At 45.5% G+C, this 48,651-nt stretch carries 36 protein-coding genes and 2 pseudogenes; 20 read left to right on the plus strand and 18 right to left on the minus strand.

Annotated elements, in window-relative coordinates:
- Positions 1 to 206: 206 nt before the first annotated feature.
- Positions 207 to 1,214 carry a tellurite resistance TerB family protein gene (locus QT994_RS19715; protein WP_333177339.1) on the minus strand — a complete coding sequence of 336 codons (1,008 nt, stop codon included), beginning with the start codon at positions 1,212 to 1,214 and terminating at the stop codon, positions 207 to 209.
- Positions 1,215 to 1,372: 158 nt separating this feature from the next.
- Here QT994_RS19715 and QT994_RS19720 point away from each other — a divergent pair, with 158 nt between their 5' ends.
- Complete coding sequence (locus QT994_RS19720) at positions 1,373 to 1,684, plus strand: hypothetical protein (RefSeq protein ID WP_333177342.1); 312 nt, start codon at positions 1,373 to 1,375, stop codon at positions 1,682 to 1,684.
- 96 nt (positions 1,685 to 1,780) lie between these two features.
- Here QT994_RS19720 and QT994_RS19725 read toward each other — a convergent pair whose 3' ends face one another.
- Positions 1,781 to 2,551 carry a hypothetical protein gene (locus tag QT994_RS19725; protein WP_333177344.1) on the minus strand — a complete coding sequence of 257 codons (771 nt, stop codon included), beginning with the start codon at positions 2,549 to 2,551 and terminating at the stop codon, positions 1,781 to 1,783.
- Positions 2,518 to 4,467, minus strand: coding sequence for a DEAD/DEAH box helicase family protein (locus tag QT994_RS19730; RefSeq protein ID WP_445243926.1), 1,950 nt, complete (start codon positions 4,465 to 4,467; stop codon positions 2,518 to 2,520). The genes QT994_RS19725 and QT994_RS19730 overlap by 34 nt, the downstream gene beginning before the upstream one ends.
- On the opposite strand from QT994_RS19730, the gene QT994_RS19735 reads away from it, so the two are divergent.
- The 4 genes from QT994_RS19735 to QT994_RS19750 all read left to right on the plus strand — a co-directional run bounded on the left by QT994_RS19735 (position 4,389) and on the right by QT994_RS19750 (position 5,732).
- A complete protein-coding gene (locus tag QT994_RS19735) occupies positions 4,389 to 4,658 on the plus strand; it encodes a hypothetical protein (protein ID WP_333177350.1) in 270 nt (89 codons plus the stop codon). The genes QT994_RS19730 and QT994_RS19735 overlap by 79 nt on opposite strands.
- Positions 4,659 to 4,910: 252 nt before the next feature.
- Positions 4,911 to 5,111: a hypothetical protein gene (locus QT994_RS19740; protein ID WP_190663069.1), complete on the plus strand. Its 201-nt coding sequence runs from the start codon at positions 4,911 to 4,913 to the stop codon at positions 5,109 to 5,111.
- Between the two features lie 22 nt (positions 5,112 to 5,133).
- Complete coding sequence (locus QT994_RS19745; RefSeq protein WP_333177353.1) at positions 5,134 to 5,340, plus strand: hypothetical protein; 207 nt, start codon at positions 5,134 to 5,136, stop codon at positions 5,338 to 5,340.
- Positions 5,337 to 5,732, plus strand: a complete 396-nt coding sequence (locus QT994_RS19750) for a hypothetical protein (RefSeq protein ID WP_333177355.1) — start codon at positions 5,337 to 5,339, stop codon at positions 5,730 to 5,732. The genes QT994_RS19745 and QT994_RS19750 overlap by 4 nt, the downstream gene beginning before the upstream one ends.
- An 83-nt stretch (positions 5,733 to 5,815) precedes the next feature.
- Here QT994_RS19750 and QT994_RS19755 read toward each other — a convergent pair whose 3' ends face one another.
- The 3 genes from QT994_RS19755 to cobU form a co-directional block, all read right to left on the minus strand.
- On the minus strand, positions 5,816 to 7,885 hold the full coding sequence (locus tag QT994_RS19755; protein ID WP_333177357.1) for an AarF/ABC1/UbiB kinase family protein: 2,070 nt from the start codon (positions 7,883 to 7,885) through the stop codon (positions 5,816 to 5,818).
- A 77-nt stretch (positions 7,886 to 7,962) separates the two neighbouring features.
- Positions 7,963 to 8,385 carry a hypothetical protein gene (locus QT994_RS19760; RefSeq protein ID WP_333177359.1) on the minus strand — a complete coding sequence of 141 codons (423 nt, stop codon included), beginning with the start codon at positions 8,383 to 8,385 and terminating at the stop codon, positions 7,963 to 7,965.
- 276 nt (positions 8,386 to 8,661) lie between these two features.
- Positions 8,662 to 9,237 (minus strand): bifunctional adenosylcobinamide kinase/adenosylcobinamide-phosphate guanylyltransferase, encoded by a 576-nt coding sequence (gene cobU, locus QT994_RS19765; RefSeq protein WP_333177362.1) that lies wholly within the window; start codon positions 9,235 to 9,237, stop codon positions 8,662 to 8,664.
- Positions 9,238 to 9,416: 179 nt separating this feature from the next.
- Here cobU and QT994_RS19770 point away from each other — a divergent pair, with 179 nt between their 5' ends.
- On the plus strand, positions 9,417 to 10,385 hold the full coding sequence (locus tag QT994_RS19770; RefSeq protein ID WP_333177364.1) for a glycosyltransferase family A protein: 969 nt from the start codon (positions 9,417 to 9,419) through the stop codon (positions 10,383 to 10,385).
- Between the two features lies 1 nt (position 10,386).
- Here the strand turns inward: QT994_RS19770 and QT994_RS19775 are convergent, their stop codons facing one another.
- Positions 10,387 to 10,599, minus strand: a complete 213-nt coding sequence (locus QT994_RS19775; RefSeq protein WP_333049572.1) for a hypothetical protein — start codon at positions 10,597 to 10,599, stop codon at positions 10,387 to 10,389.
- Here QT994_RS19775 and QT994_RS19780 point away from each other — a divergent pair.
- A complete protein-coding gene (locus QT994_RS19780; protein ID WP_333177402.1) occupies positions 10,526 to 11,443 on the plus strand; it encodes a glycosyltransferase family 2 protein in 918 nt (305 codons plus the stop codon). The two genes, QT994_RS19775 and QT994_RS19780, sit on opposite strands and share 74 nt — an antisense overlap.
- An 88-nt stretch (positions 11,444 to 11,531) precedes the next feature.
- On the opposite strand, the gene QT994_RS19785 is transcribed toward QT994_RS19780, so the two are convergent.
- On the minus strand, positions 11,532 to 12,329 hold the full coding sequence (locus QT994_RS19785; RefSeq protein ID WP_333177367.1) for a cation diffusion facilitator family transporter: 798 nt from the start codon (positions 12,327 to 12,329) through the stop codon (positions 11,532 to 11,534).
- A gap of 55 nt (positions 12,330 to 12,384) precedes the next feature.
- Between QT994_RS19785 and hpsU the strand changes: the two genes are divergently transcribed.
- Positions 12,385 to 13,062, plus strand: a complete 678-nt coding sequence (gene hpsU / locus QT994_RS19790) for a hormogonium polysaccharide biosynthesis acetyltransferase HpsU (protein WP_333177370.1) — start codon at positions 12,385 to 12,387, stop codon at positions 13,060 to 13,062.
- 19 nt (positions 13,063 to 13,081) lie between these two features.
- On the opposite strand, the gene QT994_RS19795 is transcribed toward hpsU, so the two are convergent.
- The 3 genes from QT994_RS19795 to QT994_RS19805 are packed head-to-tail and all read right to left on the minus strand — an operon-like array spanning position 13,082 to position 19,406.
- Positions 13,082 to 14,410: a response regulator gene (locus QT994_RS19795; protein WP_333177373.1), complete on the minus strand. Its 1,329-nt coding sequence runs from the start codon at positions 14,408 to 14,410 to the stop codon at positions 13,082 to 13,084.
- 5 nt (positions 14,411 to 14,415) lie between these two features.
- Positions 14,416 to 19,254, minus strand: coding sequence for a PAS domain S-box protein (locus tag QT994_RS19800; protein ID WP_333177375.1), 4,839 nt, complete (start codon positions 19,252 to 19,254; stop codon positions 14,416 to 14,418).
- Complete coding sequence (locus QT994_RS19805) at positions 19,251 to 19,406, minus strand: hypothetical protein (RefSeq protein ID WP_333049556.1); 156 nt, start codon at positions 19,404 to 19,406, stop codon at positions 19,251 to 19,253. Before QT994_RS19805 ends, QT994_RS19800 begins: the two co-directional genes overlap by 4 nt.
- Positions 19,407 to 20,282: 876 nt before the next feature.
- On the opposite strand from QT994_RS19805, the gene QT994_RS19810 reads away from it, so the two are divergent.
- A complete protein-coding gene (locus QT994_RS19810) occupies positions 20,283 to 21,758 on the plus strand; it encodes a mechanosensitive ion channel domain-containing protein (protein ID WP_333177377.1) in 1,476 nt (491 codons plus the stop codon).
- Positions 21,759 to 21,768: 10 nt separating this feature from the next.
- The gene (locus QT994_RS19815) at positions 21,769 to 22,929 is read left to right on the plus strand and encodes a flagellar assembly protein H (RefSeq protein ID WP_333177379.1); all 1,161 of its coding nucleotides are present in this window, start codon (positions 21,769 to 21,771) and stop codon (positions 22,927 to 22,929) included.
- Positions 22,930 to 23,015: 86 nt separating this feature from the next.
- Here the strand turns inward: QT994_RS19815 and QT994_RS19820 are convergent, their stop codons facing one another.
- On the minus strand, positions 23,016 to 23,624 hold the full coding sequence (locus tag QT994_RS19820; RefSeq protein WP_333049562.1) for a TetR/AcrR family transcriptional regulator: 609 nt from the start codon (positions 23,622 to 23,624) through the stop codon (positions 23,016 to 23,018).
- A gap of 114 nt (positions 23,625 to 23,738) precedes the next feature.
- Here QT994_RS19820 and QT994_RS19825 point away from each other — a divergent pair, with 114 nt between their 5' ends.
- The 3 genes from QT994_RS19825 (at position 23,739) to QT994_RS19835 (ending at position 27,387) form a co-directional block, all read left to right on the plus strand.
- A complete protein-coding gene (locus QT994_RS19825; RefSeq protein ID WP_333177381.1) occupies positions 23,739 to 25,169 on the plus strand; it encodes an HlyD family efflux transporter periplasmic adaptor subunit in 1,431 nt (476 codons plus the stop codon).
- 64 nt (positions 25,170 to 25,233) lie between these two features.
- Entirely contained in the window at positions 25,234 to 26,418 is a 1,185-nt protein-coding gene (gene devC / locus QT994_RS19830) for an ABC transporter permease DevC (RefSeq protein ID WP_333177384.1), read from the plus strand.
- A 252-nt stretch (positions 26,419 to 26,670) separates the two neighbouring features.
- Positions 26,671 to 27,387, plus strand: a complete 717-nt coding sequence (locus QT994_RS19835; RefSeq protein ID WP_333177387.1) for a DevA family ABC transporter ATP-binding protein — start codon at positions 26,671 to 26,673, stop codon at positions 27,385 to 27,387.
- 116 nt (positions 27,388 to 27,503) lie between these two features.
- On the opposite strand, the gene QT994_RS19840 is transcribed toward QT994_RS19835, so the two are convergent.
- From QT994_RS19840 to QT994_RS19850, 3 genes and pseudogenes are all read right to left on the minus strand, one after another.
- Positions 27,504 to 28,559, minus strand: a complete 1,056-nt coding sequence (locus QT994_RS19840) for a glycoside hydrolase family 104 protein (RefSeq protein WP_333177389.1) — start codon at positions 28,557 to 28,559, stop codon at positions 27,504 to 27,506.
- Between the two features lie 102 nt (positions 28,560 to 28,661).
- Positions 28,662 to 29,927: pseudogene (locus QT994_RS19845) on the minus strand (glycosyltransferase).
- A gap of 565 nt (positions 29,928 to 30,492) precedes the next feature.
- On the minus strand, positions 30,493 to 31,410 hold the full coding sequence (locus tag QT994_RS19850; RefSeq protein WP_333049483.1) for a YihY/virulence factor BrkB family protein: 918 nt from the start codon (positions 31,408 to 31,410) through the stop codon (positions 30,493 to 30,495).
- Positions 31,411 to 31,521: 111 nt separating this feature from the next.
- Here QT994_RS19850 and QT994_RS19855 point away from each other — a divergent pair, with 111 nt between their 5' ends.
- On the plus strand, positions 31,522 to 32,607 hold the full coding sequence (locus QT994_RS19855; protein WP_333049484.1) for a hypothetical protein: 1,086 nt from the start codon (positions 31,522 to 31,524) through the stop codon (positions 32,605 to 32,607).
- Between the two features lie 319 nt (positions 32,608 to 32,926).
- The gene (locus tag QT994_RS19860; protein ID WP_333049485.1) at positions 32,927 to 33,820 is read left to right on the plus strand and encodes a CNNM domain-containing protein; all 894 of its coding nucleotides are present in this window, start codon (positions 32,927 to 32,929) and stop codon (positions 33,818 to 33,820) included.
- 147 nt (positions 33,821 to 33,967) lie between these two features.
- Here QT994_RS19860 and QT994_RS19865 read toward each other — a convergent pair whose 3' ends face one another.
- Complete coding sequence (locus QT994_RS19865) at positions 33,968 to 40,945, minus strand: FkbM family methyltransferase (RefSeq protein WP_333177393.1); 6,978 nt, start codon at positions 40,943 to 40,945, stop codon at positions 33,968 to 33,970.
- Positions 40,946 to 41,478: 533 nt separating this feature from the next.
- Here QT994_RS19865 and ftsH3 point away from each other — a divergent pair.
- The 4 genes from ftsH3 to QT994_RS19885 all read left to right on the plus strand — a co-directional run bounded on the left by ftsH3 (position 41,479) and on the right by QT994_RS19885 (position 45,328).
- Positions 41,479 to 43,317, plus strand: coding sequence for an ATP-dependent zinc metalloprotease FtsH3 (gene ftsH3 / locus QT994_RS19870; protein ID WP_333049491.1), 1,839 nt, complete (start codon positions 41,479 to 41,481; stop codon positions 43,315 to 43,317).
- A 147-nt stretch (positions 43,318 to 43,464) separates the two neighbouring features.
- Positions 43,465 to 43,827, plus strand: a complete 363-nt coding sequence (locus QT994_RS19875; RefSeq protein WP_333074531.1) for a nuclear transport factor 2 family protein — start codon at positions 43,465 to 43,467, stop codon at positions 43,825 to 43,827.
- A 239-nt stretch (positions 43,828 to 44,066) separates the two neighbouring features.
- Positions 44,067 to 44,705 (plus strand): bifunctional 4-hydroxy-2-oxoglutarate aldolase/2-dehydro-3-deoxy-phosphogluconate aldolase, encoded by a 639-nt coding sequence (locus QT994_RS19880; RefSeq protein ID WP_333177396.1) that lies wholly within the window; start codon positions 44,067 to 44,069, stop codon positions 44,703 to 44,705.
- Between the two features lie 101 nt (positions 44,706 to 44,806).
- Positions 44,807 to 45,328 carry a L,D-transpeptidase gene (locus tag QT994_RS19885; RefSeq protein WP_333049497.1) on the plus strand — a complete coding sequence of 174 codons (522 nt, stop codon included), beginning with the start codon at positions 44,807 to 44,809 and terminating at the stop codon, positions 45,326 to 45,328.
- 116 nt (positions 45,329 to 45,444) lie between these two features.
- Here the strand turns inward: QT994_RS19885 and QT994_RS19890 are convergent.
- Positions 45,445 to 46,134, minus strand: a pseudogene (locus tag QT994_RS19890) (YwqG family protein); the annotation flags it as partial.
- A gap of 211 nt (positions 46,135 to 46,345) precedes the next feature.
- A complete protein-coding gene (locus tag QT994_RS19895) occupies positions 46,346 to 47,935 on the minus strand; it encodes an Hsp70 family protein (RefSeq protein ID WP_333177397.1) in 1,590 nt (529 codons plus the stop codon).
- Positions 47,936 to 48,301: 366 nt separating this feature from the next.
- Here QT994_RS19895 and QT994_RS19900 point away from each other — a divergent pair, with 366 nt between their 5' ends.
- On the plus strand, positions 48,302 to 48,604 hold the full coding sequence (locus QT994_RS19900) for a hypothetical protein (RefSeq protein WP_333177399.1): 303 nt from the start codon (positions 48,302 to 48,304) through the stop codon (positions 48,602 to 48,604).
- Positions 48,605 to 48,651 lie beyond the last annotated feature (47 nt).

Consider the following 48,651-nt stretch of genomic DNA (forward strand, 5'->3'; position numbering starts at 1 on the left):
GGCTGGCGCGCTTACCATCGAACCAGAATTTACAGCCCACCCGCACCCCATGTGACAGTTGGGGTGCGGAATGTGGGATCGACCGGACACGATGTAATATCCTGAGAATGGTTAGCAAAAAAACCCCGTTTCTATGAAAATATAGGGTTAACCAGCGAGACATTTAGAAAGAAACCCGGTTTTTAGCCCCCCTAAATAATTCCTCGTTATTCGATCGGCCCGAATTCGATTGTCTCAATAAACTCAAAAATCTTGTTCATAATTCCCTCCACTTCAGACTCCAGGGAACCCAATTCATCCCCCTCCTGATAAATTCGCTGACAGCTTACGGTGTAGCAAAAATCGTCAGCAATAAAAGCCATAAGTCCCCGGTAAGCATCCAACCGAGTTAGAGGGCCATCGTTTTCTTGCACGCTGATAGTTGCACCCGCCGGCAAATCTAAAACCACGAAATAAGCTTCTTCATCTTCTAAATATTCTGCGTGGAGTAACTTAGAATTGGCAACATTACCAAGAATTGCCTGAGAAACAAAATTGTCGAGAAAAGACTTGAGATAAGCTTCCTCGCCAACCGACTCGATTGTTTCTTCAACTTCACCAGCAACAGGGAAATAATCAATTTTCAGCAAAACGCCAAAGTCGTCAGAAAATGCGACACAGCTTTCTTGCTCATCAATTTTACCGCCTCGTTCCTCGTCAACTGGAATGGGAACGCTAAAATTGCCTTCAGGAGATACGTACCATGCCCCATTGAAATCAGACTCTTCGCCCTCTACTTCCGAGTAAGCAGCAATTACATCCTCAATAATTTCTGCTGCTTCCTCATCTTCCACACCTAATGCTTGCTGGAATTCTTGGAGAAAAGCCTCGTGCTTCTCAGATATTTCGCCATCTGCGACAAACATTGCTGCGGTTATTGCAAAAGTATCCAAAACTAACTCATCTGGCATGGATTCCCAAGCAGTATTAAATAATGCTCCTAAACCGTCTTGGGCAACAATACCGGCGAGTTTTTGAAACATTGCTGACATATCATCTTCCGAGTATTCAGCAAATATTTCTGATTCCCAAAGTATGCTTTCTAACATATCAGCATCTGTGTCAGGGGAATTTGCCTCGGCTGCGACAAGTGCTACCGCTGCTACGGATTCTTCTAAAGTCAAGCTTGCTTCGGATTGGTCTTCTGAATTGAATATTTTATCAAACTTGCCCACAGGTTTTGCCCCGCTAGTGTTTAGTTTTGCTATTCATAGCAAATTTATGACATAAAAAGATAGTAGTCAGGGATACTATGCGCGCTGGACACGTTGCCGTGCAGTTTCCTTACACATATCGCACCCGACACGAAAGTTGCGGGGCGATCGCAGATTGAGTGGCGATCGAGGAGGTGAGTTGGGAAACAGGGAGAATAGTCGGCGCCGATGGTATGCGGGCAGCAGCCTTTGGTGTGATGGGCGTCGAGGGCTGCGTGGGGTGCGTCCGGGGCAACAGTAGGGATAAATCGGGAATTTGTGGCAGTCAGATGTTGAGGGGAAAACCGGGTATCGGATCGGGTGTTGGGGAAGGTACGATCGAACTTTTGGGAATTGGTACGATCGAACTTTTGGGAATTGGTGCGATCGGAATCCCCACCCACATTGGAAAGGGGCTCATCCGCTCTCCGGTTAGTCTATTTCCAATATAAATTTACCATTTTTTTTTGTGCATTTACTATTTTTATACATCCCTATAGCGTAAAAGTTGACTGCTTCCATAGGTAGTCTTATTTTAACCCAAATAGTTACCTTGACTCTTCATTAAGCGATTCTCCGATTAAACTATAAAGTTCTCTGAGTTGCTCAGAGTCCAAAGCTTTAATTAGCGCCTCTCCAGCTCTCTTGGGATTATCGCGAGGAATCTTTACATATGAAGGGGTATTTAGGCTACTATATGGAACTTTTTCTAACCAATCTTTCACCAGTTTCCGCCCCAAATGGGTGATGTGGTAATCACCACGTTTATTACCGGATAATGGTTCAATCCATCCCAAGTCTAGCCAACCTTTCCTCCAAATGTGTGCGTTACTTAAACAAGTCCGCAATACTCGTTGAATTTTAACTGCATTTATAGGCTGCTGATCAGGACAAGCTTGAACCAGCTTAGAAAATTTTTCCAAATATTTTGATGAACTTTCTTGCTCTTGAAATTGATCTTCTTCAGGCTCAAAGGTCTTTGCATTAGGTGATGCTAGTTCCTGAATGATTTTGTCAATATCTGACGGCTCGTAACCCAAACCAAATGGTGGTTGAGCCTTGCAGAGTTCTTCATAAGTCTTGAATGGCTGTCCACGCTCGTCAACAAGCTGATGATAGCCAGAGAATTGCTTCATCAAATCGCGCCATGCTTTCAATTGTTGAGCATTGAATGCAGCATCATGTAAGGCTGATTGCAATTCCAGCCTTACAGCGATCGCCCAAGGGCGCGATCCAGGAGGTGCATTCAGTTCGCCTGCATTGCCCAGAGTTTCTATGTGAGCTTTCAATCGTTCATTGGATATTTGCTTTGTAGCCATGCCCACACCCGCCTCAATTCTTCAAGTGCCATTGCTGTGCGTGACTTGCCAAATTCTTTGACAATTTCCCCATTAATGGCTTTGAACTCCATACCATTCTTGGCTGTATAGTAACGGACATATTTTTCAATTTTGTCTCGTATAATGGACAGCTCTTCACTTGGGGTTAACGATTCTTGGTTTGATGAGTCTGCATAAACTTCAGGGCTAATTCGCCGTGTATTATACGACTCCATAAAACGTTTCAGATTTATAGTGCTGCCACTAATTCCAAACTCCTGTGCGGTTGATTGAAGTATAGCGGTTTCAGCATAATCAACAGTTTCCCCGTTACTTGAATCAGATGCTCTTGAGCGTGTCAAACTTGAATTTAATGCGATAATACTATTATATCCCTGTTCTTTGTTTTTAGCATCATTCTCCCCATTACCACCATTGCCATTGTCACGCCTATTTAATTCTCTTTCCTTCACAATAGGCTCTTGTTCTGCTATGATGTTTTGTACGCAGTTCACAGCCAACTGGTCATCGGGAAGATAAATCAATCCTGTTTTTTTCAAAACTCCAGCTTCTCGATCGACTCTCGCAGCCCTTGCCCATGATTGTTCCAGCCAAGGCTTACTTCTGATATTAGTTAAACAGGCAACATGGGTAATTGCCGGAACGTCAAGCCCTTCATAGGCCATTGCCACTGTTACTAAAGCATCAACTGCTTTTGCATCGCCGTACTTGTAGTGTTTCTTAAATTTTTTAATTGCTGTTTGCGCTTCTTTCGATTCATCACTTGTGGCTTTTAAGGCTTTTATTCCTAACTTTTGCAGCCACTCCAAATATTGATTAGCTGTTGCTATTGATGGCGCGAGTACCAATAGCTTAGCTCTATGGTTATCTTTTTTATGTGACTTCCAATTATCAACACACTTTGTGAGTAACTGCTCGGCGTATCCGGTACTAAGCGCTGTGCGAAGTGCTATCCCCCTATAGTCTCCAGCCTCTGCTAGGCTTTCCACTGAATTTTTCTGCCCTTGTTGGTCTATCCATTCAGCCTGTCCATCACCCCATTCAAAATGGAGAGGAACAATAGCCCCCTCTCTGAGTGCTTGTCCTCGCGTATATTCAATAACTACAGTACCTTTACTACTTAATAGATCTGGAGTAAGACCGCTAGGAGTTGCTTTATAGGGCATAAAAGCAATTTCCTTTCGATCTCCACGCTCACCGGTTCCTGTTACTAAGATGACTAATACGGCATTATCTACCAATGGCTGCAACGCTCCATGCCATGCTCCATCTTTCTCAACATGATGAAACTCATCCAGCACTAGAATATAGCGCTTGCGTCGAAGTTCTTGAGCATGAAGATCGGGATTTGCTATAATAGCCTGGTATGTAGCTACATAGCCATTCATCCCCTTGCATGGATTAGGCTCATTGTTATTTGCCATAATTCTATGCTGATGCCCTAGCATATTTTTGAAATACCCATCTTCAAAATTCTCTTCTGCTTGCTTTTGGAGATTGAGTCGGGGAACAACCCAACAGATTGCATCAGCTATGGTTCCATGAAAGCTGTTGCCCGAATTACGATTGGGAATTAAGTTTGCAGCAGCAATTACTGGGATAAGACTCTTACCGCCTCCAGGCGTAACAAGCATGAGAATTTTTTTTATTTGTTCGCCTGCCTTTATGCGTTTACAGATTTGTAAAAATTCATCTTGATGTCTTCTTAAATTAAGAGGTTCTTTAGGAGATTGTGAAGAAAAAAGGTCTAATTGGATTGCATCTGTCATGTTTCTGTTCTCCTCAGCAGTTTTTTGATGATGACATTTGGGACATAATGCCTGCATTTCGTGGACATTGGTTCTCTGAGTTTCTGCCCATCGCTCAATATGATCTGCGTGCCAGTCTGAAGGCAAATCACATCTACAATGCTGGCACTTGCCGTTGGCGGCATACCAGAGGGCAGCGCGTAGCCGTTTCGATCGAAGGAAGCGACTCTGATTCTTCTGCATCGGAAAGAGCTATAAGGCTTACGCAGCAAGTAAAAAGATCTACTGTAGAAATCTTATCTATTTTTGAAGTTTTAGTCAACATAAAGATTTTATGAGCTAGCTGTCTCCACTTTTGTGAACAGGATTACGACAAAGCAGGCAGCGACATCTTCCTGGAACAATCCCGTAGGGATAGCTGGTTCGGCGGTTCCGGCAACAACATTTCTTAATGCGGTGGGGTTGCCGTTTTTTGGCTATGTTGGTAGGATAACGTATATCGCGCAACCGCGCAATACGTAGTCATGTCACCACGTAGTAAACCGCCCCCTCGCCAGATGCGAGAATACAGGTATGCGCGTGTAAGAGATATGGCTAAAAAAATTCCACCTGAAATGGCTGAACTAAGCGTTTACGTAGATAAAAGGCTAAAGCTACGATTCAAACTAGCTTGCACAGCTCAAGAAAAGCCCATGAGCGAAGTCATCGGTTTACTGATGAAGCAATGGCTAGAGACAGCAGAAACCCCGCCAGAGCCTAAAACTCAAGCGGGGCAAAACGTTCAAGACTGAGGAGACATTAAGCGAGGGACAAATGTTGAGAGACGCAGACAACCCAGAAAAATCTTGGGAAGACTTGGAAGCCGAACTCGCTGAACACCCGGACAGACCTTTTTATGCTCGGAGTGACGCAGAAGCTGCTAAGCGATGCGAACAGCAGAACCGCGAAGCAACAAGACTCCCCGACGCAACCGGAAGAACCTATTACACCTGTGATGAGAAAAAAAGGAAAAACCAATGACCGAATATCAATTAACACCCGCCAAATACCACCACGTACAAGTAGTTGTTTCCCTGAACCGCGTTCACTTAGACAACTATAAAAACCCTGATGAGGCAATAGCAAAGCTGCTCGAACTTGGTTACACTCCTGAATTGCGATATCAATGGAATCCAGAGCGAAACGAATTTGATTTATACGCCCTAATTCACGACTTACCGCTAGAAGAATCGCAAATGACCGATGAAAAGTGTCAGGAGTTTTTCAAGCATTTCAAACACAGCCAAATATATTCAATCGGGTGCGGTAACGCTGACCCCGATTGGCTATTTGCTTGGGGTTTTGATGACCCCCGCCGTCACGCAAAGCCCGAAGAAATTGAACCTTTACCAGCAGCTACAGCATTAGCTTAATTAAAAGAACGCAGACGAAATTTCATCTGCGTTCATCTGTGTTTATCTGCTAATATCTGCGCTCAAAAAAACGCCCCATCAAACTACTTCGCAGCAGGCAAAGACAACTGAGGCGAAGTTTTAGCATAGCTTCCATTCACGGGAATCGCATCCGGTTCCTGCGAAAGCAAAAACTCACGAATTACCCTAGCAACTGCTCTTTGAGCTAAACCGCCGACTACTTTCTGACCCATGTTCTGCACTTCCGGTTTCACCAACAACTGCGGAAGAAGTTGCAATACTTTCATCCCGTCAAAACCCGGAGTTGATTGCAAAATATCCCAAATCCGCTTAATGTGCTCTAAGTTTTTTTGTTCAGTTGGTGAAACCACAGGTTGATTTGCCTTGACTCCAAACCATTCGCCGACGACTGCTTTGGCGTTAGCAAAAGCGTTCGTGGAAAGTGTGTCGAGACTTTTGACTAATTCGAGGACAATACGATCGCGAATGAAATCTCCTCTTTCGGAAAATAAATATTCTAATGCTTGGTTCAAGATTTTGCTGACATCGTAATCATCACTCTCGCGGGCATTGTTGAGCAAGTTTTCTAAGCGGTTCCAGCGGAATTCCCCTTGTTTGAACAGCAAATCTTGCAAGGATGCTCTCAATTCCGGTGCGGGGTCGCTCAACAGCCGTTTTGCTACGTAAGGATAAGCTTTGCTCAGCACTTTGAATTCAGGATCGACATTAATAGCAATCCCTTCTAAGGTAACGAGCGATCGAATAATCAAAGCATAGTAAGCTGGAACTCGGAAAGGATATTCGTACATCACCGCCGAAAGCTCGTCAGTAATGCTTTTGAAATTCAGTTCGGCAACGCTAGCACCCAAAGCATTGTTAAATACGCTGGCCAAAGCTGGAATAATTGGCGTTAAATCCGTGTCTGGTGTTAAAAACTCCAACTTCACGTAATCTTTTGCCAAACCTTCAAAGTCGCGGTTCACCAAATGCACCACAGCTTCCAACAAGCCGTACCGCTGATAAGGTTTAACTTCGCTCATCATCCCGAAATCGAGATAAGCTAATTGACCGTCAGGAGTTGCCAAAAGATTGCCGGGATGCGGGTCAGCGTGAAAGAAACCGTGTTCTAGCAGTTGTCTGAGAGAACACTGCACCCCCACTTCAATTAAGTAAGGAGCGTCGATTCCTTGAGCTTTAACTGCTTCTAAATTAGTCAGTTTCACGCCGGTGATCCACTCCATTGTTAAGACGCGGCGGCGGGTATATTCCCAGTAGATGCTGGGAACATAAATGTCTTTGATGTGGCCGTAGAGTTGGGCAAACCGTTCGGCATTTTGACCTTCGTGGGTGTAGTCCATTTCTTCGTAAATGCGCTCACCCAACTCGTCCATAATGCTTGCGAGGTCGCTGCGAATTATTTTGAAGTTGTTTTGTGCCCAAACTGCAACGCGCCGCAGGATGTAGATATCTAAGCCGATGTTCTCGGCTAAACCCGGTCGCTGCACTTTGATTGCGACTGTTTCCCCTGTTTTGAGTTTGCCTTTGTAGACTTGTCCGAGAGATGCTGCTGCGATCGGATCGGGGGTGATTTCTGCGTAGATGTCTTTGGGGTGGGCGCCTAATTCTTCTTGGATGAATTGATATGCTACTTCGTTCGGAAATGCTGGCAATTGGTCTTGCAGCGTTGTTAGTTCTTCTAAATATACTGGCGGTACTAAGTCAGGCCGTGTTGAGAGTGCTTGTCCGATTTTGATGAAAGCTGGGCCGAGTTGGGCCAGAATTTCTCGCAGTCGGACGGCGCGACGCTTTTGGTTGGTGGCGGTACGACCTGTTTTGCCGTCGAACCACACACTGAAGGCAAAGCTAAAAAATGTCCAAACAACGCTCGACAGCCTTCCCCAGACTTGTAGAGGTCGATTTCGGTACAGCGCTGCGATCGCCACTGGATCGTACCGAACAGCATCTCCGGCTAACTCGAAAGCTATGTCTCTGGCTGATTTGAGCCGATCGTCCGTTACGACCTCCGTTTCTAGTGATACTGGTACTGCTTGCAGGGGAATTGTATTTGCATCTTGGAGATTGCCGAGTACAGCCTGAGTCCCTGAATTTACATAAGTTTGCGGGGAGGCTGGCGATACTGTCTTGACATTCATAAATCAGACCTAGTGTGAAGCATTGTAAATATATTGTAACAATTTAAGGAAGAAGACCCTTCTTCCTTCTTATATACTTACTCGCCGCTGGATCTTTTGAGTCGATCGCGAAGGCCTGATAGTTGCGATTGGCTGCTGACGGGCGATCGGGGTTGGGGCATTTCGGTATCGGGCCAGTTCGGTAAGTCGTTACAGGGACAGAACTCCGGGGGCATCCCCGTTTGTTGGAACACTACGGGCATAGCGCAGCGCGCACAGGGACTGATTTCCCAAGCTGGTGTCAGCAGTTGGGTAATTGTTTCGTTTGTGCCTTCGAGGTAACAGTCTCCGCTGTCGCGGGAGATGATTTTTTGCCAGCAGTCTTCAAATTCCTGGCTGTAGCGATCGCCCGCATTTACCGATTTGGGCAGCAGCGCTTCGGAACCGTTGCGAATTAATACTTTTTTGCCTAACTGAAACCAGTAAGCAATATATTTTCTTACTTCACTATCTGATGCCATAACTTTTAGTCTACCCTTCAACTAATTGATTATTTTAGATTTTAATGGGAAATTCTCACTCTTTCTTAAGAGACACTTGATCTTTTACATATTGTCCCAATTTGGCTATTCCTCATGTCCAATTATTCTGCGCTTCGCCCTAGGGAGTATGTTTTTTGACTAATTTATGTAACTCTTGAGTTGTCAATCTTAGTTAAAATTATACCTGAGTTTCAGTTAAAATTGTCCATCGGGAAACCGAGATGTTTTCTCTCTTGTCGATCGCGACTCCGGCTGTTAATTTTTCGCTACGGGTGGCAGCGGGGTACCCAGAGCTCTTAGATCCAAGGCGTAACCTCCGGTGGCGAGATAAACATTATCGGCGATCGCCCCGATGTGGCGCACGAGAGTGCCGAGGCGATCGCGAAACAGCCGCCCCGCCGGATAAGCAGGCACAACGCCCCATCCTGTTTCTTCCCCTACCAAAATCACATCAGCCGCCGCCGACTTCAAACTAGCTAGCAAATCTTGCTGCGTAGTCGCCCAAACAGCAGCTTCTTCTTCCAAAAGATTCGCCGTCCAAGTTCCCAGGGAATCAATCAACAAGCAATCCGACGGCTTGCTGGCCCGCACAACGGCCGATAATTCGATCGGCACTTCTAGAGTTGCCCAATCAACTGGACGGCGATTTCGGTGCTGATCGAGGCGACGAAGCCACTCCAAATCCGTTTCATCAACGCGACCGGTAGCCACATAGATTACTTGTTTTCCAGAACCAGTCGCCAGAGTTTCGGCCCATTCACTTTTGCCGCTTCGGGCCGGCCCAGTTACTAAGATTAATTGTCTCGATGTGGTGGGTTCTGAGTTACTCATTAGTGATTAGTCAGCAGTCATTAGTCACATACAAAGGATTAAACACAATTATCAATTACCAATTACCAATTATGATTTAAACTGCCAACTACCAAATGCTTTTTAAGCGATAATAGCATTGTTGAGACAATTGCACAGTAAGTTGATCGCGAGCCCCAGTATTTCCCAAGCTGTTATTTATGCCAGACCCTCAGATATCAGCGATTATTTGCACCCACAATCGCGCCGCCTATTTAGGGGGGGCGATCGACAGCTTGCTGGTACAGGATTTTCCCGACAACTTTGAAGTATTAGTAGTGGATAACGCTTCTAGCGATTATGCAAGCCCCGACAGTTCGACTTCGCGCACCCGCGAGGTGGTAGAAGCAAGACAGGGCGATCGGCGCCTCAAGTACCTCTGGGAACCCGAAATTGGTCTGTCAGTAGCCCGGAACACTGGCGCTAAGCAAGCTCGCAGCGAAATATTAGCTTATCTCGATGACGACGCTATTGCTGAGCCGAATTGGCTCCGGGTGCTGCACGCGGCTTATCAAAGCAATCAAAAACTCGCCGTAGCTGGTGGCAAAGTCAATTTGCTCTGGCCTTCTGGAGTCCGCCCGCCCGAATGGCTGTCACCGGGATTAGCCCAGAACTTGGGATCATACGATTTAGGCGATACTTACCTGTACGTGACTGCTGCCGGTTTGACTCCCAGGGGGGTAAACTACTCAATCCGGCGCGCTTTTCTCGAACAAATTGGCGGCTTCGATGTCAAACTCGGTAGAGTCGGCAAAAAGTTGCTGTCAAATGAAGAGTTGCGGGCCACAGAATTAGCTTTAGAGTTAGGTTGGCAAGTAGTTTATCTACCGGATGCCCTGGTGCGGCACAATGTCGCTGGAGAAAGGCTCAACAAAGCTTGGTTTCTAGAGCGCGGGTGGTGGCAAGGCATCAGCGAGTGTTATCGCGAACAATTGTCCGATCGAGCCGGTATTGCTCAGCTTGGGCGGGGGGGTGAAAGAATCTTGAGGGGTGTCTGGAAGTCTTTTAAATATATTAGAGATCCAGGGCTGCGCTTTGAAAACTTCGTTTTTGCCTGGGGTCAAATCGGTTATTTGAGCGCAGCCATCCGCGGCCTGATTTTTGCACCGAAATCGACCAGTAGGCATTAGGCTATAGGCAATATCCCTCGCTGCTCAAGTCGTCGGCGCGGCTGTGCCGATGGCACTTCATCCACCAAAACTCGACCGCATTCAGGTTCAAGCACTCGATTATGACATCTAGTTCATCCAAGATTCCGGTTTCAGTTCTCATTCCGGCAAAAGACGAAGAACTTAATCTACCAGCGTGTCTGGCCAGCATTGCCAGGGCGGATGAAGTTTTCATGGTTGATTCCCAAAGCAGCGATCGCACGGTAGAAATTGCCATCAGCACCGGCGCAAAAGTAGTGCAATTCTACTTCGACAACCGCTGGCCGAAAAAGAAAAATTGGTCTTTGGACAATCTGCCCTTTCGCAACGAATGGGTATTAATTGTCGATTGCGACGAGCGCATTCCGCCGGAACTTTGGGACGAAATCGCGCAGGCGATCGAAGACCCCAATTTTGACGGCTACTACCTCAACCGCAAAGTCTTCTTTTTAGGCCAGTGGCTGCGTTACGGCGGCCGATATCCCGACTGGAATTTGCGTTTGTTCAAGCATCAAAAAGGACGTTACGAAAACCTCGGCACTGAATCCGTCCCCAATACTGGCGACAACGAAGTTCACGAACACGTCATTTTAGCGGGTCAAGTCGGCTACTTAAAAAATGACATGATCCACGAGGATTACCGCGATTTATTTCACTGGATAGAACGGCACAATCGCTATTCTAATTGGGAAGCTCGCGTTTATTACAATATTATTGAAGGGCGCGACGACAGCGGGACTATTGGCGCTCACCTCTTTGGAGATGCCGTACAGCGGAAGCGATTTTTCAAAAAAGCTTGGGTGTGGCTGCCTTTTAAACCAATGCTCAGATTTATTTTATTTTACTTCATTCAGCTCGGCTTTTTGGATGGAAAAGCTGGCTATATTTATGCAAGGTTATTGAGTCAATATGAGTATCAAATTAATGCAAAACTTTATGAGTTGCGCTGTTGTGGCGGTCAGTTGAATGTGGCCGAATCTCAACCGCCTCTGTCGCCGCCAGTAGTTATCAGTCAGGAGACAGAAGTGAAATTGCCTTAATATTTTGGAGGCATGGGGGAATTGGGAATTAGGAAGTGGTAGTTGGGAATTAGGAAAGTTACCCCCTACCGAGTGGTTTGAGGGATTTTCATTTAATAAGTTCTTCGAGGGATGGAAAAAGCAATTGTTCTGCGCTCACTTTTTCGCAATCACAAGGTTGTTGACTTGCGGATATTGCTGATACTTTTCCCAGCAGCAATTGAATGCTTTCGATTAGCAATGGTAGAGTTAATAAAATAATTGATGCAGAGACTAGCAAGCTAATTAAGCCGTCAGCCCAATTCCAGTGCAGCCACGCAACGGCGATCGCAGCTAAAATTACTCCAACCGACGAAAAAATGTCCGCGACTGCGTGCAGAAAGGCACTTTTGAGATTCAAGTCGCCGTGACAGCAGGAATGCAAGCAACAAGCATTAATCGAGTTGATGCTTAAACCGACTATGGCGGTAATTAACATCGGGAGTCCTTCTACTTCGGGAGTTGGGGACTGCAAGCGGGCGATCGACTCTGCGGCAATCCAAAGGGCGATCGCCACTAAACTGATACTATTAATTAAAGCAGCAATGATTTCTCCTCGTTCAGGGATTGACGATTGTGCGATCGTACAATCTACGGATTTACTTTTGCGTTTGACTGATGAGTACCAAGTCGCTGTCAAAGTTATTGCTAAAGCTGCTACATCTGAAAAAACGTGACCCGCATCTGCTAATAGGGACAAACTATGAGAATTAAGTGCGGCGATTAACTCTGCTACAAAAAAGCTGCTAAGCAGTACCAATGCTGTTTGTAAAAGTCGCACTTTGCCAATTCTGGGATTGATATTCTCGCATTGTGCGAGATCCTTGGCGTTTTGAGAGTCAAAATTGTCCCTAACTAGAAATGTCATGCAGCAGTCCTTAAGCTTAAACTCGATTTTAAATTAAACATTAAATTAACTATCAATGACCGATTATATACCAAATCAGAACCAATATCCGGAAAATTTGATCGCAAATTCCCCCAATTCTCAAATAAACGATCGTCCAATTAGCGACAATCACGCAAATAATTTGACAGGCGAATCTTTAGTTGATTTGCGGAAGTACGATCAATCAAAGTTCGATCGAGGAAAGCCGGGTTGGCTAATTTTGGTTTGGTGGTTCGTGCAGGCGATCGCATTTCCTCTCACTCCACACCCTTTTAATCGCATCAGAAGGGGGTTGCTGCGGTTATTTGGAGCGAAAATAGGTCAGGGTGTGCTCATTCGCCCCACGGCTCGTTTTACCTATCCTTGGAAAATTGCAATCGGAGACTACAGTTGGATCGGAGATGATGTTGTATTGTACAGTCTCGATCGAATTGCGATCGGCAAACATTGCGTCATTTCTCAAAAAAGCTACCTCTGCACCGGCACTCATGACCCTCAAGACCCAGCCTTTGGCTTAATCACAGCACCTGTGATCATTAATAACGGCGTTTGGATTGCCGCCGACTGCTTCATTGGCCCTGGTGTAGAAATCGGTGCTAACGCTTTAATCGGAGCTCGCAGCAGCGTCTTTAGAAATATGCCTGCAGGCTTTATTTGCACAGGAACACCTTGTCGTCCCCGCTGTCAGCGAGAAATTAACCAAAGTTCGTAACAGATATTACACCAGGAAACTATGCAGCTTTACAAGCTTGCTGGCGAATAGGAATTTCAATGACGAATTCTATTCCCGTTCCTAATACAGGTTGACAGTATAATCTGCCGCCATGCTTTTCAACGATAATTTGGTAACTGATAGATAACCCCAAACCAGTTCCTTTACCGATCGGTTTGGTGGTAAAAAAAGGGTCAAATAGTTTCGGTTGTAAAGTTTCGCAAACTCCCCGACCGTTGTCACTAATATGAATAGTAACCCAATTCTCGTCAATTAGTTTTGTAGAAATCCGAATGCGGTTCGGGTGTTGTTTGATTTCTGCAAAGGAACGCTGCTGATTAGATTCATCCAAAGCATCTATGGCATTAGAAATAATATTCATGAACACTTGATTGAGTTGTCCGGCATGGCATTCTACTTGTGGAAGCTGACCGTACTCTTTTACTACTTCAATCTCAGGATGCTCGGGTTTTGCTTTTAAACGATGATGCAGGATGGTGAGTGTACTATCAATTCCTTCATGGATATTTACTGCTTTCACGTCTGCCTCATCCAGGCGAGAAAAAATTCGCATAGACTTGACAATCTCTTGGATGCGCTGCGTTCCTAAGTTGATTGAGTTAAGAACTTTGATAAAATCTTCTTCCAGAAATTCCAGTTCTATTTCATCCATTGCTGCTTGAATCCGAGGGGTGGGGTTTACATAATCTTCTTGATAGAGGTGTATAATCTTTAGTAAGTTATGAGCGTACTCTTGGGCATAACCCAGATTTCCCGATATAAAATTTATAGGGTTATTAATTTCATGAGCAATCCCAGCCGCCATTTGCCCTAAGCCGGACATTTTCTCGCTTTGGATTAACTTAAGTTGCATTTGTTGCAAATCATCATAGGCTTGGCTGACTTCTACAATTTTTTGCTCTAATAATATATTTTTTTCCTCTAATTTATCAGCTAGAACATGAAGCTTTAAGTGCAGCTTAACGCGAGCTAATACTTCCTCCTGTTGGAAGGGTTTGGTAATATAATCTACAGCCCCCAGCTTAAACCCCTCAACTTTATTAGCCGTATCCGAGAGAGCAGTCATAAATATAACGGGAATCTGTTTAGTTTCTGGATTAGCCTGTAATCGACGACAGGTTTCAAATCCATCAATCTCTGGCATCATCACATCTAGCAAGATTAGATCCGGTAGAGCATATTTGACTCGCTCTAGTGCCATTTTGCCAGATTTCGCAACCCGAACTTCAAATCCTTCTTGGCTTAAGGCATCAGATAATACACCTAAGTTAGCTGAATTGTCATCAACTATAAGAATCGTACCATGTGCTTGAATCTCGGAATTCATAAACCTTACTTGTAGGACTCAATAAACGTTAAAATCTCTTCGTCTTGAAAGTCCTTTGCCATCTGATGCAATATTATAGCAAAGGGAATGTATTTGGGATCTATTTCTTGAAGTAATGCCGCCTGCTTAACTATTTCTAGGAAATTTCCTTTCATAGCTAGCTCGTATAGCATTTCCATTTCTTTAGCTGGCGGGGCAATTAGCTCAGTGGTGTCTGAGCCGATCGCCAGTGGATCTTCATTAGCTTCATAAACCCATTCTAAATCAAGATACTGTTGTAATTTTTGCAGAAGTTCCGTGGCTTGAACAGGTTTGGGAATAAAAGTGTTGCCTCCTGCTTCTAAACTTCTGTATTGATCGGTTTCAAATACGCTGGCCGAAGAGACAATAATGATGATGTCTTTGAAATTTTCCGATTCTCGAACCCGCTTAATTAGCTCGAAGCCATCTAGTTGGGGCATTAATAAGTCGGTAACGATTAAATCTGGCTGTACCTCCAGAATTTTTTCCCAGCCTTCCTGCCCATCGTTCGCTTCAGACACCTCAAAGCCTAGGGGACTGAGCAAATTGCTAACTACCGAACGGTTAGCCCATTTGTCATCAATAACCACAATTTTAGGTTGGCGATCTTTGATGCCAATAATCTGTCCGCGATGGTCAACTTGAGAAGTTTTCACCCATTCCTCCGCTTGATACAGATCGACATCAAACCAGAAAATACTGCCAACATTCATCTCACTTTGAACCTGAATGGTACTGCCCATTAGTTCTACAATCCTTTTGCTAATTGCCAGTCCTAATCCGGTACCTTCCGTCTGCCGTCGGCGCTCGCCTACCTGCTCGAAGGGCTGAAAGATAGCTTGGAGTTGATCTTGGGCAATGCCGGTACCTGTATCGCGTATTTCAAACCGAATTTTTCCTTCTGTTGCAAAACTGACTATAAAAGTGACACTCCCCTCATCGGTAAATTTAATAGCGTTGCTTAAAAGATTAATTAACACTTGTCGCAAGCGTTTTTCATCCGCACGAATACCGATCGGGAGTTCGGGGCTGGATGGAAAATGAAAGTGAATTCCCTTAAGTTCAGCTCGGATGCGACACATCTCTGCTACACCTTGCAGAAACGCTGGGAAATGAAAATCGGTGGGCTGGAGTTCCACTTTCTGTGCTTCAATCTTCGACAAATCGAGAATATCATTGATTAAGGTGAGTAAATGAGAACCGCACTGATAAATGACATCAATGCGCGATCGCTCTTCTTCATTCAAGACTTTAGAGCGCTGAAGAATCTGCGCGTATCCCATAATGCCATTAAGGGGAGTCCGCAACTCGTGGCTCATGTTGGCAAGAAATTCACTTTTAGCCCGACTAGCTGCTTCTGCTGCTTCCCTGGCTTTTGCCTGTACGATTTCTGTTTCTTTGCGATCGTGGATATCCATGGAAGTGCCAACCCACTCCCGGATGCTGCCATCTTCATTTAGAATTGGTATCCCTCTAGCTTGAAAATAACGATAGTTTCCATCCGCCCGTCGGATTCGATATTCTACGTCATACAGGCTTTTAGTTTGGACTGCTTCCATCCAGACTTGAGCCGTTCGTTCGCTATCGTCCGGATGAACTGCTTCTAACCAGCCCAAACCAACCACTTCAGCTTCGGTTTGTCCAGTATAAGCTCTCCAAGTTGGTAAATCGGGGGATCGCCCTTCAGAATCCGCTATCCAGACAATTTGGGAGATGGCAGCGATTAGCGATCGATAGCGTTCTTCACTTTGTTTTAGAGCATCTTCGGCTTGTTTGCGATCGTGGATATCGCTACAAGTGCCAATCCACTCCCGGATGCTGCCATCTTCATTTAGAATTGGCACACCTCTAGCTTGAAAATAACGATAGTTTCCATCGGCTCCCCGGATTCGATATTCTATGGCAAACAGGCTTTTCGTTTGCACTGCTTCCATCCACACCTGAGCCGTTCGTTCCCGATCATCCGGATAAATTGGATCTAACCAGCCTAAACCAAGCACATCAGCTTCAGTTTGCCCGGTGTAAGCTCTCCAACTCTGTAGATCCGTGCCTCTTCCTTCAGCATCCGTTGCCCAGACAATCTGGGACGTAGCAGCGATTAGCGAACGATAGCGTTCTTCGCTTTGTTTTATAGCATCTTCTACTTGTTTGCGATCGGTAATATCTCGCACCACAGATAACGCATACAGCTTGTCATCCTGCCAATAGGGGGTTGCTGTAACTTCCACATCAATGCACTTCTTATCCTTGCGGACATCAATGGCATGACAGAAGAACTGCTTACCTGCCTTCACAGTTTCTAAGAAGTCCACAAATAGGTGGTGACTATCTGGGTGTATGAAGCTTCCAGGTGGTAGTTGAGCGAACTCCTCAGAAGTGTAGCCGTGGATTCTGGCTTGCGCCGGATTGATGGCGACTATTTTTCCGGTTTCTAGTTCTGTGATGATAATGCCATCGTTCACCGACTCAAAAATACTGCGATACTGAGTTTCTTTATGTCGCAACGCTTCTTCAGCTTGTTTGCGATCGGTAATATCTCGTGTTATGCCGATGATGCCCAAAATATTGCCCTGATTATCCCGCCAAGGAGCCTTGGTAGTGAAAAAAGTCCTAGTGGTTTCAGAATGAGAAGAGATATCTTCCTCGTAAGTGTCAATGATTCCGGCTGCCATGATGTGGCGATCTTTTTCCATAACTTCACTGCCAATGTCAGGCGGCAGTATTTCCAAATCATTTTTGCCGATGACTTCTTTAATTGGCTTGCCAAAGAAGTTGGCCAAATTGGAGTTAAGGGCCACATAACGCCCTTCCCGGTCTTTAACGAGAATGAAGTCTGGTGTACTTTCCAAAATCGAGTTTAGTAGTGCATTGCGATCGCGTAACTCAGCTTCCATTTGTTTGCGATCGCCAATGTTTCGTGCTATGGCGATAAGGCCGATAATATTGCCCTGAGCGTCCCGCCAAGCAGCCTTGGTCGTTAAATAAGTGTTGTAGATCCCACCATTAGAGACATCTTCTTCGTAGGTTTCCGTGGTGCCTGCTTCCATGATCTCGCGGTCTTTTGCCATCATTGGAATGGCGACGGCAGCGGTCAGGAGTTCCGAATCATCTTTGCCCAGGATGTCCTCAATCGGTTTACCATAAAAATTTGCCAGGTTGGAATTAATGGCAACATGACGACCTTCCCGATCTTTAACGACAATGAAGTCTGGTGTACTTTCCAAAATAGAGTTCAGCAGTGCATTGCGATCGCGCACAGCTTCTTCCGCTTGCTTGCGATCGGTAATATCTGTATTAGCCCCAACCCATTCTCGAATTGAACCATCCGCGTTCAGAAGTGGTACAGCACGACTACTCATGTACCGGTATTCCCCGTCATGACGGCGCATACGGGATTCAGCTTCATAGAGCGAGCGATTGGCCAAGGCAGCCGACCAGACGCTAGCAACATAAGTGCTATCGTCTGGGTGGCACATTTCTAGCCAGCCCCATCCCTTGTACTCATCAAATGTCTGTCCTGTAAATGCACTCCAAGTAGGTTGCTCGATCACCATTTCGCCGTCGGCATTGCAGATCCAAATAATTTGAGCGGTAGCTTCCATCAAAGAACGAAATCGTTCTTCACTTTGTTTGAGGACCTCTTCTGCGGTTTTGCGATCGCGAATATCCCGCGTAATGGTGGCAATCCCTACCGGTTCATTAGTCTCTGGATGTCTGACCAAAAATAGGGTGTAATCTACCAGGATGGGTTGACCTGTCTGGAAATGTCTGAAGCGGAAATCACTCCTCCAACTTCCGTCTTTCATCACTGCAGGCAGGGTATGCTGCTGTACGAACTCCAAATCTTCTGCCATGAAGAAGTCGGTAATGTGTTTGGTTCTGGCTTCGTCTAAATTACTGAGTCCCACCAAATCCAGACCAGCCTGATTCACCAGTAGAGGGCGACCATCCATTGAGGAAACGCCAATAAAGTCACGGCTATTCTCGATCGTTGTAACCAGCAATTGCCGTTCTTCCTCTGCTTTTTTGCGATCGCGAATATCCCGCGCAATAGTGGAAATAAACTCGACTTCACCCGCTTCGGTTTTGTGGACGATCAAAACCTGGGAGACTGGAATTTCTTCCCCATCGCGTGACACAAATAGGGTTTCACCAGCCCAGCTACCCTCTCGCAAGGCCGTTGGAATTACTTCGTCCTGGAATTTTGCCCTTGCCGAGGGAGCTAATACTGAATCTATGCTAAACGAAGTTCGTGCTTCCTCTGGGGATATCCCCAGCATTTTCTGTCCGGCTTTGTTGAGGTAGACGTTATGTCCACTGGCCTCCGCAACTCCTACTAAGTCGGAAGTTGCTTCCAAAATTGCCGTTAGTCGTGCCTGCTTTTGTTCTGCCCGCTTGCGATCGCTAATTTCAATTACAATCCCACCCACACCAAAAATGATGCCATTTTCATCCCGCAAAGGATAGTAAGATGTGTGCCAGTAGCGGATGATGCCCGGTTCTTTGGGCGTTTCACCCACTAACTCATAGTCGAGAATGGGCTTGCCCGTATCCAGAATACCTTGCAGCAGCGGTTCCAGAACAGTCGAAGCCCATTCTGGCAGCACTTCACGCACTGACCTACCAATATGGTCGGCCACACAAAAGCCATTCATCTCTGCCAGAACTTCGTTAATTTGGACGTAGCGGAATTGGCTGTCAAAAATCACCATTCCGGCGTTGGCACCTGCAAAAAAAGCGTCGAAGTGAGCCTGTCGCAATGCCTGTGCTGTTGTGCTCTCTTGCTGTGGCGGTTGGTTTTTATCTGGTGGGAATTTGGTCATGTTAAATCGTGCATTTCAGCTATAATTCTAGAACTTCTTTCCAATTGTGCGATCGCAAGGTTTTCCTTTTCTCCTATTTGGGTACTGAAGAAAACGTTCAGTAGGGGGACGATTAGGTTTTCAATCGGCCCTATCTGTATCTCTTGCGACATTCTTTCCCTTAATTATTCGGATGTATCGCCAAGTATTTCTATTTTTCATCAATTCTATTCCTACTCAATCCTATTGGTAGAACATTGGTGACAACATAAGCTAGGGAAGCGTTTGTCAATCAGCAATTATGCTCAGCATTTACTCAGATTGGGGGTGGAGAACTTAGAGTTGGGCGATCGAGGAATCATGCCTCGCGCCATATTTATGCCTACTCACCCCCAAATCCCAAATTTTCCACTCCTCAACAAGCAGTGTTTTCAGTAATTTTACTGATTGCCAAATGCAATTAAGTTTTAATTTGTCTGCAATGTCGGTAGAATGCCAACTATTCTGGGAACGTTCTCAATTTTAGCTATATCCGTTAAATTTTCGCTTAGATGTTCTTAGATATACACAATATGGACGCAACTGGGACAGTGATAGCAATATCTCTCCTACCAGTTAAACTCATTGTAATACTGGGATAGTTGACTTGTCCACTTAAATAGTCATTGAATCATCCCTGCTTAAGTTCATAACGGGAATTAAACAACAAATCAGCGAAAAGTATGATAAAATCCCAGAGTGTTAACGTTGACTAAAGTTAGGAGAGGGTTCGCATGAATAATAGATGATTCCGCTATTGGGAAAAAGTGGCACACTAACCCCAGGCAGGAGAAGACAATATATCCGAGAAATTGGGAATAGGGATAACGGCTTAGTCTGAATAACGACATACCTATGTAAAAAAATAAGTTTTTTATGATCCTAAAAATACATTAAAATTTGGTAAAAACGACTTCCTGCCTTGATTATTAAACTTGGCAGTAAAAATTTTATTGCTTATTACCATAAGCTTAAAATCTGAAAAAAAATTATTACTCCCTGGATTTAACTTGAATACAATACCCGAAGAATTCTTGCTCAAAATCATCCAAATGTTTACAGCAACCCTATTTAAAATAGGTGATAATCCTGTATCTCTGCAGTCCCTTTTGGAACTGATTTTATTGTTCATGGCTGTCCTCGTCATATCGCGAGCTTTTACGAATTTTCTTAAAGAAAGCTTGCTCGTTAGACTGGGAATTGACGAGGGAAACCGGGAAGCGATCGCCGTAATTATTGGGTATTTAATAGTCGCTTTGGGGGGTATCGTCGCCATCCAAAGCATTGGCTTCAACCTCGCTTCTTTTGCAGTAGTTGCGGGGGGACTGGGAGTCGGGATTGGCTTCGGAATCCAAGATTTGACAACTAATTTTGTCAGTGGCTTAACGCTGCTTTTAGACAGACCCGTGAAAGTCGGAGACTTTGTGGAATTAGAAGGATTAATGGGAATTGTCAAAAAAATCTCGATTCGATCGACCATCATCCAAACTAATGATGACTCCAGCGTCATAGTTCCCAACAGCAAAATGATTAGCAACAAAATTGTTAACTGGAGTTACGAAAACTCGCTACTCTGTCTGCGAGTTCCCGTAGAAGTAGCCGAGAATAGTAACCCGCTGTTAGTGACCGAAACTCTGTTGAATATTGCTTACGCGGAAGGGGGAGTTTTGTACGAACCTAATCCGAAAGTATTGTTTGTGGAGTTTGGTGATGATAGTTTTAAATTTGAACTTTTAGTGTGGACGGACAGGCCGACTGAAAGAGAATTAATTAAAAGTTCTTTGAATTTTGCGATTGAATACAATTTCCGCCAACATAAAATTGACTTCCCCTTCAATAACAGAGAAATTTATTTGCAAAATCCCGAAGTTCTGTTGTCAATGTTTAACCAAAAAGAAACTCCTATTGAAATCAGGAACACTTCCTCTGCAAACCAGCAAAAAATGCCGATTTTTGTAGAAGAAATGAAAAAGCAATCGTCCCTTAGCTGTTTGCTGCGAGAGGTGGAATACTTTAAAAATCTGACGGATCTCGAATTGCGGCAATTGATTGAAGTTGGATACCGCAAACGGCTGCGAGCGCAAGAATTTTTATTTCACGAAAACGACCCTGGAGATGCTTTTTACATGATTCTTTCAGGTTCAGTCGAAGTTTTTGTTGAAGCTATTGACAAACACCTGAATAACCTCACCACTGGTCAGTTTCTGGGGGAACTTTCTTTGATGTTGGGAATACCGAGAACTGCTTCGGTGAGAGCTTTAGAAGAAACAATTTTGTTTGCAATCAATAAAGAAGGTTTCCAGAAGGTTTTAACTGAACGACCTGATTTATCTGAACAGATTATTCAAGAAATAGTCAAACACAAAGAAGAGCTAAGCGAGAGACAGCAATTATTGCGAGAAATGGAATTAGTAGATGCAGCAGAAGAGGATGAAAATCCTGTAGAATGGGTGAGAAAACGGCTAAAAAATCTCTTTAGTGTTTAAAATAATTTATATGACGCGATTTATTCACGATCTTTTTGCCAAAGAATACCTGGAGGAATTGCTGTCGCCGATCGGAACGGTGAATATCGGCCGCGATGTCACTTCCGAAGTCCGAGAAATCGATGTTTATTTCACTCCCAGTACCGCAATTCCCGAATACTCAGAAACCCTGGGATTGTTGGGAAAAATGGCAAAAACAACTGCAATTTTTGAACCGTTTCGCAATCCGGCAAACGTCAGCGAAATTTGTAGCTGTCTGGGCAAGTTATTGGATGTGCGAGGTGAGTTGGAGCGAAAATTTAGGAGAGAAAATACTCGCTATGATGACGCTCAGTTACCCAAACTGTGGATTTTGATGCCCACAGCATCGAAAGCATTGGTAGATAGCTTTAATGCGATACCAGACACAGAGAATTGGATGCAGGGAATCTATTTTTTGGGTGAATCTTTGCGGACGGCAATTGTGGCGATTCACCAGTTGCCAGAAACTCCAGAAACCCTGTCGTTGAGGATTTTGGGCAAAGGGGGAGTGCAGCAAAGGGCTATTTCCCAATTAAGCGCTTTAGCTGCCGACGATCCGTTGCGGATTATCGCGCTAGAATTGCTGTATCGGTTACAGTCAAATTTAGTAACCGATGCGCCACAAGAATTAGAGCCAGAAGAGCGGGAGTTAATTATGGCCATTGCACCACTTTTTCAACAACAAATACAAGCAGCACAGCAACAAGCTAGAGAAGAAGGACTAGAACAGGGACTAGAAGAAGGACTAGAACGAGGGTTAGAACGGGGACTAGAACGAGGACTAGAACGAGGCAGACAAGAACAACAGCGCTTAATCTTAGAAAACTTTCTGCGAGTTAGATTTGGAGAATTAAGTCGAAAAATGACAGTTTTTCTATCCCCAATATCAAAGTTGGCTGCGGCGGAATTTACAGTGCTATTGCTGGCAATATCGATGCTGACAGTGGATGAAGCTGGGCGGGAAGCAGCGGTTAAATTGTTAGCTGAAAGTGCGTTGCAAACGCGATCGCCTGAATTGGGCGATCTTGTGCCTACAGCCGTTACTAATTTATTGGCATTGCCTGTAGCAGAATTGACATTGTTTGTAGAACAACTGCCGCAGTTATCGGCTGATGAATTGAGGGACAGGTTCGGAAAAACACCGGACTAAAACCTGTGATCGCAGCCATAAAGGGATCTCGCTCTTTATGGCTGCGATCGCTCTCAAATAAAATTCCTAAATTTTGCCGATCGCACTTAGGAATTGGACTGCCGGCCTAAAATCAAGTGCAGCAGACCGTCGATGAGTCGATCGCGCTCCATTGGAATAATATCTTTGCCGTGCATCATATGCTGCGTTAACTGGAAATATACCAGCGATCCAATAAAAATCCGCGCCGTTGCCTCCGGATCGGGCAATTTTAACTCTGGATGCGATGCCAAATATTGAGTAAGCCGATCGATACCCGGTTTAGCTAAGTTTTTCACAAAAGTCTGCGCTAGCTGGGGAAAACGCCCCGACTCCGCAATCACTAACCTCACAAAATTGAGAAATTCAGGTTCCTGCGTCACCTGCTCTAATAGAGTTGTGGCAACGAATCGCAGCGCTACGGCCGGTTCTTCATCCAGAACTATAAAAGAGACTTTTTCTCGCGCCAGCCGCTGTACCAAGGCAACGAATAATCCTTCTTTATCTGCAAAATAGCTGTAAACCGTGGCTTTGGAAACTCCTCCCGTCTTCGCTACCTTGTCCATACTCGTCCCCGCGTAGCCGTGGGTTAAAAATTCTTGCATCGCACCTTGCAGGATTTGCTCGGTTTTGTCACTTGCTGCTGTGTCTGATTCGATCGGTTTTGTCCTTGCCATACCTTGCTTCTGTAATTTTTATTTGGGATCTTGACATCATTATACTGAACGGTTTAGTATTAAAACATATCAGAACTAAACGGTTTAGTTTTATTCCTCAAAAAGAGGTATGTCATGGTACACCAACCAACAGCAGACGGCTTATCCTCAACTCCATCCCTAGTTAAACAACTCCTAGTTGTGGCAGCAGTAGCAACCCTGGCCGCAGGGGGAATCACAGGCTACACGATCTGGCGATCGCGCATACCTGATCCCAATGCAGTAGCCGCAGCAGCAGCAGCCGTCGCAGCATCCCAATTAACGACAGTTACAGCCTTGGGGCGACTGGAACCCAGAGGAGAAGTAATTAAAGTCTCCGCCTCCGGTGCGGCGGAAGGAAACCGGATCGATCGACTCTTAGTCAAAGAGGGAGACAGGGTGAAAACAGGTCAAGTGATCGCAATTTTGGACAGCCGCGATCGCCTGCAAGCAGCCCTCGACCAAGCTCAAGAACAAGTGCGCGTCGCGCAGGCTAATCTAGCAAAAGTGAAAGCTGGAGCCAAAAACGGGGAAATTCAAGCCCAAAAAGCGACTATTAGCCGTTTACAAGTCGATCGCAGCAACGAAATCACAGCGCAACAGGCGATCGTTGCGCGTCTAGAAGTCGATCGCAGCACCTCCATTGCAGCGCAACAAGCCACAATTGCGCGCTTGAGGGCCGAACAGCAAGGAGAAATTCAAACCCAACAAGCCACACTTGCCCGTCTACAAGCCGAACTCCGCAACGCCAGAAGCGAGGATCGGCGCTACTCCCAACTGTATGAACAGGGAGCAATTTCCGCTTCAACTAGCGACAGCAAAAGCCTCGCGGCCGAAACAGCCCAACAGCAAATCAACGAAGGAAAGGCAAAACTGAATCAAATTCGCCAATCCCGCCAACAACAAATTAACGAAGCCCAAGCCAAACTAAATCAAATTCAACAATCGGGCCAACAGCAGATTAACGAAGCGCAAGCCAAACTCAGCCAAGTTGAGCAATCTCGACACCAGCAAATCGACGAAGCCAAAGCAAATCTCGATCGCATCGCCGAAGTGCGTCCCGTTGACATAGCAGCAGCCGCCGCCGAAGTCAGTTCCGCCACTTCAGCAGCCAAACAAGCCAAAGCCAATCTGGATCTAGCTTACATCCGTGCTCCCAGAGACGCCCAAGTCCTGAAAATTCACACGCATCCGGGGGAAAGGGTAGGAAACGACGGCATTGTCGAACTGGGACAGACTCGCGAGATGCTGGCTGTTGCGGAAATCTACGAAAGCGATGTGGACAAAGTACGCCTCGGACAAACCGCCAAAATTACTAGCGATGCTTTGACCGGCGAATTGCGGGGAACTGTCGAACATATTGGTTTGCAAGTGCAGCGGCAAAACATTGTTAACACCGATCCTTCTGCGAATATTGATAGTGGAATTGTGGAAGTAAAAGTGCGCTTAGATGAAGCTTCCAGCCAGAAAGTAGCGGGATTAACCAATTTGCAAGTCAAAGTGGCGATCGGGGAAATTAAAGATTAATAAGTCTTAAACCGCAGGGTCGCTTTCTTCAATTCAAAACCCAAAATCTAAAATCTAAAATCCTATGATTGGACTAATAAAACCCTTAGAACAGTTAAGACGCAGAACTTCCCTTGGATGGCTGCAACTGAGTCACGACAAAGGGCGAATGCTCGTTGCAGTAGCAGGAATTGCCTTTGCTGACGTTTTGATGTTCATGCAGTTGGGGTTCCAAAATGCGCTTTACACCAGCAATACCCGGCTGCACCAAAGCTTGCAAACAGACTTAGTTTTGATTCACCCCCAAGCGCGAAATTTGATTAATTTGTCTTCCTTCCCCAGGCGCAGATTGTATCAAGCAATGAACGTACCGGGCGTAAAATCAGCCGAGCCGCTTTACGTGAAAATTGCTAACTGGAAAAATCCCGAAACTCGGCGCGAAACGTCGCTGATGGTGGTCGGTTTCAATCCCAACCACCCTGCGTTTGCGCTTCCAGAAGTTAACCAAAATTTGAGCGCGATTAAATTGCCGGATACTGTGTTGTTCGATCGAGCTTCTAGGGGAGATTACCAAAAAACGATCGCGCAAATCGCTGAAGGAAAAGCCGTTAAAGCTGAGGTAGAGCGGCGCACGATTAACGTCAGCGGTTTATTCACAGTTGGAGCATCTTTTGCCGCCGACGGTATTTTGATGACTAGCGATCAAAATTACCTGCGCCTGTTTCCCAGACAAAACGCCGCGAGTGTTAATGCCGGGTTAATTCAACTGCAACCGGGTGCTGACCCCGTGGAAGTTCAACAAGTTTTGAAAGCATACTTACCGGAGGATGTCAAGGTACTAACCAAACAAGAATTTATCGATTTTGAGAAAAACTATTGGGCTAAGAATACTGCGATCGGCTTTGTGTTTAATTTAGGCGTCGCGATGGGTTTTGTAGTTGGTGTCATTATTGTTTATCAAGTTCTCTCAACCGATGTCAGCGACCACATGGGAGAATATGCTACTTTCAAAGCGATGGGCTACCGCAATGTTTATTTACTCGGCATCGTTTTTGAAGAAGCTCTAATTCTTTCCATCCTCGGTTTTGTGCCGGGAGTAGGAGTCTCTTTCGGCCTCTACTCTTTAACTCGCAAAGCTACAAATTTACCCCTTTATATGACGCTGGTTAGAGCAGTTATAGTATTACTTTTGAACGTGATAATGTGTACTATTTCGGGAGCAATTGCCACTCGCAAACTGCAAGCAGCCGATCCAGCAGATATGTTTTAAATGAATAAACGAGTCTAAAGAACACTAAATCCTAGTTAGCAACCCATTTATAAGACTCTGCTGTTGATATCAATCCTACAAAAACGAAGTCAGTCTCTGCGGACTAAAGAATAAAGGGGTTATTAAAGACAGATTTGGTAGACATTCCTGAGTATAAACATATTTTTTGTCATCATTCTGTTCTTTTTATCTCTGCATTTTCTGTAACGAAAGCGGTTTATTCTTCAATCTAAAACCTCAAATCAATAAAATATGAATTATACTACTCTCTACCCAACAACCAACGTATTACAGATTCCTGCACCTGTAGTTTCCGCGCACCAACTAGACCACTACTTCGGTCAAGGCCAACTGCGAAAACAGGTACTTTTTGACATTAATCTCGAAATAAAAGCAGGTGAAATCGTGCTGATGACGGGGCCTTCTGGTTCAGGAAAAACCACGCTTTTAACTTTGATTGGGGGACTGAGATCCGGTCAATCGGGAAGTCTCAAAATTCTCGGTAAAGAGATGTGCCAAGCGAGTTCAGACCAATTGGTAAAGGCGCGGCGGAAAATAGGCTATATTTTTCAGGCGCACAATTTACACCGCAGTTTGACGGCGCTGCAAAACGTGCAGATGGGTTTGGAAGTTCACGGGAATTTGTCGCGTTCCCAAATGCGTGATCGCTCTGCAAAAATGCTAGAGTTAGTAGGACTGGAACAGCGGATTAACTATTATCCAGATGATTTGTCGGGAGGACAAAAACAAAGAGTTGCGATCGCCCGCGCTTTGGTCAGTCAACCGCAAATTGTTCTAGCTGACGAACCAACAGCCGCCCTAGACAGCAAATCCGGTCGCGAAGTGGTGAATTTGATGCAGCAATTAGCCAAAGAGCAAGGCTGTACAATTCTGTTAGTAACCCACGATAACCGAATTTTAGATATTGCCGATCGCATAGTTCGCATGGAAGATGGAAAATTAGCCTAATTTTTAAATTTCCGAAGAATCGACATTACCCATAACTCCCTCATTTTCAATTTTGGATGTCAAAATTTAATCCAAAATTGCCAAACCCCAATCTAAACTCGTCCTGGGACTATTCACTAATTGCTAACAACTAATCCTTGTCGGTAAATCCCCAAATTTTGCAGGTACATTGCTTCGAGTTTGGGCATCGACGATTCTACAGAACCGCCATAACGCCGAAAAGAAGGCCAGATGTAAGCGAGTTTTCTGACTGCTGACTCCAATCGACCCGCTTCTATATCTTCTAATGCACCTTTTTCTCGGATTAATTCTACAGCTACAAGGTCTTGATTTTGGGGGCTGAAATCGCTGATGCTAAATTTTTTGGCAAATCTGTCCCAAGTGGTGCTGAGAAACTGATATCGCCCCGCTGCGTCGGAACAGAGTTTTTGGCCATAGCGGCGGCCGCACCTCATTTCCCTGGGATGATCTTGAAAGCTGACAAATTTCGTGCCGGTGTACTGGGTGCGGTAGCCGTCGGGGCTAGCGGTTCCTTCGGCGGTGGCAATCGTGTCGAGAAAGGCTTTGACTCGACGTTCCGGGCCGATGCTATCGAATCTGCTATCCTGTATGGGCTCTGGTGAATTGAGGGTGGCAGTTTCCGATTCCCGATCGCGCTCCATGTTATCCTCTCCTTTGTCTGGTGAGTCGAGGGCCGCAACTTCCGGCAAGCGTTTCGGGGTGGGTGAGCTTTCTGCCCAGACTGATTGTCCCCACAGTCTCGGCGTCATTCGACCTAAGAAAAAGCACAAACAGATTAATAAAGTGCACGAAAGTTTAAAACGGAGGCGTTTGGACAGTTGCCTGCGCTGCCACACCGGCCACCCGTGCAGAGGGACGGCTGCGGGCAAGATTCCCGTTTGCTGGCCGAAGGCGAACAGCGATTTCAGCGCTAGCAAGGTTTGCTTGTAGAAACCGGGTGCAAGTTTGCGAGCTCTCATGGCTGCAGCGAAAGTCTCGACATCAGTCAGAGTCACTTCTGCCAGCGGTTTTTCTACAAACAGCCGAAAACGGTTGGCCGCCTGCCAGCTAAAGCGCTTGCTGCGGGGGGATTTGCGCTCCACCCACAGGCGAATTAGCTCGATGTCTGAAATGGGTTGCAGATGGCTTCCCAGATGTTCTGGCGCGTACAAGAGTACCTCCTGATATCACTTCTAGTTGAAGGTTCCCAGTTAGAACGGATGAGTGAAACAGGGATCAAGGGAAACTGGCTTCAACTATACTAAGTGATACTACTAAGCGCTCACCGGGTCAAGTTGAATGGCCGATTGTTCGAGCAGTTGAGTGTAAAGTTGACCCAGTTGGGAGGCGATACCGTCCCAACTGAAATAGGTTTCGACGCGCTGGCGGCCTGTGTGTCCGAGTTGCTGGCGCCATACTGAGTTAAGTAACAAGCGATCGATCGCATCGGCAAAGGCTGCTTCATTTTTCGGGGGCGCAAGCAAACCTGTTTCTTGGGGAACTACAGTATATTTGAGCCCTCCCACGTCGGAGGCGATTACGGGCGTGCCGCAGGCCATCGCTTCAATGGCGACTAAACCGAAGGGTTCGTAGTGGCTGGGAATGACGCACACATCGGCCGCGGCGTAGTAGGCGGGGAGAATGTCTATGCTCAAGGCGCCGGGAAAACTGGTAATGTCGCTCATGCCGAGTTCTTCAACGATGCTGCCGATACGATCGCGCTCTTTACCGTCGCTTTCCCCCGCACGCCAACCGCCACCAATTATGAGTTTTAAATCGGCTTTGGGCGTCGCCGACAGACTGACGGCGCGGACTAAGGTTTCGATGCCCTGGCGGGGGTCGAAACGACCTACGTACAACACGACTTTGGTTTCGGGGGCTATGCCCAAGTGGCGGCGGGCGGTCGATCGGGCGATCGAGCCGAACCGTTCAATGTCGGTACCGCAGGGAATAATGTCAATGTTGCCTTTTGAGGAAACCAGAGACCTCATGTGTTCTTTTTCTTGGGGGCTGGTAGCCACCACGCGATCGGCTGTTTCCAGAAGTGTTTTTTCTACTTGCAGCCTGGTTTTGGCAATCATCGGAATTGTCGAAACCGACTTGTATTTAATTGCTGCCAAAGAATGGTAAGTGTGAACTTGCAGCAGAGGTTGCGATTTTTTCAACTCCATTCCCACCCAAGAAGACAGTCAGTAATTGGTGTGAACTAACGGATATTGAAAGCCTGACTCTAACTGAAATTTCAGAAATTCTTGAACAAAGATTGGTAAATATCCATAAATTTCGTCCCCGGAAATAAATTCTTGCGACCCTGCTACTAGCCGAATTGTCCGGCAATTGGGACTGTGCTGTACAATTCTTGCTTGTTGGCGATCGGATGAGCGGGTGAACATATCAACTTGCCACCCCTGTTTCGCCAGAGATTCTCCTACTTGACGCACGTAAACATTTGGTCTGCCCGCTTCTTCTTTGCCAATTTCCACAGCGGGATCACCGTCTACGGAGATGAGAGCGATGCGTTTTTTAGTTGATGAAATCATGCTTTATTACCAAAATTTTAAAAATTTTTAGGAGAAGATTGAAACTGCTATTTTGGCTGATCCGCCGGGACTGGAATCTTCTAGGTAATTTGTATTAAAGTGAAAATGCGGGATCGATAAATCATCCTTCAGGGATAAGTTGCAGGTAAAAATTGACAGACGACTTCCTTCTGCTGACAGAGACGTGCAGCAGCTAAAACTCTAGATAATCTAAATAGAAATGAATGAGGGTGAAGGTAATTTTCCGGATTCTGGCCGGTGTAAAACTCGCACCTCCTAGCCATCTCTAACTCGAGCCTGCTTTCAGCTTGCTGCTAGAGATGCGAGGTCAGCAGAAGGTATAATTTGACCCCTCTGAATAAATAGGTAGGGATTTGGAGAAAGTAGAATTCTGCCGTCTCGAAGACCGAATATTACAGGGCAAGGGAAAAAAAAGCAAAGTTATTGCATTCAAAATCTTTCTTTCGTTCCGCCTTGCACCTTCTGTCTTTTTCCCTCTTCCTTTTTGCTTCTTCTATCAAACTCGGAGTGCGAGTTTAACCTCAAGTTTCCCGTTTGTCTAATGTTAAGAGTTCTTGCGAGGTTTGCGTGCCGAGGATTCCCCATTTTCGCTGTTGAGGAGATTGTTTCGCGAATCTCGCATTCTGGAGCCGTATCGGTTAGCCCAAACTTGGGTAAACTCGGCACCTAAGAAGAGAATTTGAGCGGAATAATTAATCCACAGCAGGATAATCACGAACGATCCAGCAGCACCGTAGGTAGAGGCAATACCGCTACCTCCGAGGTAAACTCCAATTAGGGATTTGCCGATCGTAAACAGCATTGAGGTGATGGCGGCGCCGATCCAAACATCATTCCAGGCAAGATGGACATCGGGCAAAAGTTTGTAAATTAAGGCAAAAAGCAGCGTAACTACGCCAAAGGAGATAGCAAAGTCCACAATCTGCCAAATACCCACTGGTAATTGCAGCCAGCCGTTCAACCAATAGCTGACGGCAGCTAAAACGGCGCTAAGGACTAAAGATACTAGCAGTAAAAAGCCTATACCTAAAATCATTGCAAAAGACAATACGCGGTCTTGCAAAAATCCCCAGATGCCTCGTCCGGGAGGCGGTGAAACATTCCAAATAGTATTGAGGGCTTCTTTGAGATTAGTAAACACGTTGGAAGCGCCCCACAAAAGTGTAGCGATGCCGACTAAAGTAGCAATCATTCCCGACTTGGGTTCGGAGGCTTTGAGAATCAGTTCTTGGACAGTTTGGGCGCCATCTTTACCGATTAAACTTTGGAGTTGGGCGACGATTTGACCTTGGGCTGCGTCTGCACCAAAGACTAAACCGACGATCGCAATTACGATAATTAGCAGCGGGGCGAGGGAGAAGACTGTGTAATAGGCTAGGGCGGCGGCTAAGGTTGGCGCTTTATCTTCTTGCCATTCAGTAAAAGTTTGTTTGAGCAGCGATATGACTGTTTTTAAGTTCACGACATTTGGTTTCCTTATACTTATCGTCCAAGGGATTTTAGTAGGTTAAGAGTTTTTTAGCCTCGGCCACAAGATAGATTTATCGATTAGCAAGTTCGGAAAATTACTTTTATGTCAAATTCCCACACAACTGTTAACAGCACCGATGTAAAATCGTCCAAAAAAGCAATTTCTTGGGCCAAACTGAGCGCATTAGTAGCGGTGGTCAATTTCTTGCTAGTGCTTTTTCATTTCAGTTACCTTCAGTTGCGACCTGTTTATCAGAGCTTTTTTCCGGGTTTAGTTAAAATTTATGACCCGATTAAAGGCATTGATTCAAGTTTGCCAAATCCCGAATATTTGAAAAGCCCTGACCAGTTTTGGCGAATTGATACCTTTTTTATCGGTTTTTTTGGGGCGGAATTTTTGATTAAAAGTCTGTTCCACACCCGCCGCAAACCCGGGGTAACTTGGTTTGATTTTGTGCTGAGGCGCTGGTACGAGGTGTTTATGGTGATCCCGATTTGGCAGGGGTGCCGCATTCTGCCGGTATTGGTGCGGCTGCACAAGTCGGGTTTGCTGAATCTCGATCGCGCAGTTGCTCAAGTTACCTACGAACCGGTGGCTTATTTAGCCAATACGATGTCGGAATACATGATGGTGCGGTTTATCAATCAAGCTAAAAGTTCGATAAAACAGGGCGACGCGGCGCAGATGTTGCTGGCGCAGCAGCCGTACCTTCACGTCAATCAGGAAAATACGATCGAACAAATTACCAAGCGGATTTTGGATCTGACAATTTACAAAGTTTTGCCGCAGGTGCAACCGGATTTGGAAGAATTGCTGCACCACAATTTGGAAACAACAATCAAACAGTCGGATTTTTATCAAATCGTCCAAACTTTCTCTCCGATTAACATTTTGCCGACGGAGATGACCGAACAGCTAGCAAATTATTTGGCTCAAACTGCTGTGGATGTGGTATCTACTACTTACGAAGACGATAAAGGTCGAAAAATTCTAGATAATTTCAGCCAAGAATTTAATCAAAGTTTGCGGCGGGAATTGCAAGATGAGAAAACTCTCGGGGAATTGCAGTCGCTGCTGTCGGATTTGTTAGAAGAAGTGAAGTTGAATTACATTCAAGGCGGGTTGAAGTCCGATCCGGTGCAGACTTTTACGGAAATTAACTCGCTCCGGGGAGTAAGGGAGAGTTGATACAGCAATGAGTTCCGGTGTTGTGAATTGGATTTTTTTACTCCCATCTTGCATCATTGTCAAGAACAGGCAAGATGCCTGTTCCTAAACAAGTAATTGAGAATGGTGCAATATCTCAGGTAAAACGAACCGCGAAGACGCCAAGGGCACCAAGGAAGAGAAGAGAAAGAGTTCACAAGTTCTACGGGTAAGGTGCACCTCGGCGCACCTACGAATAAGGGTAGTGAGGATATCCGAAATGTCGGGCGTTCAACCTATCTGAAGCGCAAGCTAAAATAAAAGAATTAACCTAAAACATCTATCATATTAGAGATCTATCTTGAACAACCTTACTTGCCTGGAAATAGAAGTCGCTCAAACAATGCTGAGATTAGCAATGTTGCTGGGCTTAACCCTTTTAATCGCGTTTTTTGTGGCGTCAGAACTAGCATTAGTATCAGCCGATCGCCATCAAATCCGCCAACTGGCCCACTTGGACGATCGCCCAACTGCTAAAACCGCCGAACTCGTCCACCAAGCTCAAAACAACATACCGCATTACCTGTCTGTGACTCAAACTGGCACAACAGCAGGGAGTTTGCTGTTAGGTTGGTTGGGTGAGGGAGCGACTGTACACTGGATCGAACCGTGGATCGACAAATTGCCTATCGGTCATTTCCCGGCCGTGCTGACTGCTCATTCGATCGCAGTTCCCGCAGCATTCATCTTAGTAACTTACGTCGAGATAGTCTTAGGAGAACTAATCCCCAAAGTATTAGCAAACCACGCCCCAGAACGCACAGCTTTGCTGTTGATGCCGGCCCTCGAACTCTGCTCCAAATTACTGTGGCCGCTGCTAGCAATTCTCAACGGTACGGTGCGGCTGCTGACTGGTTGGATTACCAGTCAAGAGTCTCAACCCCTGCTGTTACCTTCCGAAGCAACGATCGTTCAAAAAGATGCTCATTCGGCACTAATTTCTGGCAATTGGGAAGTGACCGCAGTTAACGAAAAACTCGGGTTAAACCTGCCGACAAACCAAGCTTACCAAACAATCGCCGGATTCGTGATCCACAATTTAGGTAAAATGCCCAATCAAGGCGATCGGCTATTGTGGGGCGAGTTAGAAATAGAAGCAGAAAATGTAGTAGAAGGCAGTTTAGAAACAGTGCTAGTGCGTCAGGTAACTCGCCCTTTGTTTGAGACTCAACAGCCAGAACTCGTGTTAAATTAAATTACTACGGCTAGGGACAATGATTTCTCAAATCTCTCTCTTCCCTTCTATTCTCTTCCTTCGTGTCATAAGCGTCTTCACGATTCGTTTCCATCCTGAGATTTGAGATTAGCAACTAATCCCAAATCTCAAAACCTGCGCCTTTCATCACCCAACAGCCACTTTAACCGCACCCCCAACAAACTGCTCGTAATCCTCGAACAACCACTCCGGCAAACAAGTATTTGCATCCTGAACCCGCAACTGTCCAAGGCTACAATACAGCATTGCCGCCAACAAATTATTCACAGCTTTAGGCGTTCCAAACCCTTTACTCAACTCAACAACCAACGACTTGAAAAACTCACGATCGCTCTCATTCAGCGGCTCGTTAATAAACCCGCTGCCCAGCATTGCTTTGTAACCCTTGCCAAAATCGCTCCGGTACAAAACTTCTACTTGTTCGCCGGAAACGCTCAGCCACAAATCTGCAATTTGCTTGCGAATATGCCGCAAATCTGCTATTACCAATTCAGCCGTCGGGTCTATTTCATAGAGATTGAGGGCAGCAGTTAATTGATTGAGAAACTGCGGCAGATAATCTTGTTTGACAAGTGTTGGTTCTGTTGGCGCAAATGCGCTTTCAAACACCTTTTCGTAATCTTCAAGCAACCACTGGGGCAAGCGGGTGCGAGCATCGGGAACCCGCATTTTTCCCGGAACAAAATACAGCATTGCCCCCAGCAGAGCATTGATAGCTTGAGGCTGCACCAACCCTTTGCTAATTTCGGTCAATTGCTGCAAAAATTTTTGTTCGGCTTCAGTCATTGCTTCAGCTTGCAAGCCGCAGCTAAGAATTGCTTGATATCCCTTGCGAACCTCTCCTCGGTAAAAGTTTTCGAGTTTTTCTGAAGGAACACTCAGCCAAAAATCAGCCATTTGTTTTCTGATTTGGCGAAGTTCCAAAACTATCGATTCGTCAGACGGATCGATGCGGTAAAGATTGACGCATCCTAACAGTTGATTCGCAAATTGCGGGGATTGAATGTATTGAGCTAGCAAGTCAGAACTTGAATCAGACTTGATGGCGGCTTCAGTCTCAAAAACTTGTTCGTAATCCCCAATTAACCAGTGCGGCAAACGGTTGCGAGCGTCGGGAATTCGCATAGTTTCCGGTGGGAAATACAGCATCGCCGCGAGCAAGGCGTTGACAGCTTTGGGATGGACTAATCCTTTGCTAATCTGGGTTAATTGCTGCAAAAATATTTGTTCGCTTTCGATCATCGGTTGACGTTGGAAACCGCTCTTGAGCAGGATTTGATAGCTGTTACCTGAAGCGCTTCTGTAGGCGGTTTCGAGGTTTTCGGCAGGAAGGTTCAGCCAAAAATCAGCGATTTGTTTGCGGATTTGACGCAGTTCGGATATTGCTGAGATGTTTGATGAATTTCTCTGGTAAAGTTGGACGTTATTCGAGAGGCTCTCGCCCAAATTTACCTGGGGGCTGCTATCCTCTAAGCTGCGGGATGCTTCTAGGTGGCTGGTTTGCCATTGGCCAAAGAGTTCTTGGAATAATTTGCCGATCCCCCCAGAGTATGCAACACTATCAAAAAAAGCGGGATTAGCTTGCATTTTCTGCTGAATTTCCTGCCGTTTTTGCTGCCGCAATTGTGGGTTAGTGCCGAGAGTAACTGCTAGCTGAATGTAAGATGCTTCGCTATTGGCAATTAAATCCGGCATAGAGAGCGATCGTAGCACCGCTGCCCCCATTCTCGATCGCAAAGTATCACCATCCCTAACCACCGTTGGAAGTCCCACCTCTAACGGATCTACAAGCGAAGTAGTCCCCGCATAGGGATAGGAATCCAAATAAACATCCCCCAACTTCAAAACTTCTTTAACATCCGCACGGTTAGGAAAACTCTTCAACACCCGCAAACGATTACTCTCAATGCCATACTTAGCAAAAACGGCTTTCATATTATTCACAAAAGCCCCCCCTGGATAATGATTAGTCCAGCTAGGGCCGAAGGGCATTAAAAACAGCACCGAATTAGGAACAGCAGCAATAATCTTTGCCCATGTTTCCCTTAATTCCGGCAGTAGCTTATACAAATTCGCACTCGAAATAAAGACAACCGATTCCTCGGAAATGCCGATACTATTTCTAGTGAAATTAATGTTAGGAGTGTAAGGTTCGAGGGTATAGCTAAAACAGCAACCAGGCCCGTCAAGAGTTGCTAATTGCTCGCGATAATGCTCCTGTCCTTCAGGTGTCGGTTCCATCAACTTACCAGCAATGTAATAGTCAATGTGTCGCATTCCTGTGGTAATGGGAGAATTAAAACAGGTAGTTTGTACCCGCGCCAATCGATGCAATGCTAGTAAACTAATCGGATGAGTAACCGCAGTAATATTGGTAGCAATCAGCAGAATATCTAAGTCATCAGCACGGATCGCCTGAACTTGACTTGCCAAGTCATTAGACAGTTTCACCAGTCTGTCAGCGCGACTCTGACAATACTGTTCGAGTTTATTACCGTCGAGATTGAGAGCGTATAAAATAATTTCAAATTGCTCTCGATTCAGATATTCAAAAGCGGGCAAGGTAGCGAAAGTTTCCGTCATCGCCCCGAAATGTTTAGTCAGGATACCGAGGCGAATTTTCTGCCTGTTTGCAGGTCTAGCCGGAAAAATGCAATCAATCGCAGCGCCACGATTTTTCATGGCATATTCAATAATATCTGCCCGCTTTGTGTAGATATCCTTGAGATTTTCACTATTGAAGTACAGAGGAATAAAGTTAGCGCATTGAGTGAAAAACCAGGCGATGTCCTGCCAGACTTGTGAGTTTTGGTTCTTGAAGATATTGCTATGCAAATAACTGACCCATCCCTGCACATACCGACAATAATTGTCAGCCTCTCCTATTTCTTGAAATAGAGTAGGCGCGGCAAACATAAATTTGAGATAGTCGTTGACAAACCAATTAGGTATAGCTGCATTTTCATAGTTCAGCCACAACTGGTCAGCACGACGATAGAGGGCGGCTGCTAGTAGGTAGTTAATGTCTTTGGGAGTTTTAATTCCCTGGGAGAGATGTGCTGCTAGTCGATCGATAACACTCTTATCGGCATCTGTCACCGCTTCATCTTTGATATTGCTGTTTAGCAGTAGCTGATGCGCCTTACCTGCATCACCGGCATAGACATTTGCCAGTTGTTCTGCAGGCAGAGTCAGCCAATAATTGGCAAGTTGCTGCCGGGATTGGCGGATGTTAGCGAGGTTTACTTCATTAGCTTGATCTTTTTGATACTCTCCCACATATTGGGACAGCAGAGTTAAAAATTGTTCGGGTTTGTTAAATTCAACTAACTCATTAGCAATTAAATTGCCGTGTTGCTGCAAAATTTGTTGTGACCAACGCACTTCTTCTGGCTTGTAAAGTTGAGAGTGGAGGTGAATAATTGTGGCTCTCATTAAGTCTAATTTTGGGCGATCGCCAGCCATTTTTTGGGTTCTGCTAGAGCCGTCGCCGTGCTGCCTATAATAGAGGTAAGGCTTAGGCAAGCGATCGCCTAACCAGCCTTTTTCATAGGCAGAAACCCAAAATTCCCAATCTTCGCATCCCAGCTTCATCACTTTTTTCAATCCACCTACTTGCTCGTAAATCTCCCTTCTAAACAGGGAAGTTGCAGGGGCTTGATTGTCTCTCAAAAACCGATTGGCATCAAAGTCACCGTGAACAACTAAATCACAGTTTGCTCCGAAGTGCTGCACATCTGTATAGACAAAACCAACATTGGGTTTTGCTAATAAAATTTCCACGCACTCCTCTAGAAATTTGGGATGAAGTTTATCATCAGCATCTAGGAATAAAATAAACTTTCCTGATGACGGCTGAACGCCAAGATTTCTGGAATCAGCGGGCCCCGTGTTGGCTTTATCTATGAGGCGAAGCGATTTTTGAGGATACAGTTTAATTAAATATTTGGCGAAGTTGCTGGTATCATCAGTGCTGCCATCATTGACAATTATGCACTCCCAGTTTTGATAAGTTTGACTAACAACACTTTCAACAGCTTCTCTGAGTAAAGTTGCGTGATTGTAGCAGGGAATGATTACGCTGACGAGTGTTTCTGCGGAGGTGCGGTAGGGGATGGCATTTAGCTGTGATGGAGAGAGTGAAACAGGTACTGTAGTGGCTGGTTTTACACCTCGGCGAGTGATCCCATATTCATCCCATATTTGCCGAGTTTCTTGGTACGATATGGGCGATGAATGTTGCAAACCTTGTTGATTTTCGTAGTACAAGCCGAGAATTTCTGGCAAGTGCACAATGTTTTCGCTTTTGCCAATCCGCAGCCAAAATTCGTAATCGCCAGCCGCCGTAAATTCGCTTCGGAAATAGCCATATTTTTCGTGGAGCGATTTTTTCCACATCGGCTGGGGGCCAATAATGCAGCGCCTTTCGAGTTCGCTGTAGTCAAAGGCTGGCCAATTCCAGCCCTTTTCGGCTTGGGTTTTGGCAAAGGTATCGTTGGCTGTGCTGGTGATTAATTGATCTGCGTAAACCAGACTTACTTCGGTGTTTTCGTCCAAGTATTTCGACATGAATTCTAGGGCATCGGGGCGGTGTATGTCATCGGTGTTAGCATTAGTTATGTAAGCTCCGCGCGACATCTTAATGCCTCGGTTCCAGGCGGCATATAATGTCTCGCGTTCAGAAGTGCGATCGTACACAATATTCGGATATTTCGCTTGAAATTCCCGCACAACAGACTGTTCATTTTCTTGGGAACCGCTGTCAATTACTATGATTTCGAGTTGGCCTTGTTTGTACAGCGTTTGCTCTACTAAGTCCTGCAAGCAGCCGCGGATAAATTTTTCGGAATTGTAAGTAGAAACGATCGCAGATACTTTAAAAGCCGACGGGACAGGCTGCGACTTCTCAAATACTGCTCGCTCTAAATTGATGTGGTCGCTAGTTTCATATCTAATTATCTGCTGATTTTGGTCAATCATTTGCCCAGCTTGTACAGCGACACTTGTTAGTTCTGCTTGTAACTGATTGGGATTATTTGACAGCATTTCCTGAAATTTCCGGGACAAATCCGGCTGGAAAAAACCCGTGAAGTGAATTCCCATCTTTTGCCAAAAATCGTTGATGTAATTCACCGGGTGTTTGACATGATAGGCGATCGCCGTTTCTAAATATTTGACAGTCAACCCTTTTTGCTGAGCGATCAGCGGTATCCACAAATCCCACCAAGGAAGACCTAAACAGAATTGGGAATCAGGAAACTGTTTTAATAATTCCTTGTCAAAGAAGAAGAAATCAAACCCCTTAGCGTAAATTTTTCCGCCTACTTTTTCTGGAGAATCAACATCTGTTCGCGAACCAAAAACTACGGCATTTTCAGCCTGTTGGCAGATAAAGGAAATTAAATCGCCGTCGGCTTTCAGGCGGATATCTGAATTGACAATACCACAAATTTTTGTACCGCGATCGCGCAAATAAATAAACAGATCCTCAAGATAAACTAACGGTCTTCCAGCCTCTGCCCGCGCGTCACGTTTTACCTCATGAAAAGTAACATTTTCATAGATGGGCTGCAATTGACTAATTTCTTCCCGGCTATTGAGCGAAACAGCGTCAAATCCAAGCAATCGCCAGCTTTCTAAAGCGGCCCGCTGATTTTCGATATTTCCCGGTGCAATACTCGTGGTAATTGCGACCCTGTTCCTGTTGTTTGCGGGCGAACTCCTCAAATTCAAATTGTCAGTATCTGGAAGGCTGACTGTGGTTTTGACATAAAAAGCATCCCCCCAAGATGGATGAGATGGAGTTGCCACTGCTACTCGTTGAAAGCCATATTCCTTCAGATAATCGTCCACTTGGTTGATTAACGCACACCCTTCATACAGTTCTTCGCAATTAACTTCTGTACTGATTGCATCAATATATTTGAGAGTTTCCCCTGCGCCTTGCAAAGCCAAAAGTTCTGCGCCTTGAATATCAATAACCAAGAGATTAAACTCAGATGAGTTCAGCCCACTTTCTTGCAGCAGAGAGTCAAGAGTTCTCGACGGTACTGTTACTTGATTAACCTCCACCATACCAGGGTAAATTTCCTTGTGCAGCTTTAGTGGCAGAATACTGCTGCTCATATCGTGGGAATTCACCCGCAAATTAACAGTGCCGTTTTGGTTGCTGACCGCACAGTTTGCCAGCCACACATTAGGTATTCCTGCTATATTTGCTTTCAACCTTTCAAAGACAGATGGGTTAGCTTCTACAAACAACACTTTTTCCACACCCATCACTTGATATTCCTGCATTTCTTGCCCTTCGTGAGCGCCTATGTGCAGTACACCTCGCGGGGGAATTGAGTATTGCTGGCAAAGCTTCTGTAAGTCTAGATAGCCTACCGTTACTGCTACTTCATTACTGATTTGGGGTACAGTTTTTGTCTCTGATATATTATGTTGAGATTCCTCAAATTTTGCGTAGATATCTCCCCACAGCAATGCCTCATTAGCAGACTCTAAATAATTAAAAAGATGGCTATCAGAAACCCAGTCAGAAAATACTAAATTGCTGGCTTCGCCCTTAGCAATGTTGAAAAGCTTATATCCCAGACTTTTAAGATGATCGATGCAATTTTTAGTTTCTTGAATAAATTCAATAGCAAATTCAAATGAGATGTAACGAATTGGTACAGATAGTCCTTTTAATACCTGATACTCAAATCCTTCAACATCTATTTTACAAAACTGCGGATGCCCCCACAGTTTTATCATCTCATCTAACGTAGTAACTTCGACTGTAACAGTTTGATTCCAATCGTATTGGGAAAAACGCCCGGTTTTCCATTTTTTGGAAAAAGTTGATATGTAATTAGCATCAGTACATACTGAAAGCTCCATAGTCCCGGCTTGCTCGCCCAACCCTTTATTAACGATGACAGCGTTGGGATTTTGGTGGTATTTTTGAGTTAAGATAGTTAAACAATCCGGTTGCGGTTCAAAGCATATTACTTTCGCCCCAGCAGCTAAATACAAATCAGCTTTCTGCCCAATGTTAGCCCCGACATCAAAAACAGTATCTCCTGCCTCAACAAAATTGCGAATAAAATTAGTTGCCATTGATAATTTAATGTCCATTGTTCTTAATTATTGTTATTTGCCACCAGTGAAAGCCAAAATTAAAACCTTTGTGAACCGTCAATCTTAAACTTTGACCTTTTACAGCATCATTTTATGGAGCGCCCAAGCGCTGACGCTTAAACTTTTTGAGTTGTTCCCCCGTTTGGAAACAGGCACATCGTCTGCCCTAGCCTCTGCGGTATCAGAGCGATCGCACTGCTATTTGTCCAAGGCTCGTTCAGAGTTATACGCCAAATCTGCTCCCTAAACAGGACTGGTGGCGATCGCCACCAATTTTGACAATCTTGACAAATTCTGTTCTATAGTGTAGCCGGAAATGTAACCCTTAAGACAGCACCCGCATCTCCTGACGAAGCCCAGGGCCGTTCGGTTTCCACAACCTCACCTTAGACCGCCACAGCATGGCCGGGATTCCTCACCACACAAAAACAAGTTACAATTACGTTAAGATTGATGAACATAAATAAAAATTCCCAGATCACAGGGACTAAAAATTAGGAGGATCGACCTCGGTGAATAAACGCTGGAGAAACGCTGGCCTGTACGCACTGCTGGCTATTGTAGTCATTGCCTTAGCAACGGCTTTTTTTGACAAACAGCCCCCAAGCCGCGAAGTTTGGAAGTACAGTCAATTCATTCAGGAAGTCGAAGGCAAGAGAGTAGACAAAATAAATATCAGTTCCGATCGCAGCAAAGCCCTGGTCACAGCCCAGGACGGCAACAAGGTGATTGTCAACCTGCCTAACGACCCAGAACTGATCAACATCCTGAGCAAAAATAACGTCGATATTTCAGTTCTGCCCCAAAGCGACGAAGGCTTCTGGGTAAAAGCCCTCAGCAGTCTGTTCTTCCCGATTCTGCTTTTGGTCGGACTGTTTTTCCTGGTGCGGCGCGCCCAAAACGGGCCCGGCAACCAAGCTATGAACTTCGGCAAATCCAAAGCTAGAGTCCAAATGGAGCCGCAAACTCAGGTGACTTTTGGCGACGTGGCCGGCATTGAACAAGCCAAGCTAGAGCTCGCAGAAGTCGTGGACTTCCTGAAAAATGCAGACCGCTTCACCGCAGTCGGAGCAAAAATTCCTAAAGGCGTGCTGCTGGTCGGCCCTCCCGGAACTGGCAAAACCCTGCTGGCAAAAGCAGTGGCTGGAGAAGCAGGCGTTCCCTTCTTCTCGATTTCCGGTTCAGAATTTGTGGAAATGTTCGTAGGTGTGGGTGCTTCCCGCGTCCGCGACTTGTTTGAACAAGCTAAATCGAACGCTCCTTGTATTGTATTTATCGATGAAATTGACGCGGTAGGCCGCCAGCGGGGCGCTGGTTTGGGCGGTGGTAACGACGAACGGGAACAAACCCTGAACCAGTTGCTGACAGAAATGGACGGCTTTGAGGGCAATACTGGCATCATTCTGATTGCTGCCACAAACCGCCCCGATGTGCTCGATGCGGCGCTGCTGCGTCCGGGTCGCTTCGATCGCCAAGTTGTAGTCGATCGCCCCGACTTCGGAGGCCGCCTAGAAATTCTCAACGTTCACGCCCGCGGCAAAACTTTGTCGAAAGACGTGGACTTGGAAAAAATCGCCCGCCGGACACCCGGTTTCACCGGTGCGGATTTGTCCAACCTACTCAACGAAGCAGCCATTTTAGCCGCCCGCCGCAACTTGACAGAAGTCTCAATGGATGAAGTCAACGATGCGATCGACCGCGTGCTCGCCGGCCCAGAAAAGAAAGACCGCGTGATGAGCGAAAAGCGCAAAACTTTGGTAGCTTACCACGAAGCCGGTCACGCTTTAGTGGGCGCGCTCATGCCCGATTATGACCCCGTGCAGAAAATTAGCATTATCCCCCGCGGCCGCGCTGGCGGTTTGACTTGGTTCACACCAAGCGAAGATCGGATGGATTCTGGCTTGTATTCTCGGTCTTATTTGCAAAATCAAATGGCGGTAGCTTTGGGCGGCCGCATTGCTGAAGAGATTGTCTTCGGCGAGGAAGAAGTAACAACCGGTGCGTCAAACGACTTGCAGCAAGTGGCAAGAGTAGCGCGGCAAATGGTGACTCGCTTCGGAATGAGCGATCGGCTAGGCCCTGTAGCTTTGGGTCGCCAACAAGGCAATATGTTCATGGGTCGCGATATCATGGCTGAACGCGATTTCTCAGAAGAAACCGCAGCGACGATCGATGATGAAGTGCGTTTGTTGGTAGAGCAAGCTTACCGCCGCGCTAAAGATGTACTCGTCGGCAACCGCCACGTCCTTAATGCTTTGGCAGATATGCTAGTTGAAAAGGAAACGGTGGATGCGGATGAATTGCAAAATTTGTTAGCTAATAGCGATGTGAAAATGGCGACGATCGCCTAATCGATTTTACAATTTAGATTTGGGATTTTAGATTAAATCTAAAATTTGAAATCGATAATTGGGGTGATTCTGGGATTGTCTGGAATCGCCCCGATTTTTTTGTGGGCACACAGGAAGCAGCCAAAAAAAGCATTGGAGTAGCAAACCATGATCGTCACTGAAGATAGAGCGCGTGAACTTGCACTTGATTGGGTAGAAGCTTGGAATACTCATAACCTCGATCGAATCATGTCCCATTACGCAGAAGATGTAATTCTGATATCGCCTGTCGCAGCGCAACTGCTAAACGAACCATCTGGGACAGTGACAGGCAAAGAAGCGCTACGAAACTACTTCAAAAAAGGGCTGGAAGTTTATCCTGACCTCAAGTTTGAGTTGCTTGATGTGATGTGGGGAGTTTCCAGTGTTGTCCTTTACTACATCAACCAAAAAGGCACGAAGGCAGGTGAGTTTATGGAAGTCAGTTCAACCGGAGAAGTGACTAAAGTTGTTGCTCATTACAACGGGTAGAGCGAGGTTATGCAAATGGCGGTAATATGGATGGCACAACCGAGCGATGCTGAGGCTTTACTTACTCTCGCTAGCGAGTCAAACGCAGTCCACTCGCCTGTGGTGTAAAGAAAATAACGCAATTTTAACCCCCCCTCGGAAACCCACGGAGGTGGGTTTTGTTTGTATAGACGCGGTTTCAACCGCTGGGTCTTCCGATATGAACTGTATAGAATTATCTGGCGGCAAAATCAGTTAGCATGAATCATCAATCTTGGTTGACACAACTAAAAAAACACCGGGCGATCGCAGTCATCCGTTCATCAGAAAAGGAACTTGCTTGGCAGATGGCATCAGCGGTAGCAGCAGGCGGAATCCAGTTTATTGAAATTACTTGGAACACCCACAAAGCCGCTGAATTAATTGCGGAACTCCGGTCAGAATTTCCTACTTTTAGTATTGGCACCGGCACTTTATTAAACTTAGAACAGTTGCAGCAAGCACTAGACTGTGGCGCTCAATTTCTGTTTACTCCACACACCGATGTAGCGATGATTAAAACAGCAGTTGACGCCGGAGTGCCGATCGTCCCCGGTGCTTTTTCTCCCACGGAAATTGTCACCGCGTGGCAAGCAGGCGCTACCTGCGTTAAAGTGTTTCCGATATCGGCTTTGGGAGGCGCGGCCTACCTGAAAAGCCTGCAAGGCCCCCTGGGAAACATTCCTTTAATTCCCACTGGCGGGGTGACGCTGGAAAATGCGAAAGTATTTATAGACGCTGGGGCGATCGCCGTGGGTTTGGCCGGAGACTTATTTCCTAAACACTTAGTGGAAAATCGCGATTGGCGGGCGATCGCCCAAATTGCCCGAGATCTTACCCAAAACTTAACAACTTGTTAAGCCCTGTTTCCCAATCCAACATTTCAAATCTAAAATCTAAAGTAGGACAAGCCAATCTAAAATCTAAAATCTAAAATCTAAAATAGTACGAGGTGTGAGAAATGAACAGCATTATCAACTCAATTTACTTCCGCCGCGCAGGAACTTTCTGTGCCGGCTGCGCCCTAACATTTGGTGCATTCTGCGGCGGTTCAATGACCGCATTAGCCGGCGAACAGCACAACATAATTGCTAATAAAATTATGCAGTTGCAGCAATCCAGCCAGCGCTGGATTGAAATAGATTTGTCAAGACAAAGGTTAATAGCTTGGGAAGGAAATATACCTGTTTACGCGGTGGTTATTTCCAGCGGCAAATCATCGACTCCCACCCGCACGGGAACCTTTGCCGTTGAAACCAAATACCGCGTTGCTAGAATGACTGGGCCGGACTACGACGTGCCGGACGTTCCCTATACAATGTATTACGACGGTGGCAATGCAATTCACGGCGCTTACTGGCACAATTTGTTTGGCAATCCCGTTACTCACGGCTGCACAAATGTAGCTGTAAATCACGCTAAATGGCTATTTGAATGGGCCTCGGTGGGGACGCCAGTGGTGGTGCACAAATCTGAGATTTAGGGCATTGGGCATGGGGAATTGGGCATGGGGCATGGGGCATTAGAGCCCCGACTTCTTAAAGAAGTCGGGGCTCTGGGTATTCTCTTTTTTTAAGTTTGCTTACTTAACGGCTGCTTTCAACCACAATCCCAATTGTATAAAACCTTACTAAAATCTAATTGTTTGAGTGCTGATTCATCAATAAAAAAGTTACCTACACCAGTGTCTCCCCACATGATATCTACTGTCTCATTGCAATCGGTATTCATTTGGAAGAGAAGAATTTTTGGTTTTTGTACCAGATCACAGTTACTACTATATTCTCTTACGTCATTTTGTACAAAATCAGGATAACCACCTATTTTATGATCAAAGGAAGGCGATATTTCTAGGTACTCATCCTCAATTTCAGGGTTCATAAATAACTCATCGATTTCCGAGCCTAAAAGTTCGGTAAATTGGTAGTCACTGGTACTAATCGGCGCATATTTTTTAGTAAATTGCAAGCTGCAACAGCCATCAACAGGAAAAGCTTCGGGTTTCGGCAAAAAATCATAATTGGTAATCATGTTTTCAACTTGGAAGTCGGGCTGAGGAAAATATATTATTTTGAATTTTTGTTCGACTGCGGGATTATCTACATTGGCGTAATTGCCGAAATCTAAACCATACAGGTCATCGTCGGCTATATAGAACTGTAAGATGCCCCGATCGGGAAAACCATCTAAAGGCGGTATTTCATCAAAGTTGAGTTGCGCTAGCAAAAATAAATATTTACCGTCACAAGTTTTGGGATATTCAAAGCCTTTAGGTAAATAAGGAAATCCCCCAAATTTACTCTCCCACCAATTAACGTCATCATTATTCTAAGTTTGAATTTCGATGTAAGGTTTAATGGTAGCTTCGATTATGTCGCGATACTTTTCTAGTTCCGGAGAGAGTGGAACTTCTAGTTTGTAGTCCATCTGCTTTTAAAAATTTGTTTTGAACGCAATCAGTAGGGTGCGCTTCGGCGCACCTTACCTGTAAAACTTATTCCTAACTTAGCTGCACCACGGGTTTATCCTCTAACAATGTTTGATTGGTCAGCAAATCTTCCACGGTAATTCGCAAAAAGCGCTGTTCGTCAACGCGGAACAAAACTTTTATGCGATCGCTCCCCGGATACCCAGGCGGCGTCAATTGAGCGATGCTGCGTGCTCCGTCTTTGTCATTTAGCGGCTGTACCGATCTTTGACCAGCGAGTTGGCGAGTAATTAGCCTGTCCCCGTCAAAATATATCTCCGTGCCGCCAGTTTCCGCTCCCAATTCGCCGACAATTAATTCTATACTCGGCTGATTTTCTAAAGAAGCCCCCAAGACTAATTCTACCGGTTCGCTCATCGGATAAGACTGGCCGGATTTAATTAAACTGTGCCAACTGTGGCAATTTTCGCGGCGGTTCCAGTAGCGAATGCCGTAACTGTGATAGAGAAAATCTTTGATTTCTAGCCCTTGACTCAGTTGCAGAGCACCTTGGGCGATCGCCTCAAAGGGTTTGTCGCAGCGAATTTTTGCCGGCTCGAAATATTGCTGCACCCAACGCTGGACAGCGGGAATTTGGACAGTACCCCCAACTAGCAAAACTGCATCGATGTCGCCAATTTCTAAACCTTGGCGTCGCCCTTGCTGCAATACTTGATTCATGCAGTCGTCTAGTTTGTCAAAAAACTGATGTTCAGCGAGGATAGATTCAAAGCGAGATCGGTCTAATTCTAATTCGTAACTCTCAAAATTTTCGTCATCAAAATAAACCTCAACCGCCTGATTCACTAAAGACAACTGAATCTTTAACCGTTCTGCTAATCTCGTTGTGATCGGAGACTTTGCCAGCCCTTTTGTTTTGAAAAAATAGTCAACCAGCCAATTATCAATATCAGAACCGCCCAAATTTCGTCCGGATTTAGCCAAAACCCGCGCAACTTTTGTTTTTTGTGCTGAAGATTCCGCCAATAACTTTTCGCCCCACTTGAGAATAAAACCGAGGGGCTTTTTGTCGGAGGAAGGGTCCAAACGCACTACAGAAAGATCGAGAGTGCCGCCGCCGAAATCAATGACTAACAGAATTTCGCGATCGGCTAAACCGTAACCCAAAGCAGCCGCCGTAGGTTCGTCCAACATCCGCACCTGTTCTACTTGCAGAGATTGAGACACTTTGCCCAACCAATGGCGGTAAGCTTCAAAACTATCTACCGGCACAGTAAAAATCAAAGAATCGATCGGCAAGGGCAGTTCGCGAATTGAGTTCACAATTTGGCTCAAATACCACTCACCTACTTGTTCAAAAGTAATAAGTTGCCCGTCAAGTTCCGGCACAAAACCCTGAACAGAAGTGCCAATTCCCCGCTTAAAATTGCGAAAAAACCGAGAATCTCCACTCAAATCAAGGCCTCGGTCGCGGACTTGCTGACCGAGTAAGACTTTACTTTGAGCAGCGTCCTCAATGTAGAGTAAACTGGGAATTAGGGGCGGATTTTGAGCCGAGATTGCCGACAATCCCGGTAATTTCAAAGTTTCGGGCTGCTGGAGGACTTGATTCCAGCGAGCGACGACGGTGTTGCTAGTTCCAAAATCAATTGCGATCGTCATTCAGCCAAAATACACAGCTATTAGGGATTTAATCATATTATGGTATTTCGAGTCCCCAATGCCAACCGATTATCAAATTGTGCTTGAATAAAGACCTTGTACCCACAAAAACTTCTTTAACGGCGGAGTCTTCAATTTTGGGTAACTGCATATTTTTAGTCGCCACAAATTGGCACCAATTTTATAAGCGGCACAAATCTCATACCATCTTATATTTTAGATTAAATAATTGGGAATAACTGACTGGATACGGGTTTGGCTATTGCCTAAAGTTGCATTGTTTTTTGAAAGTGGTATCGCCTGTCGCCAGTGGCTAAGCTTTTACCTTTGATATCAATCCAATTTTACAACAATAAAGCGTGAAAAATGCTGAACAGGGGCGATCGCAAAACCGCACTATTGGCTTTAACACTACTTGTCCCTGCTGCTAGTATTGGTATAATAGCAGGCTTGTATATTGCCCCTGGAAGCTGGGGACAAACACTGTCAGTCTTTTGTCAAGTTTGGTTGCTGGTTTTTCCCATCGCGTGGTCTGTTTTTGTCGATCGCGAAAAGCTCAGTTTATCCATACCCAAGCGCCAAGAATTGCTGGCTGGATATATTTGGGGAATATGGATGTTGGCGGTAATTCTGGGTATTTATAGCCTTTCTCAGAAATATGAGGTATGATGTTACTGACACTCATTCATGAGGGTCAAACAGAGAACACACGATCG

This window comes from Microcoleus sp. S13_B4 (genome assembly GCF_036700885.1).
Lineage (GTDB): Bacteria > Cyanobacteriota > Cyanobacteriia > Cyanobacteriales > Microcoleaceae > Microcoleus.

What these genes read in the sequence shown, in the direction of transcription:
- QT994_RS19725 (WP_333177344.1), bottom strand. Translation starts at nt 2,551, where the DNA reads ATGGCTACAAAGCAAATATCCAATGAACGATTGAAAGCTCACATAGAA.
- QT994_RS19735 (WP_333177350.1), top strand. Translation starts at nt 4,389, where the DNA reads ATGCCTGCATTTCGTGGACATTGGTTCTCTGAGTTTCTGCCCATCGCT.
- QT994_RS19740 (WP_190663069.1), top strand. Translation starts at nt 4,911, where the DNA reads ATGGCTAAAAAAATTCCACCTGAAATGGCTGAACTAAGCGTTTACGTA.
- QT994_RS19745 (WP_333177353.1), top strand. Translation starts at nt 5,134, where the DNA reads ATGTTGAGAGACGCAGACAACCCAGAAAAATCTTGGGAAGACTTGGAA.
- QT994_RS19750 (WP_333177355.1), top strand. Translation starts at nt 5,337, where the DNA reads ATGACCGAATATCAATTAACACCCGCCAAATACCACCACGTACAAGTA.
- QT994_RS19755 (WP_333177357.1), bottom strand. Translation starts at nt 7,885, where the DNA reads ATGAATGTCAAGACAGTATCGCCAGCCTCCCCGCAAACTTATGTAAAT.
- QT994_RS19760 (WP_333177359.1), bottom strand. Translation starts at nt 8,385, where the DNA reads ATGGCATCAGATAGTGAAGTAAGAAAATATATTGCTTACTGGTTTCAG.
- cobU (WP_333177362.1), bottom strand. Translation starts at nt 9,237, where the DNA reads ATGAGTAACTCAGAACCCACCACATCGAGACAATTAATCTTAGTAACT.
- QT994_RS19770 (WP_333177364.1), top strand. Translation starts at nt 9,417, where the DNA reads ATGCCAGACCCTCAGATATCAGCGATTATTTGCACCCACAATCGCGCC.
- QT994_RS19775 (WP_333049572.1), bottom strand. Translation starts at nt 10,599, where the DNA reads ATGAAAACTTCATCCGCCCTGGCAATGCTGGCCAGACACGCTGGTAGA.
- QT994_RS19785 (WP_333177367.1), bottom strand. Translation starts at nt 12,329, where the DNA reads ATGACATTTCTAGTTAGGGACAATTTTGACTCTCAAAACGCCAAGGAT.
- hpsU (WP_333177370.1), top strand. Translation starts at nt 12,385, where the DNA reads ATGACCGATTATATACCAAATCAGAACCAATATCCGGAAAATTTGATC.
- QT994_RS19795 (WP_333177373.1), bottom strand. Translation starts at nt 14,410, where the DNA reads ATGAATTCCGAGATTCAAGCACATGGTACGATTCTTATAGTTGATGAC.
- QT994_RS19800 (WP_333177375.1), bottom strand. Translation starts at nt 19,254, where the DNA reads ATGACCAAATTCCCACCAGATAAAAACCAACCGCCACAGCAAGAGAGC.
- QT994_RS19805 (WP_333049556.1), bottom strand. Translation starts at nt 19,406, where the DNA reads ATGTCGCAAGAGATACAGATAGGGCCGATTGAAAACCTAATCGTCCCC.
- QT994_RS19815 (WP_333177379.1), top strand. Translation starts at nt 21,769, where the DNA reads ATGACGCGATTTATTCACGATCTTTTTGCCAAAGAATACCTGGAGGAA.
- QT994_RS19820 (WP_333049562.1), bottom strand. Translation starts at nt 23,624, where the DNA reads ATGGCAAGGACAAAACCGATCGAATCAGACACAGCAGCAAGTGACAAA.
- QT994_RS19825 (WP_333177381.1), top strand. Translation starts at nt 23,739, where the DNA reads ATGGTACACCAACCAACAGCAGACGGCTTATCCTCAACTCCATCCCTA.
- devC (WP_333177384.1), top strand. Translation starts at nt 25,234, where the DNA reads ATGATTGGACTAATAAAACCCTTAGAACAGTTAAGACGCAGAACTTCC.
- QT994_RS19835 (WP_333177387.1), top strand. Translation starts at nt 26,671, where the DNA reads ATGAATTATACTACTCTCTACCCAACAACCAACGTATTACAGATTCCT.
- QT994_RS19855 (WP_333049484.1), top strand. Translation starts at nt 31,522, where the DNA reads ATGTCAAATTCCCACACAACTGTTAACAGCACCGATGTAAAATCGTCC.
- QT994_RS19865 (WP_333177393.1), bottom strand. Translation starts at nt 40,945, where the DNA reads ATGGCAACTAATTTTATTCGCAATTTTGTTGAGGCAGGAGATACTGTT.
- QT994_RS19875 (WP_333074531.1), top strand. Translation starts at nt 43,465, where the DNA reads ATGATCGTCACTGAAGATAGAGCGCGTGAACTTGCACTTGATTGGGTA.
- QT994_RS19880 (WP_333177396.1), top strand. Translation starts at nt 44,067, where the DNA reads ATGAATCATCAATCTTGGTTGACACAACTAAAAAAACACCGGGCGATC.
- QT994_RS19885 (WP_333049497.1), top strand. Translation starts at nt 44,807, where the DNA reads ATGAACAGCATTATCAACTCAATTTACTTCCGCCGCGCAGGAACTTTC.
- QT994_RS19895 (WP_333177397.1), bottom strand. Translation starts at nt 47,935, where the DNA reads ATGACGATCGCAATTGATTTTGGAACTAGCAACACCGTCGTCGCTCGC.
- QT994_RS19900 (WP_333177399.1), top strand. Translation starts at nt 48,302, where the DNA reads ATGCTGAACAGGGGCGATCGCAAAACCGCACTATTGGCTTTAACACTA.